Annotated in this window: 64 protein-coding genes (2 of these 64 cut by a window edge); 29 read left to right on the plus strand and 35 right to left on the minus strand. The window is 40.2% G+C overall.

Going from position 1 to position 56,086, the window contains the following annotated elements:
* Both NMG88_RS16775 and NMG88_RS16780 read right to left on the minus strand, forming a co-directional pair.
* Positions 1-836, minus strand: the 5' portion of a protein-coding gene (locus NMG88_RS16775) for a CmpA/NrtA family ABC transporter substrate-binding protein (protein WP_227350528.1). The gene continues 538 nt to the left of window position 1, outside the view; only the first 836 of its 1,374 coding nucleotides appear in the window; its start codon is at positions 834-836; its stop codon lies off the left edge, out of view.
* Positions 837-1,284: 448 nt separating this feature from the next.
* Positions 1,285-1,986 (minus strand): DUF1997 domain-containing protein, encoded by a 702-nt coding sequence (locus tag NMG88_RS16780; RefSeq protein ID WP_026796370.1) that lies wholly within the window; start codon positions 1,984-1,986, stop codon positions 1,285-1,287.
* A 132-nt stretch (positions 1,987-2,118) separates the two neighbouring features.
* On the opposite strand from NMG88_RS16780, the gene NMG88_RS16785 reads away from it, so the two are divergent.
* Positions 2,119-2,781: an NAD(P)H-binding protein gene (locus NMG88_RS16785; RefSeq protein WP_042153950.1), complete on the plus strand. Its 663-nt coding sequence runs from the start codon at positions 2,119-2,121 to the stop codon at positions 2,779-2,781.
* On the plus strand, positions 2,781-3,482 hold the full coding sequence (locus tag NMG88_RS16790; protein WP_042153949.1) for a glycoside hydrolase family 24 protein: 702 nt from the start codon (positions 2,781-2,783) through the stop codon (positions 3,480-3,482). The genes NMG88_RS16785 and NMG88_RS16790 overlap by 1 nt, the downstream gene beginning before the upstream one ends.
* Before the next feature lie 21 nt (positions 3,483-3,503).
* On the opposite strand, the gene NMG88_RS16795 is transcribed toward NMG88_RS16790, so the two are convergent.
* Positions 3,504-4,115, minus strand: a complete 612-nt coding sequence (locus NMG88_RS16795) for a hypothetical protein (RefSeq protein WP_042153948.1) — start codon at positions 4,113-4,115, stop codon at positions 3,504-3,506.
* Between the two features lie 190 nt (positions 4,116-4,305).
* Positions 4,306-4,785: a 5-(carboxyamino)imidazole ribonucleotide mutase gene (purE, locus tag NMG88_RS16800; protein WP_254035821.1), complete on the minus strand. Its 480-nt coding sequence runs from the start codon at positions 4,783-4,785 to the stop codon at positions 4,306-4,308.
* 66 nt (positions 4,786-4,851) lie between these two features.
* On the opposite strand from purE, the gene nagA reads away from it, so the two are divergent.
* The 4 genes from nagA (at position 4,852) to NMG88_RS16820 (ending at position 7,969) form a co-directional block, all read left to right on the plus strand.
* The gene (nagA, locus tag NMG88_RS16805; protein WP_254035640.1) at positions 4,852-6,129 is read left to right on the plus strand and encodes an N-acetylglucosamine-6-phosphate deacetylase; all 1,278 of its coding nucleotides are present in this window, start codon (positions 4,852-4,854) and stop codon (positions 6,127-6,129) included.
* A 28-nt stretch (positions 6,130-6,157) separates the two neighbouring features.
* Positions 6,158-6,370, plus strand: coding sequence for a DUF2839 domain-containing protein (locus NMG88_RS16810; protein ID WP_026785397.1), 213 nt, complete (start codon positions 6,158-6,160; stop codon positions 6,368-6,370).
* Positions 6,371-6,579: 209 nt separating this feature from the next.
* On the plus strand, positions 6,580-6,930 hold the full coding sequence (locus NMG88_RS16815; protein WP_026795939.1) for a DUF1815 family protein: 351 nt from the start codon (positions 6,580-6,582) through the stop codon (positions 6,928-6,930).
* A gap of 163 nt (positions 6,931-7,093) precedes the next feature.
* Entirely contained in the window at positions 7,094-7,969 is an 876-nt protein-coding gene (locus NMG88_RS16820) for an alpha/beta fold hydrolase (protein ID WP_227381611.1), read from the plus strand.
* Positions 7,970-8,012: 43 nt separating this feature from the next.
* Here NMG88_RS16820 and NMG88_RS16825 read toward each other — a convergent pair whose 3' ends face one another.
* Both NMG88_RS16825 and glyA read right to left on the minus strand, forming a co-directional pair.
* Positions 8,013-8,708, minus strand: coding sequence for a Uma2 family endonuclease (locus tag NMG88_RS16825; protein ID WP_026796364.1), 696 nt, complete (start codon positions 8,706-8,708; stop codon positions 8,013-8,015).
* A 115-nt stretch (positions 8,709-8,823) separates the two neighbouring features.
* Positions 8,824-10,107 (minus strand): serine hydroxymethyltransferase, encoded by a 1,284-nt coding sequence (gene glyA, locus NMG88_RS16830; protein WP_026785401.1) that lies wholly within the window; start codon positions 10,105-10,107, stop codon positions 8,824-8,826.
* A 195-nt stretch (positions 10,108-10,302) separates the two neighbouring features.
* On the opposite strand from glyA, the gene NMG88_RS16835 reads away from it, so the two are divergent.
* The 7 genes from NMG88_RS16835 to NMG88_RS16865 all read left to right on the plus strand — a co-directional run bounded on the left by NMG88_RS16835 (position 10,303) and on the right by NMG88_RS16865 (position 16,465).
* Positions 10,303-10,500, plus strand: a complete 198-nt coding sequence (locus NMG88_RS16835; protein WP_026795936.1) for a hypothetical protein — start codon at positions 10,303-10,305, stop codon at positions 10,498-10,500.
* 126 nt (positions 10,501-10,626) lie between these two features.
* Entirely contained in the window at positions 10,627-11,103 is a 477-nt protein-coding gene (locus NMG88_RS16840; RefSeq protein WP_026796361.1) for a Tic20 family protein, read from the plus strand.
* 900 nt (positions 11,104-12,003) lie between these two features.
* Complete coding sequence (locus NMG88_RS16845; RefSeq protein WP_026785404.1) at positions 12,004-12,984, plus strand: SDR family oxidoreductase; 981 nt, start codon at positions 12,004-12,006, stop codon at positions 12,982-12,984.
* 145 nt (positions 12,985-13,129) lie between these two features.
* Positions 13,130-14,047 (plus strand): NAD(+) kinase, encoded by a 918-nt coding sequence (locus NMG88_RS16850; protein ID WP_042157400.1) that lies wholly within the window; start codon positions 13,130-13,132, stop codon positions 14,045-14,047.
* Positions 14,048-14,161: 114 nt separating this feature from the next.
* Entirely contained in the window at positions 14,162-14,857 is a 696-nt protein-coding gene (gene nblR, locus NMG88_RS16855; protein ID WP_026785406.1) for a response regulator transcription factor NblR, read from the plus strand.
* A gap of 172 nt (positions 14,858-15,029) precedes the next feature.
* Positions 15,030-15,593 carry a DUF192 domain-containing protein gene (locus NMG88_RS16860; protein WP_227350526.1) on the plus strand — a complete coding sequence of 188 codons (564 nt, stop codon included), beginning with the start codon at positions 15,030-15,032 and terminating at the stop codon, positions 15,591-15,593.
* 656 nt (positions 15,594-16,249) lie between these two features.
* Positions 16,250-16,465 carry a DUF2949 domain-containing protein gene (locus tag NMG88_RS16865; protein ID WP_036831945.1) on the plus strand — a complete coding sequence of 72 codons (216 nt, stop codon included), beginning with the start codon at positions 16,250-16,252 and terminating at the stop codon, positions 16,463-16,465.
* Between the two features lie 142 nt (positions 16,466-16,607).
* Here NMG88_RS16865 and NMG88_RS16870 read toward each other — a convergent pair whose 3' ends face one another.
* On the minus strand, positions 16,608-16,763 hold the full coding sequence (locus NMG88_RS16870) for a hypothetical protein (RefSeq protein ID WP_167541238.1): 156 nt from the start codon (positions 16,761-16,763) through the stop codon (positions 16,608-16,610).
* Between NMG88_RS16870 and NMG88_RS16875 the strand changes: the two genes are divergently transcribed.
* Together NMG88_RS16875 and NMG88_RS16880 are read left to right on the plus strand one after the other, a co-directional pair.
* Positions 16,762-17,037 carry a hypothetical protein gene (locus NMG88_RS16875; protein WP_235751408.1) on the plus strand — a complete coding sequence of 92 codons (276 nt, stop codon included), beginning with the start codon at positions 16,762-16,764 and terminating at the stop codon, positions 17,035-17,037. The two genes, NMG88_RS16870 and NMG88_RS16875, sit on opposite strands and share 2 nt — an antisense overlap.
* On the plus strand, positions 17,034-17,354 hold the full coding sequence (locus NMG88_RS16880; protein WP_235751407.1) for a type II toxin-antitoxin system VapC family toxin: 321 nt from the start codon (positions 17,034-17,036) through the stop codon (positions 17,352-17,354). Before NMG88_RS16875 ends, NMG88_RS16880 begins: the two co-directional genes overlap by 4 nt.
* A 6-nt stretch (positions 17,355-17,360) precedes the next feature.
* Here NMG88_RS16880 and NMG88_RS16885 read toward each other — a convergent pair whose 3' ends face one another.
* The 3 genes from NMG88_RS16885 to NMG88_RS16895 all read right to left on the minus strand — a co-directional run bounded on the left by NMG88_RS16885 (position 17,361) and on the right by NMG88_RS16895 (position 18,307).
* Positions 17,361-17,585 carry a hypothetical protein gene (locus NMG88_RS16885; RefSeq protein WP_237747547.1) on the minus strand — a complete coding sequence of 75 codons (225 nt, stop codon included), beginning with the start codon at positions 17,583-17,585 and terminating at the stop codon, positions 17,361-17,363.
* Between the two features lie 66 nt (positions 17,586-17,651).
* Positions 17,652-18,056, minus strand: coding sequence for a type II toxin-antitoxin system VapC family toxin (locus NMG88_RS16890; protein ID WP_026785412.1), 405 nt, complete (start codon positions 18,054-18,056; stop codon positions 17,652-17,654).
* Positions 18,057-18,058: 2 nt separating this feature from the next.
* Positions 18,059-18,307 carry an AbrB/MazE/SpoVT family DNA-binding domain-containing protein gene (locus NMG88_RS16895; protein ID WP_036831938.1) on the minus strand — a complete coding sequence of 83 codons (249 nt, stop codon included), beginning with the start codon at positions 18,305-18,307 and terminating at the stop codon, positions 18,059-18,061.
* 181 nt (positions 18,308-18,488) lie between these two features.
* On the opposite strand from NMG88_RS16895, the gene NMG88_RS16900 reads away from it, so the two are divergent.
* Both NMG88_RS16900 and NMG88_RS16905 read left to right on the plus strand, forming a co-directional pair.
* Positions 18,489-18,734 carry a type II toxin-antitoxin system Phd/YefM family antitoxin gene (locus tag NMG88_RS16900; protein WP_026795934.1) on the plus strand — a complete coding sequence of 82 codons (246 nt, stop codon included), beginning with the start codon at positions 18,489-18,491 and terminating at the stop codon, positions 18,732-18,734.
* A 12-nt stretch (positions 18,735-18,746) separates the two neighbouring features.
* A complete protein-coding gene (locus NMG88_RS16905; protein WP_026798539.1) occupies positions 18,747-19,145 on the plus strand; it encodes a type II toxin-antitoxin system VapC family toxin in 399 nt (132 codons plus the stop codon).
* 156 nt (positions 19,146-19,301) lie between these two features.
* On the opposite strand, the gene NMG88_RS16910 is transcribed toward NMG88_RS16905, so the two are convergent.
* From NMG88_RS16910 to NMG88_RS16920, 3 genes are all read right to left on the minus strand, one after another.
* Positions 19,302-19,685 (minus strand): type II toxin-antitoxin system VapC family toxin, encoded by a 384-nt coding sequence (locus NMG88_RS16910; protein ID WP_026785416.1) that lies wholly within the window; start codon positions 19,683-19,685, stop codon positions 19,302-19,304.
* Positions 19,678-19,920, minus strand: coding sequence for a hypothetical protein (locus tag NMG88_RS16915; protein WP_235751405.1), 243 nt, complete (start codon positions 19,918-19,920; stop codon positions 19,678-19,680). The genes NMG88_RS16910 and NMG88_RS16915 overlap by 8 nt, the downstream gene beginning before the upstream one ends.
* A gap of 239 nt (positions 19,921-20,159) precedes the next feature.
* Positions 20,160-20,753 carry a hypothetical protein gene (locus NMG88_RS16920; protein WP_027255350.1) on the minus strand — a complete coding sequence of 198 codons (594 nt, stop codon included), beginning with the start codon at positions 20,751-20,753 and terminating at the stop codon, positions 20,160-20,162.
* 213 nt (positions 20,754-20,966) lie between these two features.
* On the opposite strand from NMG88_RS16920, the gene NMG88_RS16925 reads away from it, so the two are divergent.
* A complete protein-coding gene (locus NMG88_RS16925; protein ID WP_254035641.1) occupies positions 20,967-22,340 on the plus strand; it encodes a helix-turn-helix domain-containing protein in 1,374 nt (457 codons plus the stop codon).
* Positions 22,341-22,370: 30 nt separating this feature from the next.
* On the opposite strand, the gene NMG88_RS16930 is transcribed toward NMG88_RS16925, so the two are convergent.
* The 7 genes from NMG88_RS16930 to cax form a co-directional block, all read right to left on the minus strand.
* Entirely contained in the window at positions 22,371-22,757 is a 387-nt protein-coding gene (locus NMG88_RS16930) for a type II toxin-antitoxin system VapC family toxin (RefSeq protein ID WP_227365720.1), read from the minus strand.
* 1 nt (position 22,758) lies between these two features.
* Positions 22,759-23,001, minus strand: a complete 243-nt coding sequence (locus tag NMG88_RS16935) for a hypothetical protein (RefSeq protein ID WP_227365722.1) — start codon at positions 22,999-23,001, stop codon at positions 22,759-22,761.
* Between the two features lie 230 nt (positions 23,002-23,231).
* A complete protein-coding gene (gene argB / locus NMG88_RS16940; protein ID WP_042153928.1) occupies positions 23,232-24,125 on the minus strand; it encodes an acetylglutamate kinase in 894 nt (297 codons plus the stop codon).
* A 79-nt stretch (positions 24,126-24,204) separates the two neighbouring features.
* Positions 24,205-24,744 (minus strand): rod shape-determining protein MreD, encoded by a 540-nt coding sequence (gene mreD / locus NMG88_RS16945; RefSeq protein WP_042153926.1) that lies wholly within the window; start codon positions 24,742-24,744, stop codon positions 24,205-24,207.
* A gap of 28 nt (positions 24,745-24,772) precedes the next feature.
* On the minus strand, positions 24,773-25,549 hold the full coding sequence (mreC, locus tag NMG88_RS16950) for a rod shape-determining protein MreC (RefSeq protein WP_235751399.1): 777 nt from the start codon (positions 25,547-25,549) through the stop codon (positions 24,773-24,775).
* 77 nt (positions 25,550-25,626) lie between these two features.
* Positions 25,627-26,667 carry a rod shape-determining protein gene (locus NMG88_RS16955; RefSeq protein ID WP_071782712.1) on the minus strand — a complete coding sequence of 347 codons (1,041 nt, stop codon included), beginning with the start codon at positions 26,665-26,667 and terminating at the stop codon, positions 25,627-25,629.
* Between the two features lie 193 nt (positions 26,668-26,860).
* Positions 26,861-27,976 (minus strand): calcium/proton exchanger, encoded by a 1,116-nt coding sequence (gene cax / locus NMG88_RS16960; RefSeq protein ID WP_026795924.1) that lies wholly within the window; start codon positions 27,974-27,976, stop codon positions 26,861-26,863.
* 261 nt (positions 27,977-28,237) lie between these two features.
* Between cax and NMG88_RS16965 the strand changes: the two genes are divergently transcribed.
* Positions 28,238-29,704: a bifunctional orotidine-5'-phosphate decarboxylase/orotate phosphoribosyltransferase gene (locus tag NMG88_RS16965; RefSeq protein ID WP_254035642.1), complete on the plus strand. Its 1,467-nt coding sequence runs from the start codon at positions 28,238-28,240 to the stop codon at positions 29,702-29,704.
* Between the two features lie 69 nt (positions 29,705-29,773).
* Here NMG88_RS16965 and NMG88_RS16970 read toward each other — a convergent pair whose 3' ends face one another.
* Positions 29,774-30,187: a response regulator transcription factor gene (locus NMG88_RS16970; protein WP_026796353.1), complete on the minus strand. Its 414-nt coding sequence runs from the start codon at positions 30,185-30,187 to the stop codon at positions 29,774-29,776.
* A gap of 513 nt (positions 30,188-30,700) precedes the next feature.
* Between NMG88_RS16970 and NMG88_RS16975 the strand changes: the two genes are divergently transcribed.
* The gene (locus tag NMG88_RS16975; RefSeq protein WP_413466845.1) at positions 30,701-34,396 is read left to right on the plus strand and encodes a PAS domain S-box protein; all 3,696 of its coding nucleotides are present in this window, start codon (positions 30,701-30,703) and stop codon (positions 34,394-34,396) included.
* A 39-nt stretch (positions 34,397-34,435) separates the two neighbouring features.
* Here the strand turns inward: NMG88_RS16975 and mutT are convergent, their stop codons facing one another.
* The 3 genes from mutT to NMG88_RS16990 form a co-directional block, all read right to left on the minus strand.
* Positions 34,436-34,849, minus strand: a complete 414-nt coding sequence (gene mutT, locus NMG88_RS16980; RefSeq protein ID WP_026796352.1) for an 8-oxo-dGTP diphosphatase MutT — start codon at positions 34,847-34,849, stop codon at positions 34,436-34,438.
* Positions 34,850-35,015: 166 nt separating this feature from the next.
* A complete protein-coding gene (locus tag NMG88_RS16985) occupies positions 35,016-35,357 on the minus strand; it encodes a DUF760 domain-containing protein (RefSeq protein ID WP_026785432.1) in 342 nt (113 codons plus the stop codon).
* A gap of 146 nt (positions 35,358-35,503) precedes the next feature.
* Positions 35,504-36,463 (minus strand): RNA polymerase sigma factor, RpoD/SigA family, encoded by a 960-nt coding sequence (locus NMG88_RS16990; protein ID WP_026785433.1) that lies wholly within the window; start codon positions 36,461-36,463, stop codon positions 35,504-35,506.
* Between the two features lie 424 nt (positions 36,464-36,887).
* Here NMG88_RS16990 and NMG88_RS16995 point away from each other — a divergent pair, with 424 nt between their 5' ends.
* Positions 36,888-37,655: a proteasome-type protease gene (locus NMG88_RS16995; protein WP_026796351.1), complete on the plus strand. Its 768-nt coding sequence runs from the start codon at positions 36,888-36,890 to the stop codon at positions 37,653-37,655.
* Between the two features lie 48 nt (positions 37,656-37,703).
* Complete coding sequence (locus tag NMG88_RS17000; protein ID WP_042153915.1) at positions 37,704-38,558, plus strand: NAD(P)-dependent oxidoreductase; 855 nt, start codon at positions 37,704-37,706, stop codon at positions 38,556-38,558.
* 57 nt (positions 38,559-38,615) lie between these two features.
* Here the strand turns inward: NMG88_RS17000 and NMG88_RS17005 are convergent, their stop codons facing one another.
* The 3 genes from NMG88_RS17005 to NMG88_RS17015 form a co-directional block, all read right to left on the minus strand.
* Entirely contained in the window at positions 38,616-39,254 is a 639-nt protein-coding gene (locus NMG88_RS17005) for a Uma2 family endonuclease (protein ID WP_042153913.1), read from the minus strand.
* A 150-nt stretch (positions 39,255-39,404) separates the two neighbouring features.
* Positions 39,405-40,862, minus strand: a complete 1,458-nt coding sequence (locus tag NMG88_RS17010; RefSeq protein ID WP_042153912.1) for a mechanosensitive ion channel family protein — start codon at positions 40,860-40,862, stop codon at positions 39,405-39,407.
* Between the two features lie 109 nt (positions 40,863-40,971).
* A complete protein-coding gene (locus NMG88_RS17015; protein WP_254035643.1) occupies positions 40,972-43,074 on the minus strand; it encodes an adenylate/guanylate cyclase domain-containing protein in 2,103 nt (700 codons plus the stop codon).
* Between the two features lie 74 nt (positions 43,075-43,148).
* Between NMG88_RS17015 and NMG88_RS17020 the strand changes: the two genes are divergently transcribed.
* The 3 genes from NMG88_RS17020 to NMG88_RS17030 all read left to right on the plus strand — a co-directional run bounded on the left by NMG88_RS17020 (position 43,149) and on the right by NMG88_RS17030 (position 43,910).
* Positions 43,149-43,301, plus strand: a complete 153-nt coding sequence (locus NMG88_RS17020; protein ID WP_227350516.1) for a hypothetical protein — start codon at positions 43,149-43,151, stop codon at positions 43,299-43,301.
* An 88-nt stretch (positions 43,302-43,389) separates the two neighbouring features.
* Positions 43,390-43,734: a hypothetical protein gene (locus NMG88_RS17025; protein WP_026796347.1), complete on the plus strand. Its 345-nt coding sequence runs from the start codon at positions 43,390-43,392 to the stop codon at positions 43,732-43,734.
* Positions 43,731-43,910: a hypothetical protein gene (locus tag NMG88_RS17030; RefSeq protein WP_026796346.1), complete on the plus strand. Its 180-nt coding sequence runs from the start codon at positions 43,731-43,733 to the stop codon at positions 43,908-43,910. Before NMG88_RS17025 ends, NMG88_RS17030 begins: the two co-directional genes overlap by 4 nt.
* Before the next feature lie 101 nt (positions 43,911-44,011).
* On the opposite strand, the gene NMG88_RS17035 is transcribed toward NMG88_RS17030, so the two are convergent.
* The 4 genes from NMG88_RS17035 to bchI form a co-directional block, all read right to left on the minus strand.
* Positions 44,012-45,271 carry an aspartate aminotransferase family protein gene (locus tag NMG88_RS17035; protein WP_026796345.1) on the minus strand — a complete coding sequence of 420 codons (1,260 nt, stop codon included), beginning with the start codon at positions 45,269-45,271 and terminating at the stop codon, positions 44,012-44,014.
* Positions 45,272-45,357: 86 nt separating this feature from the next.
* Positions 45,358-45,732 carry a hypothetical protein gene (locus tag NMG88_RS17040; RefSeq protein WP_026785442.1) on the minus strand — a complete coding sequence of 125 codons (375 nt, stop codon included), beginning with the start codon at positions 45,730-45,732 and terminating at the stop codon, positions 45,358-45,360.
* A 6-nt stretch (positions 45,733-45,738) separates the two neighbouring features.
* Entirely contained in the window at positions 45,739-46,257 is a 519-nt protein-coding gene (gene ruvC, locus NMG88_RS17045) for a crossover junction endodeoxyribonuclease RuvC (protein ID WP_026796344.1), read from the minus strand.
* A gap of 55 nt (positions 46,258-46,312) precedes the next feature.
* A complete protein-coding gene (gene bchI / locus NMG88_RS17050) occupies positions 46,313-47,404 on the minus strand; it encodes a magnesium chelatase ATPase subunit I (RefSeq protein ID WP_026796343.1) in 1,092 nt (363 codons plus the stop codon).
* Positions 47,405-47,528: 124 nt separating this feature from the next.
* Between bchI and NMG88_RS17055 the strand changes: the two genes are divergently transcribed.
* Together NMG88_RS17055 and NMG88_RS17060 are read left to right on the plus strand one after the other, a co-directional pair.
* Entirely contained in the window at positions 47,529-47,993 is a 465-nt protein-coding gene (locus NMG88_RS17055) for a DUF29 domain-containing protein (RefSeq protein WP_026785445.1), read from the plus strand.
* A gap of 628 nt (positions 47,994-48,621) precedes the next feature.
* Positions 48,622-49,689, plus strand: a complete 1,068-nt coding sequence (locus NMG88_RS17060; protein ID WP_227381619.1) for a helix-turn-helix domain-containing protein — start codon at positions 48,622-48,624, stop codon at positions 49,687-49,689.
* Positions 49,690-49,696: 7 nt separating this feature from the next.
* On the opposite strand, the gene NMG88_RS17065 is transcribed toward NMG88_RS17060, so the two are convergent.
* The gene (locus NMG88_RS17065) at positions 49,697-50,071 is read right to left on the minus strand and encodes a DUF938 domain-containing protein (RefSeq protein WP_042153904.1); all 375 of its coding nucleotides are present in this window, start codon (positions 50,069-50,071) and stop codon (positions 49,697-49,699) included.
* Positions 50,072-50,225: 154 nt separating this feature from the next.
* Here NMG88_RS17065 and dapB point away from each other — a divergent pair, with 154 nt between their 5' ends.
* The gene (dapB, locus tag NMG88_RS17070) at positions 50,226-51,053 is read left to right on the plus strand and encodes a 4-hydroxy-tetrahydrodipicolinate reductase (protein ID WP_227350515.1); all 828 of its coding nucleotides are present in this window, start codon (positions 50,226-50,228) and stop codon (positions 51,051-51,053) included.
* A gap of 255 nt (positions 51,054-51,308) precedes the next feature.
* The gene (locus NMG88_RS17075) at positions 51,309-52,052 is read left to right on the plus strand and encodes a phosphate ABC transporter permease (RefSeq protein ID WP_227397765.1); all 744 of its coding nucleotides are present in this window, start codon (positions 51,309-51,311) and stop codon (positions 52,050-52,052) included.
* A 407-nt stretch (positions 52,053-52,459) separates the two neighbouring features.
* Here NMG88_RS17075 and NMG88_RS17080 read toward each other — a convergent pair whose 3' ends face one another.
* The 3 genes from NMG88_RS17080 to NMG88_RS17090 all read right to left on the minus strand — a co-directional run.
* A complete protein-coding gene (locus tag NMG88_RS17080; protein WP_042153900.1) occupies positions 52,460-53,086 on the minus strand; it encodes a precorrin-8X methylmutase in 627 nt (208 codons plus the stop codon).
* Positions 53,087-53,249: 163 nt separating this feature from the next.
* Positions 53,250-54,053, minus strand: a complete 804-nt coding sequence (locus tag NMG88_RS17085; RefSeq protein ID WP_254035644.1) for a TPM domain-containing protein — start codon at positions 54,051-54,053, stop codon at positions 53,250-53,252.
* Between the two features lie 662 nt (positions 54,054-54,715).
* Positions 54,716-56,086: the 3' portion of a serine/threonine-protein kinase gene (locus NMG88_RS17090; protein WP_254035645.1), read on the minus strand. It continues 474 nt past the right edge of the window; only the last 1,371 of its 1,845 coding nucleotides appear in the window; the start codon falls outside the window, past its right edge; the stop codon is at positions 54,716-54,718.

A 56,086-nucleotide genomic window follows, 5' to 3' on the forward strand; every position in this document is an offset into this window, starting at 1 on the left:
GCTAAATATTCTTCAGGATGAAACGGCCAAACTTCCGTGGTTAAACAGGACATGAAACCGATGTTATCACTAACAATTCGATAGGGCCAAGGGTCTCCTGTACTAAAGGCATCCATCGTTCCATTTCGCATTCCCTGCACCGTTTCTGCGGGAGGAACTGCTATCAAATCAATATCGACATCTGGGTTGATTCCACCCGCAGCTAACCAATAGCGAATCCAAAAATCTTGGTTAACATTTGGGAATGTATAAGCTGCTTTAAATTTGCGTCCTGTGGTATTTGGAAGACTGCGAATATATTCGGCAGCGCCTTTAATATCTAAGCCTATTCCTTTCCCTAAATGGGTATTAGCAATAGCAACACCATTGCCATTTGTATTTAATTGAGCTAAGACATACATAGGGACTTTTTTGCCCCCGGTAATAATGCCTTCTGTCAATAAATGGGGCATGGGCATTTGCCACTGTCCACCATCAATTCCTCCCCCACTTGAGCCAATGGTAACGTTATCCCGTGCTGAGGCCCAGTTTGCCTGTTTGGATACCTCAACATTGCTCATTCCATACTTAGCAAAAAAGCCTTTTTCTTTGGCAATAATTAAGGGGGCAGATTCCACAATGGGAATAAAACCTAGTTTAATTGCTGTCACTTCTGGGGCTTGTTCTGGACTAATATTAACTGCCGGAACTTGTGTTGTCGCCGGAGAACTTCCAGTATTACCAGTGGGTTCGGGTGGGTTGCCCAAACAGCCTTTTAAAAAGACGGTACTAGCTGCCGAAAATCCGGCGGTAATTAAAAATTTTCTCCGAGAATAACCTTTTGAAAATTCAGACATTAAACCTCCTAACAACCTGTCTGTTGAAAAAATAGGTTGCTACTTACAAAAAAAATTTTGTAGTAGTTAAATTATTCAGGACTTACGCACAAGACCAAAGAAACCGGGTTTCTAGCCCTGATTTTGCGGATGAAATCGGTGATTTCTCGTTCAGAAACTCGGTTTCTGCGTAAGTCCTATAGATAAAACATTACCCTGGGGTCAGGGTGACTTGGGTTAGGACTTGATTTTTAGTTAAGTCGTTCCATAGCGTCTATAAATACTAAAGTAGCATTATATCTATAGACTGGCAATAGCTTTTAGTGCCAAATACAGTTTTTTATTAAATAGGAGTGATCAAGTTTTGCTTATCATTCATCGTTTATTCTAAAACCCGCCAGGGGTGTCTTATATAGTTGTATCCGCTTATCCTAAACAGCAGTGCGAGTGTTCGGTGCTCGCTAGGGTATTAACCGCGATATTTTGGGAAAGGAATCCCCAAACTGCTATGAAAATCCTGTTGAGTTTTAGCCGAAAGACGCCGGGAAACCTGTTTAACAATATTTTTTAGTAGGGTATCCCCGGTTTTTTGAATTAACCCTTCTGATTTAGAACGAATAAACTTAGGAATTTGTACCCCGACAGCCAAATCCAGATGCCATTTCGCCCCGGTAATTTGAGTCGGACATTCAGTTAATTTAATACCTCGTTCGGCACAAAATTCGGCTGTAGGTAATTCTATTAATGTCATCGTTGATTTAAAATCCACCTCATAACCAGGAGCCTTATAATCGGGGATGGGAACCGTCCGAATCCGATAAATCCCCTCTGCATCCGGTGGGACTAATTCTAATCCAATCCGCGCTTCCACTCGATAACCCAAGGCTCCAAACCTTCCAACTAATAAATCATAGGCATTATTTCCCATGGGTTCGGTTTTCATTGGTAACGCACACCGACAAAACCAGCCGCTATGTTGACCCAAATATTCAGCCACCGTATCCAAAGGCGCGAACATTTCCATGCAGTCTTCAAAATCGCTGTGAAACCAGATTAACTCCTGAGAATCTTGCTCTTGATTACTTTCTTCGGGGTTTGGGAGAGCAACAGAATCATCAACAAACTCAGATGATGCTCTTGACGGTTGAGGTTCAGAGATATCGGACGGCATAATATGTTCTCCTGCGAGGGTTTTTTCCTATTTCCAGAATGCCTTGTATTGTCGTGAACCGCTATGATAAATATACGTAACTTTTGATGTTACTTGGCAAAACTTGACACTTACTGAAAAACCTTTAACAGCATGAAAGCATTTGTCGCAGGGGCAACGGGGGAAACGGGACGGCGAATTATCACCGAATTAGTCAAGCGGGAAATTCCGGTTAAGGCTTTGGTTCGGAATATTGAAACTGCTCAACAAATTTTACCGACCGACGTGGAACTGGTGGTCGGAGATGTTTTAAATACTTACAGTTTAGCCTCGGCTTTGAGTGATTGTACGGTTGTATTGTGTGCAACAGGCGCCAGACCCAGTTTTGATTTTACTGGGCCCTATCAAGTCGATTGTCAAGGAACAAAAAATTTAGTTGATGTGGCAAAATCCCAGGGAATTGAACATTTTGTTTTAGTTACTTCCCTGTGTGTCTCCCAATTTTTTCACCCATTAAATTTATTTTGGTTAATTCTTTTCTGGAAAAAACAAGCGGAAGAATATCTTCAAAATAGTGGTTTAAATTATACCATTGTTCGCCCGGGTGGGTTAAAAAATGAGGACAATAATTATAATTTAGTTATGCAGTCGGCCGATACCCTATTTGAAGGTAGTATTCCCCGAACAAAAGTGGCTCAAGTTTGTGTAGAAGCATTATTTATTCCAACTTCACGGAATAAAATTATTGAAATTGTAGCTAATCCAGAGGCTCAACAACAGCCCTTAGAACAACTATTTGCCAGTGTAAGTGATTGATGGAACATTATCAAAGAAAAAGACAGAATCTTAATCGCCGTAAACGGCTATTATGGAGTGGGTTACTCCTATTGATGTTAACCTTTATTGGGGTCAGAAGTTGCCAGGGAAAATCGGATTTTGAACCGTCAATTGATCAACAGGTGGAAGCACAATGGCTACCTTTAGTTATGCGGGGCGGAGATCCTTATATTCGGGCATTGATGCGAACTATTTCCGCCAGTGAGTCCAGTTATTCTGACCCCTATCATGTTTTATATGGCGGAAAATATGTCTCTAATTTACAGAGCCATCCTGACCTATGTATGAAGATTATGGTCGGCCCGAATCAAGGCAAATGTAGCACCGCCGCCGGACGTTATCAAATGTTAAAAACTACCTGGGATGAAAAAGCCGAACGCTATCACCCAAAACCCGCTCAATTTTGGTTTTGGCTTCCCTATAGTTTTGAACCAGAATATCAAGATACGGTGGTTTATCGTTGGTTATTAGATGATGAATTTTGGGGGGTTAATATTTCCCAATTATTACGCGAAGAAAAAGTTGATCAGGTGTTAGAATTATTATCAGGAACCTGGACAAGTTTAGGCTATGGAATTGAAGATAATCTGGTGACGGATTCCTTACCCGAAATTTATGAAAAGATTTTGCAAAATGAACTCAATCACGAAAATGGTAAGTTATTTAAAATGCCTCCTTAACCCTCATCCAGATCGATTGATTTAACCAATCGGATGCTGACCAGGCTTAACCGCATGAATATTTTCGCTCCCTGACTGGGGCCATCCCCTGCGATCACCCGATTCTGAGGGTTGTCCCCAACCTAATTGTAATAACATTTCTAAAAAACTCGATTTCTCCCACTTCCAAATACAAGCCCATTCCGTGCGTTGAATAATAGCATCCACTTCTTCTACGCAAATTTGACGATAATCCTTACCACTATTTAAACTTAAATATAAATCCATCCCGGCAGTTACATCATCCCAGAATGCCAATAATTTAATTTTTGCTGCTTTTAACTGTTCTAAATCATAAGGTAAGGCAATTAATTGTTCATTCACAAAGGGAAATTGTAGGGTTTTTTCCCTAACAATAATTTCCCGCCAAACAATTCCAGAAACTTGATGTTCTTGTTGGTATTGGTGAATCGTCGCCTTAAAATTTTGATAGGCTGTAAACTTTTGAATTCCCTCTGGTTTCAAAAAACAGTCAACCACGGGATTTCCCACCGCCGGAGTCGCCCTTAAATTCAAACGCTCCCCTTTCAGGCAGGCTTGGCGCTCCTGATTTAAGATTTGGATCAGTTCCTCTGTAGTGTAGATTTTTGACATCAGAAACGTCCTAAATTGCTATGATTTATAGCTTATGTCGGTAATTGAGGATATGTTAGTGCATCCGTCTTAAGGATGTCAAGGAACTGATCGACAAGTTGAATCTCTTAAAGACTGATTATTCAGTATAATTAAGTTTGGTAGCGCTGTAGTTCTCAATATCACTGCTCACCAATCTCCGACTTTTCGCCTAATATTCACTATAGCCAACTTGATCCAAACGCTCCTGTTTTTCCAGAACAGATTGTTTAAGATTTTCCCGATAGTCTTGAACTTTTTGCAAGAGTTCAGGATCATGACTGGCTAAAATTTGTACCGCTAATAAACCCGCATTTTTAGCATTACCAATTGCCACCGTTGCCACCGGAATTCCTCCAGGCATTTGTACAATAGAATACAGAGAATCAACCCCCTGTAAGGTGCGAGTTGTTACTGGAACCCCAATTACAGGTAAAGGGGTTAAAGATGCCACCATCCCCGGTAAATGGGCGGCTCCTCCGGCTCCGGCAATAATCACTTTTAATCCTCGCAAATGGGCGGTTTTAGCATATTCAAACATCCTTTCCGGGGTACGATGGGCGGAAATAATAGCAACTTCATGGGGGATATTAAATTCTTCACAAACCGCGATCGCCCCCACCATTGTGGGTAAATCTGAATCACTCCCCATGATAATCCCAACAACAGGAGTAGAGTTAGTCGATAATAATGTAGAGTTCAAAGCCAACTATTCCTCATGATCACAACACCACAGCAAGACACCGTTAACTTCGATATTATCAATGTCCGTCTCCCTGGATCACAAAATTTACAACAAGTTTTAATTCGTCAGGGTAAAATCTCTGGTATTGAAGCAATGGCAGGTTTATCTCAACCCAGATCAACCGCAGCAATTCAACAAATAGATTTGCAAGGAGATTTGCTATCTTTGGGAGGAATAGATTTACAAATTAATGGGGGATTAGGATTAGCTTTTCCCGATTTAGAACCGCAAAATTTCCCAAAATTGACGAAAATTTGCCAGTATTTATGGGAACAGGGCATTGATGGGTTTATGCCCACTATTGTCACCACTTCAATTGATAAAATTCACCGATCGCTCTCCACCATAGCAGAATTTATCCAAACCGTTCCCCAGGACAAACCCACCGCTAAAATTCTGGGGGTACATCTGGAAGGGCCATTTCTCAATCCCAGTAAACGGGGGGCCCATCCTCAAGAGCATTTATTACCCCTAACTTTGGAGCAGGTGCAACGGGTTCTAGGGGACTATGCAAACGTCGTAAAAATTATTACCCTAGCCCCGGAATTAGACCCCACAGATACAATAATTCCCTATTTGACAAATTTAGGCATAATTGTTAGTTTGGGTCACTCCCAGGCTACAGCAGAGCAGGCAGAACGAGTTTTTAACCTAGGGGCAAGGATGGTAACTCATGCTTTCAATGCCATGCCCAGTCTGCACCATCGAGAACCGGGTTTATTAGGGGCGGCTTTAGTTAATAACCAGGTGCAATCGGGCTTTATTGCCGATGGACAGCACATTTCTCCCCTAATGGTTAATTTGCTGTTACGGATGTCGGGAATTAACCAACCCAACGAAGCTACAGATTTAATTCCCCTGTTTTTGGTGAGTGATGCCTTAGCACCTTTGGGACTACCGGATGGGGTTTATCCTTGGGATGAACGACAAATTGAGGTGAAAGAAGGTACCGCCCGTTTAGCTGATGGGACTTTATCTGGAACCACCTTACCTTTATTTGTAGGGGTAGAAAATTTAGTTAAGTGGAATTGTTGTGATTTGGGAGAGGCGATCGCATACGCTACTATTGCCCCAAGGCAAGCCCTGGGTCTATTTTCCCCCATCGGTGAATCCGCCAGTCAGCTTTTGCGGTGGAAACTTGATCCAGCCTCTGAAACTGTTACCTTAAATTGGGAGCGACTATTACCATTTGTGATCGATCAAGGAATAATCGTCAACTTGCCAACAGATCAAATAAAATTGAGTAAATGAGTCCTACCGTTAACTTTTATATACAAATATGGGTGAAGCAAAACGCCGAAAAGATTCTATGGGAGAAAGTTATGGCCAAGACGAAAAATTTGTCCCTTGGTTTCCCCTCACTAAAAACCAAAGTCGAAAATTCATAGAAATTACGACTAAAGCCAGTTGGCTAGGGATTGGTTTACTGGTTTTTGTTTGGGTTACGATTCGATTTATCGGCCCTGGATTTGGGTGGTGGCAAATTGATTGAGGTTGAGGGAAAGTTTCTGTACCTGGAACTTCTCAACTGAGGGTTTTGGTTAACCTGCAAAACAGTCTCTATTTTGGCACTGGGGTGGGTAAATAGGGTGATCTTTTCAATTTAGGCTGATCAGACTAAGATTAATATTTCAGCACCATAACTTTAAGATTATGCTACATTTTGTAAATAATCCCAGGTGTGGTGATAGGAGGAGAATTATGTTTCTCAGAATTGCAGAACAACACCGCAAATTCGTTCAGGACTTGGTGATGAACCTCCAAGCTCTAGCTACGGTGCTAGAAAGACAGGGGTATCTTGCCTCCTGCTATACCTGCGGCGGTCAGATGAATAGCGCCTCCTTTATGGTTAGTTTAGGCGAAAGTCATCTGATTCGTTTCCTGGTGTCGGACTATGGAATTACCTGGACAGAAATGCGCGATGACCGGGAACTCATGAAATTAGAAGGTGCCGAAGCAATTCAACAGTTGCAGGAATTGGCTAATTTAGTCATTTACAGAGGAATACCTTCTCCCCATCTGATCAGTCCCAAACTTGCCCAGCGTGTTTAGAAGATGCGGAATTGCCTTTTTACAGACCTAATGAAGTTGATGGATTTAACCCCCGTCGGTGGTAATCTGGAATCACCGAGCAACTGTTTAACATTGCTCCAATCCGTTGAGGAAATTCTCTAAGACGTTAGCCTAAGCGCTTGTGAGCATTATATTGGAGTTTATGGTGACATTGGAATCTGATTGGCAACATCTGTTTGTAGAAACGAATAACATTCGTTTACACACGGTTACCCAAGGTGAGGGTGAACTCGTCATACTTCTACATGGATTTCCTGAATTTTGGTACGCTTGGCGCTATCAAATTCCGGCTTTGGCTCGTCATTTTAAAGTTGTTGTACCTGATTTACGGGGTTATAATGATTCTGACAAGCCGGATAGTGGCTATGATTTGGATACCCTCGTAGTTGATATTCAGGGCTTGATTCAACGATTAGGCTATGTTAAAGCTCATATTGTTGGGCATGATTGGGGGGGATTAATTGCTTGGCATTTTGCCCAGAAGTTTCCTGAATCTCTAAATCGTTTGGCGATTCTAAACGCTCCTCCCCCTTATCGTTTTGTGCAAGAATTAGTTAGTAATTTAGATCAAGTTCGTCGCAGTTGGTTTATTTTTGCCTTTCAAGTTCCGGGGATTCCCGAATGGTTAATCCAACAAAATTTAAAAGAATTTATTACTAATGCGTTGCGAGAACACGCTATCCGTAAGGGTGCTTTTAGTACCGAAGAAACTCAAATTTATGAAGCAGCTTTAGAAAAACCCGGGGTATTAAGAGCAGCGATGAGTTATTATCGTCATTTGTTTTGGCCGCCGACTTGGTTATTAAATTTGACAAAAACCCCGGTAAAAGTTTTATCTCCTACTTTAGTTTTATGGGGAAAGGAAGACTCATTTTTAAGTTATCATCTAACGGAAGGTTTAGATAGATTAATTGCGGCTCCGTTTAAACTAGAATTAATCTCCGATTGTGGTCACTGGATACAACAGGAAGTTCCCCAAACTGTAAATCGAGAATTGTTAAATTTTTTAAGACCTTAGCCCCCCGTGTACGGGGGTTTGGGGGGGTAATTGGGTTTAAATCCTACAATTCATCGGGATTAATTCCCATTTCTCTTAATCGTTCTGCTAATAATTGCGATCGCTGTTGTTCTGATTCTAAAGCAGTTTCAGCTATTTCTGACCGTTTTTTTTCCGCATCTAACCGTTGCATAATTTCAACATAAGAGACAAATTTATCACCATTGGGATGATAGATTTGTAGTTCTTCTGCGGATAAATCAAAGCGAATTCCTAAACTGGGACTCACCCAATTGTCCAGGGTTTCTATCAAATCTAATCCCTCATCATTTCTAAGCCAACCTTTGAAATGATTACCGTCAGGATTATAAATATAATATTCTTCCACACCATAGCGATCGTAAAACACCAATTTTCGATCCATCTCATTCTGAGTATTTCCAGGGGAAAGAATTTCAAAGACGACTTGGGGAGGAATATTATCTTCTTCCCATTGTTTATAGGAACCCCGTTTTCCTTTCGGTCTTCCCAATACCGTTAATACATCCGGTGCATTCACAATATGAGGTTTTCCCTGTACCGGATACCAGAATAAATCCCCGGCAATAAATACATCAGGATCATCAGCAAATAACCCTTCTAAATTCTGTTCAATGACGACAATCCAGCGAAATTGTTCGGTATTATTTGCCATCGGTTTGCCATCAGTTTCTGGATAGATAATTTCTGTGGAAATTGCCGATTTAAGTTCTATAACCATAATCTTAAAGGGATTTTGGTTAATATTATAACCAATTAAATCAGTTATGAGATTTTCAAAAATCCCCGTCTCCTTAGAGCGGGGAATATCAATTAATAGATCTATCTAAATCCCACTAGGCTAAGGCTGGAACTTTCAAACTCAGATGGGGATAGAGGGGAAAGCGATCGCACAAATTCGCCACCCGTTGACGACAGGCTTCGCCGATACCTTCATCTTCGGGGTTTAACAGACGGTCGGCGATAATATTCCCAATTTCGATAAATTCCGTTTCTCCCATCCCCCGGGTGGTCATGGCCGGAGATCCCAACCGTAAACCACTGGTGACAAAAGGAGATTCGGGATCAAAGGGAACCGTATTTTTATTGGCTGTAATATTCACTTCACTAACCAGTTGATCTGCCCGTTTACCCGTCATATTGACAGAACGTAAATCCACTAACATCAAATGATTATCCGTACCACCGGAAACAATTTTTAAGCATCGGTTTTGTAACTGAGTCGCTAAGGCTTTAGCATTGGCAACCACTTGACCAGAATAAGTCGAAAACTCGGGTTTGAGGGCTTCCCCAAAGGCAACGGCTTTGCCTGCAATAACGTGCTCTAGGGGGCCACCTTGAGACCCTGGGAAAACAGCCTTATCTAATTTTTTGCCCAGTTCGGCATCTCGGCTGAGAATCAATCCCCCCCTTGGCCCTCTCAAGGTTTTGTGAGTAGTGGTGGTGACAACATCACAATAGGGGATAGGGTTAGGATGATGACCCGTTGCCACTAACCCAGCAATATGGGCAATATCAGCCATTAAGTAAGCACCGACTTCATCGGCGATGGCGCGGAATTTCTCAAAATCAATAATCCGAGAATAGGCAGAATAACCGCAAATCAGCATTTGAGGTTTATGCTGTTTAGCCAGTTCTAAAATTAAGTCATAGTCAAGTTGTTCGGTTTCCGGGCTAACTCCGTAATGGCAAGCCTTAAACCATTTACCGGAAACATTGACCGGGGAACCATGAGTTAAATGTCCCCCATGGGATAAGTCCATTCCCATGATCGTGTCACCCGGTTTGAGCATAGCCAAGAACACGGCAAAGTTAGCTTGGGCTCCAGAATGGGGCTGAACATTGGCACTCGCAGCCCCGAATAGTTGTTTGGCGCGTTCAATGGCTAATTGTTCGATGCCATCGACAAATTCGCAACCCCCATAATAGCGTTTTTTGGGAAGTCCTTCGGCGTATTTATTGGTGAGAACCGACCCCTGGGCCGCCATGACCTCCGCCGAGGTAAAATTTTCACTGGCAATTAATTCTAGGTGTTCCCGTTGACGACAGAGTTCATGCTGAATCAGATCAGCAATCACCGGATCAGTTTCAGATAAGATTTCTAAGTTAGTCTGACTCACAATAAAATTCCTCTTAATTACACAATTTGATTACCGATTCAAACGGATTAGGATTATCCCTGATTTTCCATCATAACTTTACTGTGCTGATGGTTGATTCCAAAATTGCATTAAGTTGTGACTCATTTAGCCGAATCCCCTATAACTGTGGGATTACAATAAAAGTATAATTGGGCGTCTGTCGGAGGAATCATTATGCTAGTCATTTTGATGGATAACCAGATACTTGCTTCTCAACAAGTTTGTCAGGGATGTTTATTAGCCGATCAAAGCGGTCAACCGCGTTGGAGAGGAGGCCAGTTGTCCTGTGGACATTTGGTTCGTCCCTGCATTGACAATCAACCGAGTCAGTATGAATGTCAGATGGGTTTCCGTATTGCCAATATCCAATAATATATTGGTTCTTGGTGATCAGCGAGGGGGTACTTGCACTCCTTGTGGGTTTTTCTTGCGAACATCTAACCCCAATCTCTAGGACTGCGCTATCCTGAGTTTAAGAGATACTCAGGAGAATTGGTTATGACTTGGCGCGGAACCACGACAGTACGCGATCGCATTTTTGCCGCATTACCCTATCTATTACCTTTAATGAATGGGTTGCCCTTTGGACGCTTTTTATTCCAACAGTTTCCAGTTTTACAAATTATTACATTGCCTGTTATTCCTTTAATGTTCCTTTATCAATACATTCCTTTTGCTGGATTTATTGTGTTTATCGGTTTATATATGTTAGTGGTTCGTAATGAAAATATTCCCCATTTCATTCGATTTAATACCATGCAAGCCATTTTGATTGACATTGTTCTAATTTTATGCACGTTACTATTCCAGGTATTTGGCAGTGTTCTTTTACAAGGATTTGTCGGTGAAACCCTCTACAACATGATATTCTTGGGACTGTTGGCGGTATTTTTCTATTCTGTAATTCAATCTTTGTCGGGAAAATATGCAGAAATTCCCACGATTTCCGATGCAGTCTATATGCAGGTGCGTTGACATCCACCCCGCGGTAAAACGGGCGGGGATTCCATCTATTTCAACAAAGAATAAAATTGGGCTAGATGTGCTAACAGTCTGAACAAGTGTCATCCCCTACATATCAAGATTAGATGCTGATTTAATCGAAAAGTCTCTGTTACCTAAGTTTACAATTGCGAGAGTGTTGATTGATCAAATGATTAACTTTAATGGATTTCACTTGCAATTTATAGGGGGAATGTTTATTCTATATACAGGAGCCAAAAAGAGCTTCTCTGACAGATCAGTAAACGATGTTCAAACGGTAAAATCTCTATTATAGGAGGCCCGAAACACGTTTTCTTGAGCGTCCGAGTTAAGTGAAATTAGGAGGTTAACTAAACTGTTTCATCTAACGTCTGTCGTCTTCCGCAGTAACTCTTTCTTTAGTTGCTGATATTTCCTCTAGTGAACCAAATGGGAGCAATGTAGCTTGGTTTTTAAAAAGTATACAACTCCAAACTTACGGATTATAAACGAGGAAATTCCTTAGCTTAACTAGGAGGTTAGTTACTCTGCTAAAGATCAATACAATCTGTCTTGTAGAATACGAACAACAGTACCTATCATTATATCCTTATACTTCCCCTAATCATGGTAAAGGGAGCAATGCAACTAGGCTTCGACCTTAGTAGCAACTCCACATCATCCAACATAAGAGGGGAAATCACTAAGGAAATGAGCTTTGGGTGCTGTTGTTTTGGGTTGGAACGATTTCGTCGCAACGCCGCAATCAGAAAAAGTTTTTATTGTTTTCAGAGTCTGGGGTGATATCTGGGATCTACAGGGTAGGCCCTCGGATTTTTGTTAAGTTTTGTAAAAAAATGAGAGAATATTTGATAGCATACTTAACAAACTTTAATCTTCAGACTCATATTCATGACCTTATTAATTGTTGGTGGGACTGGCACATTGGGAAGACAGGTGGTGCGACGCGCTATTGACGAGGGTTATACCGTACGTTGTTTAGCACGCAGTTACCGCAGGGCAGCGTTTTTAAAAGAATGGGGGGCGGAATTGGTTCCTGGGGACTTGTGTGAACCAGAAACCTTAAAATCTGCCCTAGAAGGAGTAACGGCCGTGATTGACGCAGCAACAGCGCGTCCTACGGATTCATTAGGAATTAAACAAATAGACTGGAAAGGGAAAGTCTCTCTGATTCAAGCGGCCAAGGAAGCAGGAGTGGAAAAATTTATCTTCTTTTCCTTTTTGGATGCCGAGAAATATCCCCAAGTGCCCCTATTAGAAATCAAGCGCTGTACCGAACTATTTTTAGCCGAGTCCGGTTTAAATTACACAATTTTAAAGCCCTGTGGATTTTTTCAAGGGTTAATTGGTCAATATGCGATTCCAATTTTAGATAAACAAGCGGTTTTGGTACCTGGGTTAAGTTCACCCGTTGCCTATATGGACACCATCGATATCGCTAAATTTGCGGTTAAAGCCCTATCCGTTGCTGAAACTGAGAATAGAAGTTTTCCCATCGTCGGCTCTAAAGCCTGGACAGCCGAGGAGATTATTCGTTTATGTGAAAGGCTTTCGGGTAAAGAAGCTAAAATTACTCGCACCCCTACACAAGTCCTGCGTCTATTCCGGCAAGTAACCCGTTGGTTTCAGTGGAGTTGGAATGTCTCTGACCGTCTAGCCTTTGCTGAGGTTTTAGCCAATGGTCAACCCTTGCAAGCGTCGATGGATGAAACCTATCAAGTTTTTGGCATCGACCCCAAGGAAATCAGCAGCTTAGAGACTTATATGCAGGAATACTTTAGTCGGATTATGAAGAAACTTAAAGAATTAGAATATGAACAGGAAAAGCTGAAAAAACGTAAACAGAGAAGCAATCCCTTCAAGCCCCTCTAACTGGACACAATCGCCCAAAGACAGAGTATGCTTTAACCATCGCTCAATTGTATGTCTGATCAGAATTGGGGTGGCAATCCCAGTTCTGAGATAGACGAATTAGTTGCTGTTAGGCTATTTAAACCCAATTTTAACAAGACTTCTCGTGCCAAAAGTAGGAATTATTTATAATGACTCCAAACCCACCGCTTGTCGTGCTGCGACCGAGATCAAAGATAAGCTGATAGGGCGGGGATTGAAGGTTTGCACTGCACCCGGAACCGGGGGCATCTTGGGCTATGCTACTGGGCCAAATCCTTTACACCGCATTCCTATGGATAAGCTGGCCCCGCCTGATTTTGATCAGGAGATGATGTTTGCCATTGTTCTAGGTGGGGATGGTACGGTTCTCTCCGCCTCTCGTCAACTGGCACCTCACGGTATTCCTCTATTGGCGGTGAATACGGGTCACATGGGATTTTTAACCGAAACCTACCTGAATCAATTGCCTTCGGTCTTGGAACAAGTGATCGACGGAAACTATATTGTTGAAAACCGGACTATGATTGCGGTGGAGGTATGTCAGTCAGAACAAGTGCTGTGGGAAGCTTTGTGTTTGAATGAAATGGTGTTACACCGGGAACCCATGACCTGTATGTGTCATTTTGAAATTAAAATCGGTCGTCATGCTCCGGTGGATATTGCCGCCGATGGGGTGATTATTTCCACTCCTACGGGTTCAACGGCCTATTGTTTATCGGCTGGAGGAGCCGTGGTAACACCCGGGGTGGAAGTGTTACAGTTACTTCCCATCTGTCCCCATTCTTTGGCTTCTCGGGCTCTGATTTATGGGGAAACTGAACCTGTAATCATTTATCCGGCTAGTCCGAATCAGTTGGTGATGGTAGTGGATGGAAATGGAGGCTGTTATGTCCTTCCAGAATATCAGGTGAAAGTTAAGCGATCGCCCTATCGTGCCAAATTTATTCGGCTTCAACCCCCCGAATTTTTTCAAGTTCTCCGAGAAAAATTAGGCTGGGGACTGCCTCATATTGCCAAGCCGACTTCTGTTGAATTGCCGTAGACGGGGGAGACAGAGGAGGCAGGGCGGAAGTGTGTTAGCACGCACTAACACCTTAATAGTTAACGGAAAGTGTTAAAATAGTTTTAATTTTTTTGATCAAAACAAAATAAATAGATGAATAAGTTGGGGTTAGAGCAGCATCCTTCGATCTTAGTTATTGAGCCAGATGAACTGTTAGCTCAACAGATTAGCCTAGATTTAGAAGAAGCGGGTTATTATCCGATTGTAGTCAGTAACGGAGCAGCAGGATTAAATCAAGCAACGGAATTACAACCCGCATTAATAGTCATTGATCGATTATTGGGAGGAGAGTCAGGACTATCGGTTTGTAGTCATTTACGTGATTTAGGTAGCCGGATACCTGTGTTAATTTTAATGGCAAAAGATGCGATCGAAGACCGCATTGCTTGTTTAGAGTCGGGGGCAGATGACTATTGTTTAAAACCCTATCGGACGGAAAGTTTTTTGGAACGGGTCAATCTATATTTGCAACCAGGAACTAATACTAACGAACAGTTACGCTTTGGGGAGTTAGTCTTGGATTTGGCCACCAGAAGGGCACTCCGCAATAGTAGAACAATTGATCTAACAATGAAAGAGTATGAGTTACTCAAATATTTGATGGAACATCCGCGAGAAGTCTTAACCCGGGAACAAATTTTAGAGAATGTCTGGGGTTATGACTTTCTGGGAGAGTCTAACGTTATAGAAGTTTACATTCGTTATTTGCGACTCAAAATTGAAGACGAAGGCGAAAAACGCCTAATTCAAACGGTTAGAGGGGTGGGGTATGTTCTCAGAGATGGGTAATGGGTAATGGGTAATAGGTAATGGGTTTTGGGTTTTGGGTAATCTGCGTAATCCTGTTAAATCAGTGATCAAAATTGTCTAAGATGCTGTACAATCTTTTGTCACTGGGGATACAAATTTTTTGACAACCTTGAACCTTGAACTGTTAGTCGGATTTAGGACTGGTTTGATCTTGGCTTCTATACCCAAAGCCTTAGTTTCCATGGGTTTTGGGGCGCTCGGTATATTATTAGTTAGCTGTTCACCTTTGTTATCATCGGTTTCAATAGCACAATCTGTAGGTTTAGGAACTTCGGTTTCTCAATCTCCTATAATCACCCAAGAGAATCGGGGTCAAATGTTACCGATTACGGCGAAGGCTAAAATTGGCAGCCAGGTTATTCAGCTTGAAGTGGCTCGAACCCCTCAGCAACAAGCATTAGGTTTAATGTATAGAACCAATGTAGCCGATGATCGGGGAATGTTATTTCCCTTTGCTCAACCTCGGGTTGTGGGGTTTTGGATGAAAAACTGTAAAATCCCCCTGGATATGATTTTTCTGCGCGATGACGTGGTGAAAGCCATTCAGGTTAATGCTCTCCCTTGTGAACAGGAACCTTGTCCTACCTATGGCCCTGATGTTCCGGTGAATCAGGTGATTGAATTACGGGGCGGACGATCTCAGGAATTGGGTGTAAAAGTGGGCGATCGCATACCGATCAGCTTTCTGAATTCTCAGCCATCAGCTTTAAGTTGAAATAACTTTACAAAAATTCATGTAATTTGTTAAAACTTTAATGTTAAGGTCTACACCATAGCAAATAAATTTGTTAATCTGTTTATTCGAGCATTGTTCAGCGTAAAGGAAGTTAACCCTATACAGTTGATTTATTCTTCTTAGGTGTGAGGAGAAGCAAGCGGGCAAAGAAAATTGATCCACGACGATCATTGGTTGTCAGGGCTAATTTTGAGTCAAGTTCGCGCGTATTGAACAAGCTAGGGTTAAATAACCGTGAAACTGTGACTCTAAATTTTAGAGTTCCGCTACTTCTCTGTTTTGACAAGGAAACTGTTCTGTCTAGCGACGGATTAATTTTGATAGCTTCATCTGTTAAGGGTTACTCGTTCTTTCAGAAAGTGGGCCTGTGACAGAAAATTGTGTGGTTACTACTCCATTGTGCGGAATTTCAATCGCAGCTAATGTAGATGCGTGAGAAGAAAACTAGGTAAACAGTTTAGTAATACTTAAGTTTTTCTCTGGCCTAATCAATAACTACAGATCAATGTTCTGAAGTTTCAAACCTCAGACTTGATCAGTATATCAATCTATAAAAAAAGGCAATTAGCCAATTTTATCAGAAAAATTTTTTGTTAACCCTTAGATCAATATTAAATTAGGAGGTGAGTGTTAGAATGACACCCAGTAAATACTCTCGGTTTATTCACTTTTTGCAGGAAGAATTATCCCTATCTGCTGATTCAATTGCCATGGCAGAAAGAGCCAATCATCCCACGAACTCTCAACATAAATATCAAGATCCCAGTCCCGTATCTATGACTCTGTTGCAATACGGTTTAGTTACCTTAGAGCAGTTAGATAGAATTTTTGACTGGTTAGAAACGGCTTAAAATCTCGATTTTTAAGAACAAAATTATAAGTAGGGCTTGCTGAATAAGTAACAGAAAATGACACAAATTACTACAAATGAATTACCCCAAACCTTGCAAACTCTATTGATAGAGGTTGAACGTACCAAAACCCCTCTAACTGTTATCCATGAAGGGCAACCATTAGTAATTTAAGCAATATTCTATATTCATGTAGGCGATCGCTTTTTTTAAGACTGCGATCGCTCTCCCTACAATGATCACATTGATATAATGGAAACTGGTGATATAATAAATTAAGTAATTCTGGAATCGCCATGGCTAAACTTCAGATTGAAAACTTGCCTGATGAACTATATAGTCAGATTGAGTTTCTTGCCTCAGAGAAAAATTTTACTCTTAATGAAGCAGTTATTCATCTGTTGACGCAATCCTTATCATTTGATCCTGACAAAGTAATGATAAATCGGACGCAAGAGAACCAACCCATGTCAGCAATTCTACAAATAATTCGTAATCGTCCGAGAGTTAACCCCAGGGATTTTGGATTAACAGATAGCACTATTTTAATTCAAGAGGATCGCAATAGATGACCGTTAGTTTACGCTGCATAATTGATACAAATATTTGTATTAAGTTATTTGTTGCTGATCTATTGACCTCTAAAGTTAATCAACTATTTACTCATCTTGATGATCCTTCTGTTGAGTTTTTTGTACCTGATCTTTTTTATATTGAATGTGCTAATGTTCTCTGGAAGTATGTACGCGCTAACCTCTACACGGCTGAACAGGTTAAAGCCGATTTAAGTGACTTAAAAGCACTACGATTTCAAGTCATTTCAACAAAATATCTAATCAGTAATGCTGTTCAAATTGGTTTGGACTATGGAATTACAGCTTACTTATGATGGCTGTTATGTAGCACTTTCAGAACAAGTTAAAGCACCGTTGCTAACTCTGGATGAACGGTTAGTAAATTCTTTGACAGGTAGCAGGTTTGATGTGAGACTTTTTACAACTTTTTCTCTAAAATGATCACATTGATATGATGAAATGCGATCGCTTTCCCTACAATTATTACAAGAAAGTGCGATCGCTCCTTTTTCAAGAATGCGATCGCACTTTCTTGTGATGATCACGTTGTCATGATAGAAATTGGTGGTATAATAGACTAACTCATTCCCATGAATCCAATCAAAAATTAATTAATCTGGCTCTATATAACGTATATCTAAACGTTTGAAATCTCGATCAAAAGAAGCAACAGACTCATTTTCTTTACGAGCCACTTCTGCAAGATAAGCATCAACAAAATCAACATTTGCTGTCGCCATACTATCAAGGGCTGCTATTACTTGCTCACTAGATTCAAGAATAATACCCTCTGATGTTAACAAACCTATCAAAACATCTGCAACTTGTTGTCGAGAATAACCATAAAAAGAAATTAATACCCAAACCACTTCAGCCACAACAATTGAAGATACCTTGAGTGTAATTTCCCCTTGTTCAGCTTTCTGTAAAAATCTAGCAGATCGTTCAGCGAGATTGAGGGGATCATTGGTAATGAACCTTAATAAAATATTGGCATCTACCCAATAATTACTCATGATTATGACTGATTAGATTTCTGAGCTAAAGATTGAGCTACAGCTTGGCGTATAGTTGTTTTACCCGAATAAGGTTGAGTAGCTGGTAAAACTCCTCGAAATTCACTCAGGCATTTTCTTTGAATCGGTTGTAACTTAATTTCATTTCCGGTAACAATTAATAGGAATTCATCTCCCTGTTTCAGTTCTAAACGCTCACGAATTTCAGGAGGTATAGTAATCTGTCCCTCTTGATTAAGTTGTGTTTTCATGATTGAGCTATTTTCTTAGATGGGTTGTTTTGATTATATCTTAAGCAATCGCTCTCCCTACAATTATTACAAGAAAGTGCGATCGCTCTTTATTTTAAGAAGGCGATCGCTCTCCCTACAATGATCACATTGATATGATGGAAACTGGTGATATAATAAATTAAGTAATTCTGGGATCGTCATGGCTAAACTTCAGATTGAAAACTTACCCAACGACTTCAAAAAAAATCTCTCTGAGTTATTGTCTCGTGTAGAACTTGGAGAAGAAATTATTATTTCCAATCAAGGGGTGGCGATCGCGAAGTTAATTCCGTTTCGTCCTTCATCCAATCGACGGGCGAGTTTAGGGCAAGATCAAGGTAAATTTATCATACCAGACGACTTTAATGAACCGTTACCCCAAGAAATTTTGGCAGCATTTGAATGAAGGAAATGAACAGTGAAATTATTGTTGGATACCCAATGCTGGTTGTGGTGGTTTGCCCAACCTGAGCGATTAAATCAAGAAGTGATCGCACAGATTGCCGATGAAAGTAATGAATTATGGTTTTCTGTTGCTAGTGTTTGGGAAATTGGGATCAAAGTTGCGATCAGAAAATTACCATTGCCAGAGCCAATAGATACCTACATTTCTAGTCGTATGGTGCAGTTAGATATGCGATATTTAGAAATCAAAGCACCTCATGCACTGCGATCATCTGCATTGCCATTACATCATCGAGATCCCTTTGATCGTATGTTGATTGCTCAGGCTCAAATTGAGAATATGACGCTGGTGAGTGCTGATTCAATATTCAAGCAATACAGCGATATTTCTGTTCTTTGGGCTGCTAATTAATGTTAGATAACTGCTCTTTTTGTAAGAGTGCGATCGCTTTCCCTACAATTATTACAATAAAGTGCGATCGCTCCTTTTTTAAGAATGCGATCGCTTTCCCTACCTACAATTAAAACTACACCGATTAGGCGAATATTCTAATTAATTAGCTTCAATCTAACGCACCACTCGGACTTCAACTGCAAGGCTAAGATTGCTCCACAATCTATCAGTTGTCAGAACAGGTTGATTAAGAGAAATCCCTAACGCTAGACAAGCGCGATCACCAAATGAAAGCCCAATTGATTTAGTTTTTGGTCGCAGCATTCCCGACTTTAATGCTTGTTCTTGATCAAAAGCTACAACCTCAAGATTTAGATTAGATAGAATCTGCTGAATGACGTTTTCATTTATTCCTGCTTCCGCTAACTTTGCTATCACTTCAGACAAGTTAACGGTACTAATGGCAGCATTTCCAATAAACCGCGAAATTTCTTCGCTACCCGTTTCTTGATTCAGTAAAGCTAAGACAGCAGAGGCATCTAAAACAACTTCACTCACCTGTCGCCTCCAATTTCCGCTCCTGAATCAACTCCTCCGAGAGTTTTCTACTAGCAGGAATATATTGCCGGAAAAGAGCTTGAGCCTTTTGGACGGAAGTTTGATCCTGATCCGAAATGGGTTGATCTTCTATAACGAGAACGGCATTATACTGACCCACTGGTATATCTACAGGAGAATCGACTAACAACTTGCCATTGCTTGTTATCGTTACCTTTAATCCAATAGTTCGCATCGTCAACTCTACTGATTAATTTAACTATTAATTATAATGATAAAGCTCCCAAAAATGACTAACAATCCCAATGACAAGCAAGGGCAATCTCATCAATCTTTATTGTCAGACTGCGATCGCTCTCCCTACAATTATTACAAGAAAGTGCGATCGCTCTTTTTTTAAGACTGCGATCGCTCTCTATATCATTATCAGATTGATATCATGGCAGTGGCTTAAATGGACAGGTAGAAATTGAGCTACTTTTTACCTCCAAAAAGTTTATATACTCCGTATCCAATAGCCGCAGCAGCCGCAACAGGTGCAGCCGCAACGATGGCAGTACCAGCAATTGCACCTCCCCCAACAACACCACCGATCCCTGCAAGGGTACCCATAATTGCAGCACCAGAAGCACCGCCAGCTACCGTTGCTATACCAGCACCAGCTATACCAGCAGCAGCCCCAATATTTGTAGCTGTTCTTGCCTTTGCACGAGCATCATTCTCCTCCTCAGACAAGTCAGGTTGGTCTTTGAACAAAGTTTCATTCATTATTTTTGCCCCCAGATAAGCTGGGCCTGCTGCTAATACCGCAGGCCCAACAGCCATCCCACCACCAACCACACCACCTGCGGCGGCTAAACCCGAAGTAATTCCTGCTCCTGAAGTTGCTGCAACAGTCAACCCCGTAGCTGCACTGGCAGCCGCACCTACCGCAGCACCAGTTTCTGCAACTGCTTTGACTGTTTTGACTGTATTTCCATCAATACCCGTAGTTTTTTCTACAACAGTCTCCGTACCCTGTTCAAAAGTTTTTTCAACAGCTTGACGGGCGATATCTTCAAAACTCATATTTGTAATTCCTAGTTTGATATTTGAATACTGTCTTTATTATTTCTTAAAAATCGAAGTTTTGTCTAGCTCAAAAATATCCTATTTTGTCAACAATTTTTACCAACCTTTGTCTTCTTGAAATCTAGTTTTATACAAAAATATACAAAATTGTCTAAAAAAGTCCGCTAATGTGCGCTATAATACACAAAACTCTCCTATCTCCTAGCCGTAATGAACCTTAAAGAAATGTTAAAAGTGGCTGATGATATAGTGTTTGCTAAAACTGGTAGGCATCTTGATGATTTAGAGGAAGCGGTATTGCGGGGAACTCTACAACATGAGACATACAAACAAATTGCTAAGGATTTTGATTGTTCTGGAAGTAACGTTAGGAATGCGGGATCAAAATTATGGAAAATTCTTGCAAAAGAGTTAGGGGAAGATGTTAATAAATCTAATTTTAAATCTGCAATGGAGAGGTTACAAAACGCTAATATTTTCAACTTTGGACAAACTGTTAATCATAGTTTTAATATTTGTGGAGAAAGTAGACATCCGCCAGATATACCAAACCCACATCAGCAAAATGAGGATATTTCTCAGTCAGAATCAACTGAAACTCTGCATAATGATTTAAGTGAAATGCCTGATTTGGGTGCTTTTTATAATCGCACTCCTGAACTAGAAACCCTGACTACCTGGATTTTACAAGAACAATGTCGCCTAATTGCTATTGCGGGTATTAGTGGTATTGGGAAAACGGCGTTAACGGTGCAATTGGTTCAACAAATTAAGGATGAATTTGAGTATGTAATTTGGTGTGATTTTGACTCATTGCCGACTTTAGCGGAATTTCAAAGTAATTTGATTCGGATAATTTCTCAGTCTGAACAGTTAGATTTATCTGCAAATAATCAGAAATCTTTACCTCTAATTAAATATTTGCAAAAGTATCGCTGTTTAGTTATTTTAGATAATATTCAAAACCTTTTTATTAGTGGGGAATTGGTCGGAAAGTATAAATCTGGATATGAAGAATATCGAACTTTATTTAAACAAATCAAAGAATTATCTCATCAAAGTTGTGTTGTGTTAATTGGTTGGGAACAACCTAGAATTATAACTGAGGTTAAAAGCGAAAATTCTCTAATTCGGACTTTACGACTGACGGGTTTGGATATTGTAGCTGCGCGGGAAATATTCAGAGATAATGGGTTAACGGAAATTGATCACCGGGATACAATTATTCAACGCTATCAAGGCAATCCTTTCTGGTTAAAGAGTATAGCAAATTTGATGCAGGATTTGGGAGAATGTGAAATTGAGGTATTAATTAATAATACTCTATTGTTACCTGAAGATATTAAAGATAGTTTACAGCAACAGTGCGATCGCTTATCGGAAATAGAAAAACAAGTGCTATCTTTATTGGCGAAGGAAAACGATCCGGTTAATTTAGTTAAATTGTTAGAAAATAGTAAAATTAATTCATCGGATTTAATTAATGCTCTACAGTCTTTATTAAAACGTTGTTTAATTGAACAACAAGGGAATTTTTATACTGTTTTACCTTTAATTAAGCAATATATAACGAGTACAAATTAGTTTTAAATAATTTAGTGGTTGATGGGTATCTCACGGATATTTCCATAAATTGAGTTCTGATATAAACCGATAATCTCGTTGGTTTTTACTCAGTAGGGGAATTTTGTACTCAATAGCTGTGGCAGAAATTAGAGCGTCTGGTATTAAGAGTCCATGACTAAGATAGTAATAATTAATCAGTTGTTCTGCTCTAACAGATATCTGTTGGTTTAGTTGGAGGATAATAAACTGTTTAAGGAATTTTTCTAAAGATTCTAATTCTCTTTTATTACGACATCCAACCATTAATTCTAATTTAGTAATTATACTAATTGTTAGCAATGATTTTTGCGATTCTTGCACAAGAAGTTCTTGAGCAATTATGTCGTTATTTGCGAAATCAATTAAAATATCTGTATCAATTAGAATAGATTCCATGTTACTGATGCCAATGTTGTTGTCGGATATTTCTCACCCATTGGGTACTATTTTGAGTCTCTGGGCGATCGCTCCACATTCCAATAAAAGGTTGATCTTCTAATTGCAGAGAATTAATCGGTGGCTTTTTTTCTATTTCATACCGTCTTTTTAAAACAGCTACCAGATCAGCAATAATTTCTTGAGCTTCTTCTGGTAGTTCTTGAATATCTATCAGTAGTTGTTCAGAAGAAAAGAGAGTCATATTAATTTTCGGGAAAATACAATGATTTGATGTTTAGATGATATTATAACAAATATAACCGATCACCATCGTTGTCAAATCAGATCCGGCGATCGCTCGATATTTCAGTTACTCTCTATCATGTATAGCAGAATCCCTTGGGCGATCGCTTGAGCCATGCGACAGCGTTGAGCCGGATCACGTAACATAGAGACTCAACAGCTTATCGGGTGAAAACTATCGGTGAATCTTTACCGCATAAATTCAGAAGCGACAATCATAGTGCCTATACCTGAATCAGTGAAGACTTCTTGTAATAAAGCATGGGGAACACGACCATCTAAAATATGAGCAGCCCGCACACCTTGGGCTAAACTTCTGACACAACAATTAACTTTAGGAATCATACCCCCGGAAACAATTCCTTGATCAATTAATTGTCGGGCTTCCTGAATATTAACTTGTGCAATTAAGGTATCAGGATTATGATAATCCTCCAAAATTCCGGCTGTATCTGTTAACAGAATTAACTTTTCAGCACCCAAGGCGGCCGCAATTTCCCCGGCGACCGTATCGGCATTCATATTATAAGCCTGTCCATCTTCATCCGTTGCCACACTAGAAACTACGGGAATATAACCACTACTTACCAAAGACTCTAAAAGTTTAGTATTGACACTACTGACTTCTCCCACAAAACCAATATCGGCTTGACCTTCGGGACGAGCTTTAATTAAGTTAGCATCCTTGCCACATAAGCCAACAGCTTCCCCTCCCGCCTGGTTAATCAGAGAAACAATTTCCTTATTCACCCGACCCACTAACACCATTTCCACTACATCCATCGTTGCAGCATCGGTGACTCGCAACCCATTTTTAAATTGAGGCTCAATTCCCAATTTAATCAACCAACTATTAATTTCTGGGCCACCGCCATGAACCACCACCACCCGAATTCCGACAAAAGATAGTAACACAATATCCTGCATCACCTTATCTTTGAGGCTACTATCTTTCATCGCAGCCCCCCCATATTTCACCACAATCGTGCGATTAGAAAACTTTTGAATATAGGGGAGAGCTTCACTGAGAATTTTAGCACGAACTGCTGTATCTGCTTGGTCAAAATCGCTATGTTTAAGCATATAAGTTTCGGTGAGAGCGTGTAGAAGCGAGTTCCCTGAGATCTTTGTGAATTAACCCAACTCTCAAGCAAACCCGCCCCTAAGATTTTAGTTGATTTGAGGTTTCCAGAAATGCCCACCAGCGATTAAGCGGCAGATAGATGACAGGAGCCCACAAACTACTCAAAATTGCTGTGGACAGTGCTACCCGTTGTTGATGTCGGAATAATTCATCTAAAGCCGAATATCCAAAACTGTTCAATTGAAAACCTCGGATAGCTTCTACCAAAATCGCCATTCCAAAAACAATCACAGCGACGGAAATAAAATCCTCTTGAATTTTTTTAATAATTCGTTTATACATCACTACAGTTAAAAGACTAACAATCACCAAGGAAATAATATGGGAAGGAGAAGAAACTGTTAATCCATCTAAAATCAACCCACAGCATAAACCCCCGACCATAGCCTGTAAAAAAGATCGTTTAATACTCCAAGTCACCAGCCAAATTAACACCCAATTCGGGGTAATTCCAAAGAGTTCTAACCCAGGAATCCGAACCAAGGATAACCAAATACAAACCATTAAAGAAATAATGGTAATCATCAAATTTAAAACTTGATAAAGCTGAAAAAACATATTTATTGTACGGATTACTGATCACTGATTACTGACTACTGTTGACTGGTTTTTGATTCGGATAAATAATCACCCATTCCACAGAAGAAACAGAAGCAAAAAACTCAACAATTGCTTCGGGGGATGGGGCTTTATTCATATCTACAGAAAGGACTTTACCAATGGGCAAACCTTCAGGGACAAGCTGGCTATAACTAGAAGTAACAACCACATCTCCCACCTTGACTTTAGGATCACTTTCAAAAAATTCCATGATTCCTTGTTCGGTCGAATTTCCCTTGAGAAATCCCATATTGCGACTGCGACTAATTGTCACCCCAATCCGACTCATCGGATCACTCAAAAGCATCACCTTACTGGTACTAGGTGTCACGCTCATCACCCGTCCAATTAATCCCCCAGGAGCCACCACTAAATCCTGATTCCGAACCCCCTGCTGACTCCCACGACCAATAATAATTTGTTTCCACCAAGAATCAGCACTGCGACCAATCACAGGAGCCACAATTCCCTTACCCTGTTTTTTAGAAGCGACATAATTTAAAATATCCTGAAACTTTTGATTTTGGTTTTTCAGTTCTTGAATTTGAGCTTCTAACTGATTAATTCGAGGATCAATTTGTCGAACAATTTTTTCCTGTTCCATTACTGTTGATGTCGATAAATGAAACGGACGAGTTACCCAATAATACATTTCATATAAAGCAGCCCCTTGAGTTTGTCGCACTAACCAAGCGGCTAAAATTGCCAAACCCAGTAAAAAAAATTGATTCCGACTGCGACTCCACCAACTGCGTGTTTGCATACCGATTAAAATTAACTGTGAAAATAATTAATAATTGATAATTGTTTTTTTCAGGGTCAATTACCAATTATCAATTGTTACAGATTTCGGGAACCCCCAGTAAAAACCCGTTCTAACTGTTTGAAATTTTCTAATACCCGACCTGTGCCCAATACCACACAACACAGAGGGTCAGCCGCAATATGGGTAATAATTCCGGTTTCGTGGCTAATCAAGGCGTCGATACCCTTGAGTAAGGCTCCTCCACCCGCCAACATAATTCCCCTGTCAATGATATCCGCAGCCAGTTCTGGAGGAGTGCGTTCTAAAGTGCGTTTGACCGAATCAATAATAACCGATAAAGGTTCAACCATACTTTCGCGCACCTCCGTGGATTTAATGGTAACGGTGCGAGGTAAACCAGATAATAAATGAATCCCCCGTACTTCCATAATCATTTCTTCATCGGCGGCCGGATTCGGGTAAGCTGAACCCATCTTAATTTTGATATCCTCAGCCGTTTGTTCTCCAATCACTAAGTTATGAACTTTTTTCATATACAAAATGATCGCATCGTTGAGTTCATCTCCAGCCACCCGCACGGACTCGCTCAATACCGTTCCCTGTAAACTCAGCACCGCGACTTCTGTAGTACCGCCCCCAATATCCACAATCATATTTCCCGTCGCTTCCGAAACGGGTAAACCTGCACCAATCGCCGCGGCCACAGGTTCATCAATTAGTCGCACGTCCCGCGCCCCGGCTTGAGAAGCCGCTTCAATCACCGCCCGGCGTTCTACTCCAGTGACTCCACTGGGAATTCCAATCACAATTCGAGGAGCAATCAGGGTTTTTCCCTGATTCACCCGCCGAATAAAATGTTTGAGCATTTGTTCGGCTGCATCAAAGTCCGCAATCACCCCATCCCGCAGGGGTCGTAGCACAACTACATTTTCGGGAGTGCGGCCTAACATTTTTTTGGCTTCCTCTCCTACCGCCAACGGGACTTTTTCTAGTCTGTCAATAGCGACAACCGAGGGTTCTTGTAGTACAATGCCCTTACCCGATACATAAATCAATGTGTTAGCAGTCCCTAGGTCAATGCCCATGTCCTGCGAAAAACGACTAAAAAGACCCACTATTCTTTCCCTATAAAAAATTAACAGCAATCCTTTCGGAGTGTCCGTAAGGGCGACTAACCGATGTAGATTGTATTATGTTTTGGGTTGTGCGTCTAGTCATCACGGCTGAGAACTTCAACCCAAAATTTCTAGCCATCGGTTTTCAGGATCATAGTTCACTTCGTGGGATAGAATACCGGATCAGTGATAATCAACCAATCCCCTCAATAATCGGATGGAAGTAAAACGCAATACCCAAAACGGTATAAGCAGCCAAGAGTAAAACCCCCTCCAACCAATCGGAACGGCCATCGGAACTGACGGAATTAGCAATTAACACAGACACGGCAACGGCGATTAATTCAAAGGGGTTAAAATTCAAATCCATCGGTTGGCCTAATATCCATCCGGCTAAAACTAACACAGGGGCCACAAATAAGGCAATTTGTAAACTCGAACCCAAGGCCACGGATACGGATAAATCCATTTTATTTTTCATAGCCACGGTAACGGCGGTGGCGTGTTCAGCCGCGTTACCAATAATGGGAACTAAAATTACCCCGGTAAATAATGCTGTTAGTCCCAAACTAGAGGTAGCTTCCTCTAAAGTCCCCACCAATAATTCCGACTCGAAGGCTACAGTTAGGGTAGCCAATAACAAAACCCCAATCCACAGCTTTAAATTCACATTTTCTGCCTCATGTCCGGCTTCTTCTGGGGTGATTTCGCCATCTTCATCGTTTTCGGCCACTCCCACATCATATAAATAGGAGTGGGTTTTCATCGAAAACAGCAGGGTAAGAACATAAACCGTAATTAAAACCACCGCCACCGCCGCCGAGAGGGTTTGCATGGTGGATTCCTCAATGCCAATGGAGGTAACATCTACTGCCGTTGGTACTAAAATAGCAATTATCGCTAAATTCATGGCCGAGGCATTCAAACGGGCAATCACGGGCTGGAATTTTTGCTCTTTGAAGCGTAAACCTCCTAAGAACATGGATAAACCCATAACTAATAGTAGGTTTCCTATAATTGAGCCGACTAAACTGGATTTGACCACATCAATTAATCCAGCATTCAGGGCGACAACTCCAATAATTAATTCCGTTGCATTCCCAAAGGTGGCATTTAACAACCCGCCTAAATTCGGGCCCAGGACGACGGCTATTTCTTCGGTTGCAGTTCCCATCCAACCCGCTAAGGGGATAATCGCTAAGGCTGAGGTGACAAATACAATAGTTGATCCCCACTCCAAAAAGTGACCCGCAATCGAAATCGGCACAAAAATTAACAGGGCGGAGAGTATAGTTTTTGTATTCAACATTTCAGTAATCAGTTATCAGTAATCAGTTATCAGTTGTAGGGGGCGGGTTCATCGGCGATTTAGGTAATTAACAAAGATCTAAAATAACCCGCCAGTACCAGTAATCAGTAATCAGTTATTAGCGGTAGAATTTATCATAGAACCTGTTGGCACGACAAGACCAGATCAACAAATATTAATTTTTTGATCTGGTCTTGCCAGAGGTTATAATTGGAATCAACATCTGTAATCCATGTAAACCGTTAATATTTAACCTTAAAAATGAACTTTTTTAACCAATTATTGGCAGCAATTGAACGGCAAAATAGTTTACTTTATATTGCCCTAGAACCTGATCCCGATAGCCATATTTTTGAAATTGGAAATTGTGGGGGAATTGATGGCGATCGCTCTGATATTATTGAACAATGGCAGGAATGGCTAGGTTTTATTATTCGAGAAACTTCGGAATTTGTCTGTGCCTATAAACTCTCTTTCGGGTTTTATTTGGGTTTGGGGATACCTGGTTTAAAACTATTGGAAAAAACCATAAAATTAATTCCGCCTAATATTCCGATTATTTTAGATGCCAAACATAGCGATTTGAATTCTAGTACCGTTTTTGCTCGTTTTGTCTTTGAAGATTTAAAGGTTGGCGCTTGTACCTTAACTCCTTATGCCGGATTAGATCAAGTTGCACCCTTTTTAGTTTATCCTGATCAATGGGTTTTTATTTCCTGTGCCACGGCTAATCCTTCGGCTTCTATTATTCAAGAATATCCTCAATCTCAACAACCTTTATATTATTTAGAATTAGTCCGGGTATCTCAAACTTGGGGAACTCCTGAACAATTGGGATTATTAGCGGGAATGGTACCGGATATGTTGGCAAAAATTCGTCAAGCTGCACCGGAACAATTTATCTTATTAGAGGGGGATGTAGCTGAAGAAAATGATTTAATGGATGTAGAAGATTTAACCCCAATTTTAGCCGCAGGGTTGAGTTTAAATGGCGATCGCTTATTAATACCTATTCCTCCTAAATTATTAGAAAAAGAAACCGTCAGAACCGAAATTAAACAGTTAAGAGATCAAATTAATGAAGAACGACAACAGGTAATCAGAGGAAATCCTACCTGTGATTTATGGTTGCCCGATGTTTGTTTTTTAAGACATCAACCCCATCGAGATTTAATTTTACAATTGTATGATATTGGCTGTATTATTTTTGGAGATCATGTTCAAGCATCGGGAGAAACTTTCCCCTATTATATTGACTTGAGACGGATTATTTCAACTCCCCAAATTTTTCATCAAATTGTTGGTGCCTATGGGGATATTTTAGAAACCCTAAGTTTTGATCGAATTGCGGGTATTCCCTATGGTTCTTTACCAACAGCAACCGGGTTATCATTAAGATTACAACGTCCGATGATCTTTCCCCGAAAAGAAGTTAAAGCCTATGGTGCAGGACGATTAATTGAAGGACATTTTCAGCCAGGGGAAACTATTGTAGTGGTGGATGATATTTTAATTACGGGAAATAGTGTAATAAAAGGAGCCCAAAAGCTACAATCTGCGGGATTAAAAGTTAATGATATTGTGGTTTTAATTGATCACGAAGGAGGAGTTAAAGAAAAATTAAAAGATAATAATTATCAAGCCCATGCGGTATTAACCCTTTCTGAAATCGCAGAAACCTTGTATGAAGCGAACCGAATTACCGAAGAACAGTTTAACTTTTTTTAAAGGGAATAGGGAATGGGTTTTGGGGAATGGGAAAAATAATATTACTAGAGATTCCTGTTTTTTTAGTGTTTAGTGGGGATAACCTTGAGGATTAATTTGCTGTAATTGCAAAACTTGACTAACAACTTCCGATAACTTTTGAGCATCAAAGGGTTTAGTGAGATATTCACTCGCGCCCGCTAGACGGCCTTGAACCTTATCAAAAGCACCGTCCCTTGATGTTAACATAATAATAGGCAAATTCTGAAACTGAGGAATACTACGAACGGTGCGACAGAGTTCTAGGCCATCAATTCCCGGCATAGCCACATCCAGAAGTAAAACCGAAACAGCTTCATGGTAAATTGTGGATAAAGCGTCTACAGCATTATCAGCAACAAGGACACGATATTCTTTCCCTAATGCCTGTTGGACGAGTCCTTGCATGACTTTACTATCGTCAACGGCTAAAATGGTGAGTATAGAACTTTGAGATACTGACATAGTGATTCATGTTCCGTGAGTCGAGATGCCCTGCTCATCTGTAATCAAACCTATAAAAAATAGCCTTGATTGTTGGATCTGAGTCCGACTATCTATTATTTTCATTATAGTTGAAAAGGATTCGTTCGTTTTAATATCAATAATTCTATACTTTTAAGCCGAATAATGATTAAGAAATTTGATCAAATCTGTTTTCGGTGTTTGTGATTGATCTAATCGCGAAAAATTGGATCTTTCTTTGTTAAGATTAAAGTAGATTAAAAAAGTTGTGTGAGATCAGGACGTTTGGACAAACAATGTCATACAGCTAAGGCGAGTCAAACAAAAGTCAGATGTCGGGTAACAGTTGGGGTGTTGAGGTGTTAAGGTGTTGAGGTGTTAGCGACTAACCCTTGACCCCTCAGTTAATATGAACATCTCATCCCAAAAAGCTAAATACCCAGTTGCTGATATCTAGCCACTCCCTTTGTATGGTGATTACCGGTCATGAATGCAAGATTTTTAGGTCAAACCATGTTCAGCCCAGAGGGCAATAATCTTTCTCAGGTCATCCACAGGTTTGCTGAAATTCCCTTTGATGATTTGACTCACTTAGCGTCCCATCTAGCCCAGACGCCGATTGCTTTAATTACCTTTATGGATGTCAGCCATCAGTGGTTGAAATCCCAGGTGGGTTTAACGGAAAAAATACATCCCTACTTGAATTTCTGCGAGTTTATTATCTACTTGCAGTGTCAATTTCAGTCGTTAAGGGAGGATCAAGAAGATCCCGATCATTCTTTAACCCCAAACTCCTCTAACTCTACCTTAAAACTATCCCCAGAACCAATTATCATCCCCGATACCTGGGATGATCAACGGTTTTCTAGCCAACCTTTAGTTAAACAGGATCATGGCATTCGGTTTTATCTGGGTATTCCTTTAATCACGACTGATAATTTAATGGTGGGGATGCTGTCGATTATGGATTATCAGCCCCGGAAGTTATCACCGGAAACCATTAAGGCGTTACAAGCTCTCAATAATCAAATTATTAGCCAAATTAATTTACACCGTCAACTGATTCACTCCAAAACCAAACTTAGTCAACTCGAAGATATTATTAATGAACGCAAGCAAGTCTGGGAAGTAGTTCGTCAAGAAAGAGACTTTGTTTGCGCTGTTCTCGACACAGTTAGTGCCTTAGTGATTGTCCTTGATCCCGATGGTCGAATTATTCGGTTTAATCGAACCTGTGAACAACTGACGGGATATTCCGCCGAGGAAGTCGAAGGAAAAACCTTTGATGAGTTGGGGGTCAACCTATTACCCTTGGATTCTGGTAGTCAACCGCATTCTGGAGGGATGATGATTGAGTTTGACGAACCTCCCAAATCAGTGAAAACTCAAAATTCGGTTCCTCTAATCCCCAATCATACCCGTTTAAATGCTTGGGAAACCGAATGGGTTAAACCTAATGGCCAACGCCATTGGATTACTTGGTCAAATACGGCTTTATTTCAGGCGAATGGCCTGATCAAATATGTGATTGCTACGGGAATTGATATTACCGAACGCCGACAGTCCGAAGTGCGGATGGAATTGCTGGAAAGGGCGATTACTGCAAGTCCTAGCGGAATTGTGATTAGCGATTTTGCCGCCACCGATTGTCCGATTATCTACTGTAATCCTGCCTTTGAAAAATTAACCGGCTATTCTCAGGAGGAGGTTTTAGGACGCAATTGTCGGATGCTTCAGGGTGAGGATACTGATCCAAAGGAATTAGCTCGTCTTCGGGATGCGATCGCCCAAAATACTGATTGTAGCGTTACCCTAAAAAATTATCGTAAAGATGGCAATTACTTCTGGAATGAACTGTCGATTTCTCCGGTGCGCGATCGAGAGGGAAGTTTAACCCATTTTATCGGAATTCAAACCGATATTACCCAACGCAAACAGTCTGAGGATGCTTTGCGCGAAAGTGAGGCCCGTTATCGACTTTTGGCTGATCATGCGACGGATTTAATTTCTCGACATAGCAACGATGGCACTTATTTATATGCTTCTCCGGCCAGTCAGCAATTATTGGGATACCAACCGGAAGAATTGATCGGGAAATCGGTCTATGACTTGATTCATCCCGAGGATTTGGCAGGGACTCAAGAGAAATATTTGCTATTAAGAAATAGTCAAGATATTTATACCGTGAGTTACCGAATTCGATGTCACAATGGAGAATATATCTGGTTTGAAAGTACCTGTCATGGCTTGAGAAATCAGAACTCACAAGACATTGATGAAATTATTGCGGTTTCGCGGAATATTACGGAACGAAAACAAGCTGAAACCCTATTATTAGAGCGATCAAGGCTTTCTCAATTGGAAGCAGAAGTGGGAACAGCCCTGGGACATGGGGGGTCGATTGCCAGGATTCTAGGCCGTTGTATACAAGCGATCGCCCAGTATCCCGATGTGGCTGGGGTGGGAATTTGGACATTAAATCTTAATAGCAATCAATTAGAACTCCAAGCCAATGCCGGATTAACTGTTCATGAACATAATATTACCGAAACCGATGTTTTAACCTGTTCGATTCCCTACCCCCTACCCCTAATGAAAAGTCGGACGTTTGATTTTCCCTTGGTGGTGGAAGGGCGTCTAGTGGGGTTAATGGCTATTTGTAGCCACTCCACCCTCAATGATGAAGCTCGGGGGGTTTTGGGATGGGTGGCTAATGCTCTAGCGGTTGGGATTGATCGGGTGAAGGCGCGGGAAGAACTGCAAAGTCGTCGGGAAGGGTTATTATTTCGGTTGGCGAGTCAGATTCGGGATTCCTTAGATATTGATACGATTTTGGGGACGGCCGTGAGTGAAATTCGGGCTTTATTGCAGGTGGATCAATGTCATTTCCTCTGGTATATGCACATTCAACCCAATCAACAACCCAGTTTCGCCGTCACCCACGAATCCCTAAATCCCGATTTATCCAATGGTTTGCAGGATTATCCCCCAGAACAAATCCCTCTGTTAGCCGAAAAAATTCGGATGGCCCAGACGATTAAAATTGATAATCTCCACACCACAACAGCCTTAGATGAATCGACCTGTCGGTTTTTACAGGCGGCGGGGATTTTTTCCCTGTTGTTATTACCCTTGGAAACCCGATCGGGTCAACGGGGGGCGGTAGTTTGTAATCATTATGGGGGATCTCGACCCTGGCGGGACAGTGAGGTGGAGCTTTTACGCGCGGTGGTGGATCAGTTAGCGATCGCCATTGACCAGGCGGAATTATATGCCCAAACCCGGGCGGCGGCCTTAGCAGCCCAAACCCAAGCCTTTCATCTGAGTGAAGCCCTACAGGATTTAAAACAGAAGGAATCTCAATTAATTCAAAGTGAAAAAATGTCGAGTTTAGGACAAATGGTGGCGGGAGTTGCCCATGAAATTAATAATCCGGTTAATTTTATTTATGGGAATCTCACCTATGCCAAGGAATATACTCAAGATATTTTAGAATTGTTGGAATTGTATCAAGAAATTTATCCGATTGCAACTCCCGCCCTTCAAGCTAAAGCTGAAGAAATTGAATTAGAGTTTTTATCAGAAGATTTACCAAAAATTCTATCTTCAATGGAAATGGGAGCCGATCGGATTCGTCAAATTGTAGTGTCTTTGAGAAGTTTCTCGCGATTAGATGAAGCTGAAATGAAGCCTGTCAATATTCATGATGGTATTGATAGTACATTATTAATCTTACAAAATCGCTTAAAACCCAAAGGATCATCCGGTGGGATTGAGTTAATCAAGGAATATGGCAAGTTACCCAAGGTTGAATGTTATGCCGGACAGTTAAATCAAGTGTTTATGAATCTGATTGGGAATGCAATTGATGCCTTAGATAATCAGTCCGAACCTCGAATCATTAAAATTACTACAGAGATCATTCATCCGAATTTGAAAGAACATAAGGGGAAATTACCCCCATTAGAACAGGTTAGAATTACGATTCGAGATAACGGCCCTGGCATTGAAGATAAGGTAAAAAATAGGCTTTTTGACCCATTTTTTACCACAAAACCGGTGGGCAAAGGAACAGGTTTAGGGTTATCAATTAGTTATAAAATTGTGGTAGAACAACATCTAGGAGAAATTCTCTGTTACCGAGATCAAGATAATTTTACCGCATTTCAAGTTTCTATTCCCATATTCCAAAAAGAGCAGAATCAGTAATCTCCATAATGTCGGGTTGATTTATTGATTAACTTTGATTTAGGGATTATTTCTCAAGGCGGCAATAATTTTTTCATTGGCTTTAGGAAAGGGAAATTGATTAATTTCATCTAAAGTGACCCAGCGAATTTCATCACATTCTAAAGGCTGGGGTTCTCCCCCCAAATAACGACAGTGATAGACATTTAAAGTTACTTTAAAATCGGTATAGGTGTGTTCAATAGTAATTAAATGATCTTCGACTTCTATTTCAATCGCTAATTCTTCTTGAATTTCCCGTTTAATACAATCTTCTAGGGTTTCTCCCGCCTCCAGTTTTCCCCCTGGAAATTCCCACAGTCCTCCCAATAAATCCTTGGCAGGTCGTTTATCAATTAAAATTTGTTTTTGATGATTCCAAATTACACCAACACCAATAATTTTATGGGCTAAGGGAGAAGATATTTGAAGCATAGGAAGATAATAATTTACTTGACACTCTCAGGTCTGAAGACACTGAGTTTCCACACTCCCATCATGATCTTATGAACAACACAAAACTTTCGCAAACTCAAGATTCAGCTTGCCAAAATTTGAAACATTTTGTATTCATGGAATGGCACGGGATCAAGGAAAATAACTATTCTTGAGGGGCTTTTTCAATACCTGGGACAGATCGTTCAAATGCCATTCTCTGTTCGGCGTTGCGAAGGAAATAGCCACTAATCATCGCAGACGCTAAGAGTCGTCCTAAATGTTCACGACTGGTTGTTACCGTAATTCCAAAATGTTCCGAGGGTAAATTGCCCAATAGTCCGATAATATTTCGTTCCATGACTTGGAAGACTTCCGAAGAATTCGGTTTCGACAGTTGGGAAACGGTATCAGGACTCATTGACTGTACATATTGCCACAAGAGGTTCCCCATTTCCCCCGTTTCTTCCTGAAAAAATTTTGAATTTCGGTTAGATCTGTCGTTCATCTTTCTTCCCCCTTATACAAGAGTTTCAGTTGATCTCAATCTGAATCAAATGTTGATCCCTACATTCTAATTTAGCAGGATGTAGAGACGTTTTCAGAAAACATCCCTACTCTTTGAGGATGTGTTATCCCCCCCAGAACAATGATTTAACTGGCCATATAGTCGTTAATATCTTGTTTCCGTTTTCGCAATTTTGTTAAGGCTTCCCTTTCAATTTGTCGAACCCGCTCTCGACTAATATTCAGCCGATCGCCAATTTTAGCCAAGGTTAAACTTTGCCCATCTTCTAAACCAAATCGCAGGGATAATACCTGACGCTGTTGTTCGGTTAGGTCAGCCATCATTAATTCTAAATCGCTGCGTAGAGAAGATTGTAAGGCAAAATCCTCTGGAGAAGTTCCCGTATCTTCTAAAAGATCTCCTAACTCCGTATCTTGATTATCACCCACCCGCAGATCCAGGGACAGGGGTAGACGGGCACGTTCTAAATATTCCCGAATTTGTCGCGGGGTGAGTTCTAATTCCACGGCTAATTCTGCCATGGTCGCAGCCCGTCCCAACTCTTGAGCTAACTGACGTTGGGCTTTTTTGATTTTGTTGAGTTTTTCGGTAATATGAATCGGGAGACGAATTGTGCGGCCTTTTTCGGCGATCGCTCGGGTAATCGCCTGACGAATCCACCAGTAGGCATAGGTGGAAAAACGATATCCTTTAGTGGGATCAAATTTTTCAACGCCACGCTGCATCCCAATGGTGCCTTCTTGAATTAAGTCCAGTAAGTCCACATTTCGCTTGATATATTTTTTAGCAACGGACACCACTAAACGCAAGTTCGCCTCCACCATTTTGCGTTTCGCACTTTGGCCTCGTTCGAGTACCCGTTCTAATTCCGCTTCCGATAGTCCGGCCGCCTCCGCCCATTCTGCGGGACTAGGCGCTCGACCTAAACAGGTCGCTAGATCTTCCCACTGATTTTGAACGAGATTCAAGTGTTGAACTTGTTTACCATAGACAATTTCTTGCTCATGGGTTAGCAAGGGAACGCGACCAATTTCTCGTAGATAAGCGCGTACAGAGTCTGTGTCTGAGGTTTTAGCAAATTTCATGGCTCATCTCCGGCTGGATACCTTAACCTATAAAGGTTTGATACGTCAAGCCCCTACTTGAAGCACGAAAAACTAGATCTTTCGTCATCAAGTATGGACGGTTAGCCTAGGTGTTACGACCTGGGGGTTTTTCCAATGTTTAAGCTCTATAACGCTAATTTGCCGTTACAGTCTTAACATAACTACATTATATGTTAAGAAGTTTAACATTTCTTAAAATAACTGACTATCCCCCCCAGGGAGTGAATCTCCAAGGGCCAAACACTATATTCCTAGGAGGGTAGCCTGTAACGGTTTTTTTGATTGCATCATACAAAACAAAATCTTCATGTTCCCTTAACAGTTGATGTCGGTTGACAGTTTCTATCCCAGAAGTTTATGATCTAGTGTTTGGCAATCTGCTAATTTTGTTTCAACTGCATTTATGACTTATTGTTTAGGAATTATTACGGATACGGGCTTCGTGATGGCTTCGGACTCTCGCACAAATGCCGGGGTTGATCATATTTCTACCTATCGTAAATTATTTGATTTTTCCAAACCTGGCGATCGGGTTATTTTATTATGTACCGCCGGAAATCTTTCCGTTACCCAAGGCATTGTGAGCGAATTAGATCGGGATATTAAAAGTCAGGAAGATGTTAATTTACATAGTCTTCCCTCCATGTATGAAGTGGCTCGATATATTGGTACAAAACTCAGAAAAGTTCAAGAAATTGATGAGCATTGGCTGAAAAAAGACGGGATTGAACCCAAATGCTCTATGTTATTAAGTGGTCAAATTAAAGAACAAGAACCTTGCTTATTTTTGATTTACAGCCAAGGTAATTTTATTCATGCCACCAAAGAAACCCCTTTTTTACAAATCGGAGAAACCAAATATGGCAAACCGATTTTAGATCGTACCCTCAGTTTCCGTACCCATTTAGAAGCGGCGGCTAAATGTGCCTTACTTTCGATTGATTCTACAATGAAATCTAATATTTCTGTGGGGCCACCGATTAATTTAGTTTTGTATGAAAAAGATAGTTTAGAAATCAAAAATTTTCTGAAACTGCGCTTAGGTGATCCCTATTTAGCCAAAATTCGTAAAGTTTGGGAAGAATGTCTTAAACAAGGATTTAATGAGATTCCTGATATTGATTGGCAACACCGAGGGAGTGATTTTTCGGAAGATGTTTTAATTGATTAGATTATCGTATTCTTTGAATTATAGCCCTATTATTCTATCGGAGTTAACATGAAAATTGGAGTTATTGGAACTGGGTTAATGGGATTACCCATCGCCCTCAAAATTCTGGAAATGGGATTTAAAGTTATTGTTTATAACCGCACAACATCCAAAGTAGAACCGTTAAGAGAAGCCGGAGCAACAGTAGCGGGAACTCCCCAAGGTTTAATCACTGCTAGTGATTGTATTCTGTTAATGTTAACTAATCAAGAGGCGATTGAGTCGGTTTTATTCCGTTCAGAATTTCAATCTATTTTATCAGGAAAAACAATTATTTCTATGGGAACAATTTCCCCAACGGAGAGTAAAAATATCCAAAAAGAAATTATTAAAGCTGGGGGAAATTATTTAGAAGCACCGGTTTTAGGGAGTATTCCTGAAGCAAAATCGGGGAAATTACAAATTATGGTCGGTTCCACGGAAGCCCAATTTAAACAGTGGTTTCATGTCTTACAACCCCTAGGGGAACCCAAATATATTGGGGAAGTTGGTAGTGCATCGGCGTTAAAATTAGCCTTAAATCAGTTAATTGCTTCCCTGACAACCGCCTTCGCCCTGAGTTTAAATTTTGTTCAAGGTCAAGGAGTTGATATCGAACTCTTTATGGAGATTTTACGCAAGAGTGCGTTATATGCTCCTACCTTTGATAAAAAATTACAACGGATGTTAGAAGAAAATTATCAAAATCCCAATTTTCCTACTAAACATTTATTAAAAGACACGAATTTGTTTTTACAAGAAGCGAAATCAATGGGGTTAAATGTGAGTTCTTTAGAAGGGGTTCGAGCAATATTAGAAGCTACACAAAAACTCGGAAAACTAGATGACGATTATTCCGCCTTATTTACCACCCTTAAACCCTGATAAACCCGTGGGATGGGCTATGTAACTATAAGTAAGTTTAGATGATTTTTGAACTACTTAGATCAACTTTCTAACCCAAGTTCTAAAAGATTTTAAGGTTGCGGTTTCCCCATCCCTTAAACTTTGACGAATATATTGGGGAATAACTTCTAAAGGGAGCCAAGGGAAATGTAAACTTTGAATTGATTTTTGATAGGATTGAGTTGTTTTGTCTAAAACAAAAACCTCTAATTCCTGACCATTATAACGCCATAATTCGGGAATTTCAAAAGCAGCATAAATCGTTTGTTTATCTAAAGAACTGCTAGTAATATCAATTTCTAAAACTAAATCAGGGGGAGGGTCTGATTCTAAATTAATATTCTGTTTATGTCTGACTAAGGGTTCATTTTCTAAATAATAACAAGAATCGGGTTCTGCACCTTTTAATAATTCTTCTCGTTTTAAGGTTAAAGATCCCATTTTTTTTAGGTTTAGGTTTAATTCATCTGCTATTGCTCTCACTAAATCGTCAATAAACCGATTATTATTTTCATGTTCTCCTAATGGAGTCATAATTTCTAATACTCCTTGATCATAATATAAACGAATGACGCGGTTATCCCCTAAATCGTCCAATAAATTAATAAATGTTTGCCAACTGACTTGATTTAAAACCGTGCGTTGTTCAGGTAAAAGTAAAGTTTTTGTAATCATTGCGGGTTTACCTCCATCTATTTAGGATAACCTCAAATCAATTATGAGGCAAGGGCAGAAATTGTAAGGGGATTGAGCATCTAATGTCATCAACACCATTTTGAGCGCGGGTCTGCTAAGGATGACGGATAGAATTTAGCCTCCATTCAATTAAACACTGGACTGTTTTACTGCCTGAATTGCCTTTCTGCGAACTTCTAAGATTTGACCAATCTCACGAGCAAAACTCGGTTGACGTTCAATCATTTGATTAACAACAATCGAAGAAAAGATCATCACTTCGAGATCTTCAATAGCAGTTACAGAAACCGTACTAGGTTCACCAGAAAAAAGAGCCATTTCCCCAAAAAATTCTCCTGCTTTCAGTGACAATACTTCGCATTCAGTTCCCCACGCATCCGGGATTGTTAAAAGGGCTTTTCCTGAAATAATAATATAGAGATCGTTACCTGGATAGCCTTGCTGAATTACTTTTTCCCCTGTACCAAAGTGATGAAGCATAACCCCTTGAGAGAGGTTATCTAGGTTAGTTTGTTCTTTTTTGAGAGGCACAAATACCGGAATTGATTGTAGGCTTTCAGCAAATTTCTTAGAAGGATCTTCTCCTGGAGAATTCGATCCACGAACATGATATAACGTCCGAATTGGAAAGGGAATTTTTAAATTATTGCGTTGGGCTGCATACCAAATTCGAGTCATAAACCGATCCCGAATTTTTTCCAATTCGCTATAGTTTTCAATAAAAAATTTTACCTCATAAGTTACACTAGAATCATCATAAGAAAGGGTAAAAATCTGCGGTTCGGGTTCGCTTAAAATTCCCTGAGTTGAAAGGGCTGTGCTTTTTAAAACTTGTTTGGCTAAATTCGGTGGATCATTATAGGAAAACCCAATTTGAATCCGTTCTGCATGAAGGCGTAAGGGTTGGCTAAAATTATGAATTGTTTCTCCACTAATCACTTTATGGGGAATTACAATCATTTCCCGATCAAAGGTTTGTAGGCGCACTGCACGCCAATTAATATCAATAACTTGTCCGACCGTATCTCCTACTTTTAACCAATCTCCAACGGTAAATGGACGCTCAAATAGCAGTGCAATTCCTGACATAATACTGCCCAATGTATCTTGAAGGGCTAAAGCAATGACGATGGAACTAACCCCCAATGCCGTTGCTAAACCTGCGAGATCTGCATTCCAAACACTTGACAATGCGATCGCAGTTCCCACCAAAATCAAAAATAGTCGAGAAAGATCAATCAGAAGTTTAGGAAATCTAGCTCGCCAAGTATCAGCTTCTGCTTGTTCAAACAAGATAACATTCAGTAGAGAAAGTGCAGCATGAATCACGAAAATCCACAACAACGTTTGCACTGTTCTGATTAAATTGCTATTATGATCAAGTTTGAGAACATACTGCATAAACAGCAAGAAAACAAGCACAGGTAAAACCAAATTTCGCACTACCTGTAAAGTGGTTGCTAGAGGTTTACCCCGTTTTTTTAATCGATGGATAATTTCCCCCAGAACGATAATCAAAAAAGGAAACCCAACCGCAAGGGTAATTGACCAAATAAATAAATTACTTTGAATAATTGTAGAGTTCATTGTATAGCAGGGAACAGGGGACAGGGAACAGGGAAAACCGGAGGAAAAGACAGGTGTACGGTCTAGCTTTCAGCTTTCAAGATTCGGTTTAAAATGTCTATAAACTTATTCATAAAATTCCCAAGCTCTCAACTTCAATTGGTGAGTGTTTACTTTTCAATAACCACCCATTCAATTTAGGTTTACCATTAACTTCTTTCTCCGATATTGGCTCAAACTGATAAAGATCCTGAAGCCGACGATAAACGGTCTGAGATACTAAAATTCTTCCGGGTGGACAGGCATTTTTCAGGGCTGTAGCCAGGTTGATCGTATCACCCCAAACATCAAAAATACAGCGATTTCGACCCACAATTCCCGCAATAATATCCCCAGCGTTAATACCAATTGAAATATTCAAGGATAATCCCCGTTCATGACTAAATCGACGCACAATAATCAAAATTTCTAAGGCAACATCAAGGGCGCGTTTATCGTGATCAAGATAAGGAATTGAAAGTCCACAAACGGCTAGATAACTATCTCCGATTGTTTTAATTTTTTCCATCCCATACCGTTCAGCAACTTCATCAAATGCGGTGAATAAATCATTTAAAATAGCAACAGATTCATTGGCACTTAAGGAGCTAGATAGTTTAGAAAATCCGGTTAAATCGGAGAACAAAACAGCAACATTTGATAGTTCTTCAGCCATATCTTTGTTTCCCCGTTGAAACCGTTTTGCTACTGAAGTAGGAAAAAGACTTAACAATAATTCTTCATTTTCCTGATTTTTTTGTTCTACCAGTAAGGTTTCAGCCTGTAGACTCCGTACAATTTTATTGAAGGATTTTGCTAATTCTCCAAATTCATCTTCTGTTTCTAAAGGTACGATTGCATCAAGTTGTCCTGCGGAAATTTTGCGGGTTCCCTTAATCAGTTGATTGATCGGGTTTACAAATAAATTAGCTAAAACCATGGCTATTAATGTTATTACTAACATTAGTAATGTCGCTGAAATTAGAATTTGGTTCCGAAAGGAATAAATCGGAGCATAAGCTTCTGATATATCTATTTCTGATAAAATCACCCAGTCTAATCCATCAATGCGAAGGGGTGCAAAGGAACTCAAAACCGGAATGTTTCGATAGTCTCTAATAGTTCGAGTTCCTTGCTTACCATTTAACGCATCAGCAACGGCTTCTGTCCTCACATATTGTTGTAAAATAGACGTACCATATTGATTGATTCGGTTGATTTCTGCCTCACTCATTCCTAATAATCTCAACGCTTTAGCATAGCCTTTTGGATCTTGTACTAAAAACCTGGAAATGGAACGCATTAAGGTATCTCGTCCGGCTAAATAAGTTTCTCCGGTTTGACCTAAACCATCGCTTTCCCAATGCTGATTACCCGTCATCACATGATTAATTTCATTAACTGGAAGTTGAAAAGCTAACACCCCAATTAGCTCAGATTTGTTCAAAATAGGAGCCGCGATAAATGCGGCTGGAGCGCCATAGGAAGGAGCATAAGCTTGAAAATCAATTATTGTGGCATAGTCCTTTGATTGTGCTTCTTTTACCTTCTGAAATAGATCAGCGAGATTAGTATTTTGATAGGGGCCGTTTTCCAAATTAGTTGTAAAATCAGTTTCTTTGAAAACGGTATAAACGATATTTCCTTGGGGATCAATCAGGAACATATCGTAATAACTAAACTTCTGAATAATATTGCGAAAAATAGGGTGATAGCGAGCATGAATTTTGCTATATTCGCTCCCATCTTTGGCATAATCTAAGGCCTCTTTTTTACCCACGGGATGGGGATTATCAGCAATATAATAATATTGTAAATGGCGCGAAGCGATTGTTTTGGGTAGATAGGATTCTAAAATCGGTGAACCTTCTTCAGTTTGGGTGAGGCGGGGAAGAAATTTGTCACGGTAGTAAGCGATTAACTTGGGGTCAAAACTCTGTGTAATATTAATAGTTTGGAGTTGAGGATAAGCCGTTGCAAATTCTTGCATCGCCGCGATTATTGCTGGATCTTCGCTCAAGGTTTGGGTATGATTGCGAATATTTTTAAAGTAGGATTCAATTTGGTAAGCTTTGGAAGCGCGAACACTCGTTAACTGATTAAAGACTCGGTGTGTTAGATTTAATTTTCCACTCCGATACCCTAAATAAGCAGTTACTAAAATTGAACAACTGCTGACGGCTAGCAGCATCATGATCAATTTGGATTTGATACTGACAGAGGTGAGCGATCGCATAATTAAAAAAGATATAGAGCTAATATTAGAGTATGTCAAGAGAGAAAAAAATTCAATTCAATGTCAATGAGCGCGAATACCAACAACTTAAAGAATATGCAGAATCCCTTAATATTTCAATGGCTGAAGTCTTGAGGGATTATATTAAGTCTTTAAAACCCCGTCGTAGAACGACGGGGTTTTAAACCCATTTTTTCGATAACTTAAAAGTTCAGAACACAATATGTCATAATTAAAGCTGACATATCTTGATTGTTACTTTCCTAATTATTAATGGTTGCACTTCCCCTAGAACTTACAACAACGGTTTTAGAATTACAAAGGCAGTTATTAGTGGTTATTAACCATGCCACAGAAACCAGTTTTGTAATCATGGAAACCTATTCTGACACGGAAACCACTCTTATCGCCTTAGAAGATCTCGATAATATTCGGCAAAGGGCAAATACCTACTATTCCCGATTTTATACCCTGATGGTCAGAATGGCTGAATCACAGCCGATTCCTAATTCTGCTATGCTGGAGCCGCTGACTCGTTCTATTGAGGACGCAATAGTCACAATAGCCAGAGCACAAGCTACAATTAGAGAAGAAAGGAGTAACTTTAATTTGCCATGACTAAAAAACATCAACCCGATTTACAAAAAGTTAAACAAACATCTGTTAAAATTCAGGAAGTTTGCCAACGAGCAGATGCAGGGATTTCTATTTTGGATAATCTTATTTCCCAGTTAGAAATCCAAATGAATGCTTCTGCTCTGTATCGTTATCGTTCAAAAAAAACTAAGAATTGATTAAATATTTAGCCATAACTATTTCAGAAAACTGTCAAATATGATTTGATTTTCCCTATCTTCTCTCGGTCAAAGAAAGAAGAATAGGGAATTGAGTGAAATTAAGCCGTTAACTGTTTTAAGGCATTTTCAACTGCTTGTAACGCCAAATTAACTTCTTCCTCAGTCACAATTAAAGGTGGCACAAAACGTAACACTTTCGGGCCAGCCGGAACTAATAATAAACCCGCTTCCATTACTACTTTTACGACCTGGGGAGAAGTTAATTCCACATCCTCTTTTAATTCCAAACCATTAATTAAACCCCAGCCTCGGACATCAGCAATTAAATCAGGATATTTTTCAGCAATTTCTGTTAATTTACTGCGAAGTTGTTCACCCCGTTTCTGTACATTTTCCAGAATATTTTCTCTTTCTAAAGTTTGACAAACAGCCAACGCCACAGCACAAACAAAAGGATTTCCGCCAAAGGTAGAGGCATGACTTCCAGGTTCAAAAACATCACAGAAAGCTTTACACATCATCGCCCCGATGGGAATACCACCGCCCAAACCCTTCGCGGAGGTAAAAATATCCGGTTCAATTCCTAAGTTTTCATAACCCCATAATTTACCACTGCGACCCATGCCAACCTGAACTTCATCTAAGATTAAAAGAATGCCTTTTTGATCGCAAATTTGCCGAATTCGTTGGAAATATGCCATATCTCCAGGACGGACACCGCCTTCTCCTTGCAAGGCTTCTAACATAATAGCTGCAACCCGTCGCCCATCTTTATCGACTTCAGCAATTGTTAATTCTAAAGCATCAATATCATTATAAGGAACATAAACAAAACCTGGCACTAAAGGACTAAAACCTTTTTGATATTTAGGTTGTCCAGTAGCAGTAATTGTAGCTAAAGTTCGACCATGAAAACTGGCGTGGGCGGTAATAATAACCGGATCTTCAATATTTAATTTATCATGGGCATATTTCCGGGCTAATTTAATCGCTCCTTCGTTAGCTTCCGCTCCAGAATTACAGAAAAAAGCCTTATCTGCACAGGAATGATCTGTTAACCATTTCGCTAATTCTCCTTGCACGGGAACATAATATAAATTAGAAACATGGTGCAAGGTTTTAATTTGTTTGGTGACCGCTTCAATTAACACTGGATGGGCGTGTCCCAGGGTACAAGTGGCAATTCCCGCCACAAAATCTAAGTATTCTTTGCCATTGGTATCCCAAACCCGACACCCTTCTCCCCGCTCTAAGGCAATGGGAAAACGGGCGTAGGTATTCATGACATGGGAATTAAAGTCATCAATACTAAAATCGCTGGTAACAGGCGCTTCTTTGACTAAGGTTTCTGGGCTCATAAATTACTCCTAAATTCGGTTTGTGTTTGATTTCTAAATTTTAGGGTAAAATCTTCGTTTCCGGGGTTGGTTTTGTTACCAAATCCCTATAATTTATATTCTAAAGGTTGACAAAATTGCTCAATTCCCGATTTCACCGCATAAATGACAACCGGAGTAATTAATAGGGCTGGACATTGATTTTCAGCAATTAGAGATTCTACCATGGCTTTAATATTGCCTTGAATTAATTCTTCCCGCAGGTCTTTATTGCACAAACTCACTCGATATCGTTTGGCTAAACCATCTAACCAATTTTCCGAAGTATCGGGCGACTGACCCACATAAATTGCCATTTCAATGGCGGCATCTTCGAGATCTCCTTCACAATTTTCAATTCTATCTAAGGCTTCTAAAGCAACGGAATATTCAGCTAATTGCGAGCGAAATTGAGCGATTTCTTGAGAAGTTAGGATTATCATAAATTATCAAATTAATTCATACTGAAAAATTATATCAGGATCAAACCAAGCTGTTAATGCGGTGGCTAAAGCATCCGCAGCATCATCAGGTCTAGGAATTTCTGTTAAATTCAGTTCCCTAGCAACAGCTTCTTGAACTTGATATTTGTCCGCATTGCCATGTCCCGTTAAAGCCTTTTTAACTTGACCTGGAGTAAACTCAATTAACGGAATCTGGTGTTGAGCCAAAACCAATAATAACACTCCTTTTGCTTGAGCAACAGCAATGGTATTTGCCATGCGATAAAAAAACAGTTTTTCCACAATAGCCAAATCGGGTTTTATATGGGTTAATAACTGGTTTAAATCCTCATAAATAATACATAAACGCTTGCCTAATTCGGTTTTAGGTGGGGTTTTAATTACTCCAAAATCAATCATAGAAACAGATTTTTGTTTTTGAGTTTGATCATCAATTTCACACTCTATTGCTCCAAATCCTAATATTGCCAAACCCGGATCAAAACCTAAAATTATTTTTTTCATAAAATTTAAGGTGCGTCAGCCAGCAGCCCACGCACCATTTTTTGTCAATCACTAACTAGGCATCAGGTAAACCAAAAACTTGACGGAAAACCTTCTGAACTTTGAAACCAGAATCAATTGTTTCCAAAGGATCTTTGCGTAAACGATGACGCAAACATAAAGTAATCACCCGTTGAATATCATCGACGGTTACTTCCGTTCGTTGTTCAAAAGCAGCTAAGGCTTTTGCCGCTCGGTTACTAACAATATCTCCGCGTAAACCATCCACATCTAATTCCGAACAAACTTGAGAAATTTTAACTCGTAAATCATAATCAATTTCTACAGAAGCAAGAAGGGTTTGAGCTTCTACAAGTTTATGTTGTAATTGGTGTTGGTCGTTAATATGCTTTTCTAAAAAAACTTCAGGATTTTGATCAAAAGCGGTTCTTTCTTCAACAATTTTAACTCGTAAATTCGGTTCTTTTACGGTTCTAATTTCGGCGTGCATTCCAAACCGATCTAATAATTGCGGACGTAACTCTCCTTCTTCGGGATTTCCCGAACCTACTAACACAAACCGCGCCGGGTGACGAATAGAAATTCCCTCCCTTTCCACGGTATTCCAACCACTGGCCGCCGAGTCTAACAAGACATCAACTAAGTGATCATCGAGGAGGTTGACTTCATCCACATACAAAATCCCCCGATTTGCTTTGGCTAAAAGTCCAGGTTCAAAGGCTTTCACCCCTTCAGATAGGGCTTTTTCAATATCAATTGTACCACAAACCCGGTCTTCCGTGGCCCCCAAAGGCAAATCTACCATCGGGACTTTTTTCCGAGATACGGGAATATCCTGATGTTGACTCAGACGTTCGCGGACGTTATCACTCATCAAGTCTGCATCGGTGGGATGGCTATTGAAGGGGTCATCGGCGATGACTTCAATTTCGGGTAGTAAGTCCGCTAGGGCGCGGATAGTGGTGGATTTTCCCGTCCCCCGATCGCCCATAATCATCACACCACCGATTTTAGGATCGATAGTATTTAAAATTAAAGCCAGTTTCATTTCTTCCTGGCCGACAATTGCGGTGAAGGGAAAAACAGGACGACGAGACAGGTTGACCGTTGTTTGTGTATCTTTTGGCGTGACGACAGTTGAAATCACAATTTACTCTCAATTTCCAATATTACCGTAATTTATTTTTACACATTTGGGGGACAATGGGTTCAATCATCCGTCAACCGCCTGCTGTCATTGGTTCTTGAATTAACTTTAAAGGGTTGGAAAAATGCTTAAACATCTCTATGAAAAAGATTTTCAACTTTGGCTTCAGCAAACAATTGAACAGTTAGAACAAGGCAATTTTGCTGCTGTGGATATGGAACATTTAGTTGAGGAGTTAACCGAGTTGGGAAAATCGGAAAAAAATCGCCTAGAAAGTAATTTGATGGTTTTGCTGGCGCATTTACTCAAGCTAAGGGTTCAAAAAGATGCACCGGAAATGATCAAGGGAAGTTGGTATAATTCCGTTGATGAACATCGTCAGCGTGTTCAAAAGCAATTGCAACAAACTCCTTCTTTAAAATCTTATTTAAAAACTGCCCTGGAAACGGCTTATATTGATGGTCGTCGGTTAGCGATTAAAGAAGGAAAACGTGCTCAATTTGGGGTTCGTATTCCTAATCAAGAAGAATATCCTCAGATTTGTCCATTTTCACTTGAACAAATTTTAGATGAAGATTTTTATGGTTAAAATCCCTAACTAATAAACCGAGTTTCTAGGCTTCTTCGTAGGTTTCCCCATGAGTATGAGCAGTAGTATGCCTATGCAACTACAGATTCAACAGGAAAAAACCGTTGAGCTTCTGGAGTGCGAATAACAGGTGTAAGTAGTATTTACAGCATCTTATTTAATTATATAGCAGTTATTATCGTGGTGAGGTGCACTGACTTGCTTGATCATCAAGCTTTTTAACTTCAAGGTGTACCTCACTTGACAGGGAACCGCGGTAACTCAACGAATTTATCTTAGTAAAATGCGAAGAAATCTGCAACCTTGATCTTGAAGTTGTTTCAGAAAACGCCGAAAACCATGACTGGCAAAGATTTAAACCTCGTAGAGTCCCTGCTCGTTACTGACGCACCTTATGGAAGTGATTGGTAAGAGGCGATAGACCAGATTTTTAGATATTTGTCAAGATTTCTTCAATAAAAGTTGCAAACTTGGGAGAGTTGTGTTAACTTTTGTTTTTACATATTCAGTTAAAAAATACTCAAACATCTTGATAAAAAAGATTTTTTCACAACCTCCGCATCCGGAATCACAACCAAACCATAGAAGAAATGACTTAGATAGCTGGTATGGAGGCGGGGTATAAATTATGGAACTAAATCCGTTCAATGGTTTTGGGATGACAGCACCGACAACAGTAGAGGTGTCTCCCGAAAGTTTACGTTCTCTTGTTCGTCAAATTGAAGCAGAATTATATTGTAGTGAAGTCTATAATATTGCTTTAAAAAGTTTACAAAAAATGTTAGGACAGGCGGCAAGTAAAGCTGAAATTGTGATTAAAGCTGTGGGACGAGAAGCGATTCAATTGTCTTTAAAGCAAATGGCTAAACAAGAAACAACTATTATTTCTACCATGTCTGCTTCTGCTAATCATTCTATTTCTGTAACTGCTATTCCCTCGAATGATCAAGATATTTCTACTCCTACAGAAGTTCAAACTGTTGTAGTTTCTCCCCTGGGGTTAGTTGCGGGATATCAAGCACCAGATTTAACGGTAGAATCTTCGGAACAAACTTCGACTATTTCTGGATCAGATAATATTCCTAAAACTAAAACTCAACGTCCGAATCAATCAGAAATCAATCAGCAAATTCATGAAAAACAAAAGATTTATTTACAAGAAATTGGGGTAGAATTGCGTCAAGCTAGAGAATTCTATAGTCTTACATTACAGCAAATGCACTATTTTACTTTGGTTCCTTTGCATCATTTAGAGGCTTTAGAAGAGGGAAAACTTGAGGCTTTACCGGAAGATGTTTATATTCGCGGGTTTATTTATCGGGCGGCGAATGCTTTGGGATTAGAAGGGGGGAAAATGGCATCATCTTTTCCTTGTTTGGAATTTAATCAACAACTAGGAAAGTCGGCTTCTAAGATTGATATAGATTCAGAATTTTATCTTAATTCAGTTCATTTATATTTAGGCTATGCGACTATTCTAGCAGGTTCCATGGGAGGGGTCGCTTGGTTATCTCAACAAAATATTCCCAATGTAACTCCCCCCCCCGATATCCAAAATTTATTGGAACAAAAAACTCCCCAATCTCGCCATCAAGAACAAACAAATCCCATACCCGGAAGAAAGTCAAAAACCAGTGAAGTTGAGATTGGCTTAGATTTTTCTCCTCCTGAAATGATGAACAATGCGATCACTTAATTATATCCTATATTTTCTGAAAAATCAAGGATAAATTATTAGCTGGCATCGGTATTACTTCCACTAACCGGAAATTTTCTAATTCCACAATTGCAACAACTTCTTCTAAGGCAGTAATCGGAAATTCCTGTAAGCAAAAGGGCAATTTTAAATCAGGATTTTCGACTGACCAAACCGATTTCTGTACATCTAATTCTAAAGGAGGAAATAAATTATCTGAAGGGAAATTATTTTCCCAAGCTAAAATACTGGCTTGCAAAAGCGGATTAACTTCCGATGGCAACCATTTTATCGGTTTCAACTCAGGGGCAAAAAATACCCCGTGTTGTCCCGTACCACTAGCTATTTCTAATACCCTCACGCCCCCTAAAGGGGGTCGCACTACATCCCACGACTGAAGTACGTGGGCTTTGTGCGAGGATTATTGTAAAATATAAACAGCGAAAATTTTTTAAGTAGATTACCCTTGTTAGATATAATTTACGCAAAATCTTTTCTGTGACTGGAAATTTTAGCTAAGATCTATTTAATGTATTATGACTAATTCCCATCCTATTCCTGTAATTGTTAATGGTGCTGGCGGAAAAATGGGCCGCGAAGTGATTAAAGCGGTCGCCGCATCTCCCGATATGACCTTGTTAGGGGCAATTGATCATAACCTGGCTTATCAAGAACAGGATGCGGGAACTTTGGTCGGAATTGAACCCTTGGAAGTTCCGATTACCAATGACCGAGAGGGAATGTTAGCCATGGCTGCCCAGGAAAAACAGCCTGGAGTTATGGTAGATTTCACCCATCCTGATTCAGTTTACGACAATATTCGGGCGGCGATCGCTTATGGCGTGCGTCCAGTTGTGGGAACTACGGGGTTAAGTCCGGCCCAAATTCAAGACTTAGCCGAATTTGCCGATAAAGCCAGTATGGGGTGTTTGCTGATTCCTAATTTTTCCATTGGCATGGTATTATTACAACAAGCAGCAATCGCCGCTTCTCGATATTTTGATCATGTTGAAATTATCGAATTACATCATAATCAAAAAGCCGATGCTCCCAGTGGAACTGCCATTCAAACGGCACAATTATTAGCAGAATTAGGGAAAACCTATAATTCTCCCCTAGTTACAGAAACCGAAAAAATCACCGGGGCTAGAGGCGCCGAAGCTGGAGAAGGAATTAGAATTCATAGTATTCGTTTACCTGGATTAATTGCCCATCAAGAGGTAATTTTTGGGGCTGCGGGTCAAATTTATACCCTGCGTCACGATACTAGCGATCGCTCTTGTTATATGCCCGGAGTTCTACTGGCTATTCGCAAAGTCTTAGCCTTGAAAAACTTGGTTTATGGATTAGAAAAAATTTTATAATGGGGAACAGGGAACAGGGAACAGGGAACAGGTAATGGGTAATAAGTTGTGGGTTTTGGGTTTTGGGTTTTGGGTAATGATGATTGATTTTTTGAATGTTATAATAACTGATTTAGGGGAATAGGGAATAATGATTCATTTTTCCAGTGTTCTAATAAAATCAATATCATGCTAATTTACCATGGGAGTTTCGTTTATTAAATATTCCCTATCTCTCCCCATTACCTATTACCCATTACCTAAACATAAACAAAAATGCTTGTTCCCATAACTCGTCAAACATTTGAAGACTTAATTCCCGGCGTGGCGACGGGAGAACAATATAAGTATTGTTGGGGAAAACCCAGGGATTTTTTAAAGCGTCTATTGGTTTCTGCGGTTTGTTTAGCAATTTGGATTTTTCTGGAATATACCGTAGAAGGAGATACCCTAAGAATCCTAATATTAATCGCCGGAATTAGCTCCTCTTTATATTGGTTATGGATGCCCGTTTGGGAAGCCAGTTGGCGGAATATTAAATATCGAAAATATCCCTATGCCGGATTTTTACAGGGAAAAATTCTGGATTTTTATATTAGTGAAGCGGTTACAGAACAACAGGAATCTGTGAACAAGCGCGGAGAACTAATTATTATTGAAAACCTGGAAAGAAGAATTAATGTAGAAGTCGGAGATGCCACCGGGTTTAGTACCTTAATTCAAGCGCCCCTGAATCGCAACCATAAACGCTTACGTCGGGGTCAAGTTGCCCAAATGATTGTCATGTCTTATTTAGATGATTTAAGCGAAATTAACGAAGTTTCCGATATCTATATTCCCAGTCAAAATCTTTGGATTAGTGACTATCCCTACGTCCGTCGAGATATCTTTAAAGAAATTAGTCATCGTTTCCAGTCCCGTCGTCCCAGAAAAGCACCCCCATCTCCCCAAACTTCCGCAATTGAACGCTATCAACCCGCAAACAGTTATGATCAAGTTTATGATGATGATCAACCTTAACCTCAAAATCCATCCCCAATACATTAAATAATCTAATACCTACAACCGAATAATTTTAAAATTCAAAATTATCCCCATTTCACAATTCTTCACAAAAGCCCGATTATTGAGAAAAACTTCTATTAAGCCCACCACTTGACAATACTTTCAGCCAATGTTAGAGTTTTCATAAATAGACTATGATTGCTCTTTCTATGCCCCTAGCCCAAATCAAGAGCCATAAAGCCCATAAAAACCCTAAATATCAATAAAACCCCCAAAAATCACCCCTAATAAAACCCCCATCAGAAACTTTATAAATTCCACCCTTTCCCAACCCCCTTGACAAAAACACTAAAATATGATATGGGCTAACCAATAAATTAGTATTTGTCACCCCTTCGTGTCTTTGTGATTAAATGAGTTGATTAACTCCCATTTCCTTCTCTACCATAGGCTTGCCAAGCCAGATCAACCAAAGCATCCACCAAAGCCACGGCCACTACCGCACTCCCCTTGCGTCCATCAATCCGAATATGGGGAACCATGGAATCATTCAAACGAGACTTAGCGACATCAGCCCCAACAAAACCCGAAGGCGTAGCAATCACCAAAGCGGGCTTAATTTCCTCCGCCTCAATTAAATCCACTATCCCAGAAAGGGCTGTTTGTTCCTGACCAATCACAAAAATAGCCTCGGGATAGCGCCTTGCTAACGTCTCAATTCCCCAAGCCGAGCGAGTTTTTTCCCGTTGGGGTCGAGTTACCGCCTCCATAGAACAATAAACCGGATTAGCAAAAGTCGAAAGAATGCGGGGAGTAATCCCCACTTGTACCATGGGCACATCCACCACAATCGTTGTCCGGGCAGCTAAGGCCGCCGCCCCACCTTGTAAAGCTTGGTCAGAAAACCGCACTAAACTTTTATATTCAAAATCCGCCGTCGCATAAATAACCCGACGCACAATTTCATATTCGGCTGGCGAAAAGACATGATCGCCAATTTCACCATCAATAATTCCTAAACTCTGGGCATCCGTAATATGCCATTCCATTGTGACTCGCCGATTATTACTGAAGTTCTGGGGATAAGTAAAGTTTACCTAGCACAACCAGATTACAACTTACCCAGTGTATCAGGTTGTTGCGGTGATTGCCAAAAAAGTGAGGGAAAATCGGTCAGACTCCATTAAATGCCACCGACTTTCCTAATTCTGCTTAACCTTCCTGGGAGAAGGACTGATTTAATAATGGAGTCAGATAGGCTACCAAGAAACCAATTAAAAAGCCCGAAATATTACGGACAAGGGGAAGCCATTCTTGGGTACGAGAAATTACCGGGCCAATTCCGAAGGCAATAAATAAAATTCCCCATAGCGGCGAGAAAATTAACGCCCACTGCCAGGAAATTAATTGTCCCGACTTGCGGGGAATACTCGCCACGCCGCAAATAATCCCACCGATAGCAGAAGTAATTAGGGTTAAAATCCATTGTTCTGGAGGAAGCCCCGGAACAACCCGACAACCGCCTTGGATTAAACAGCCTTGAATGGTATCAATAGATTGAATAATTGATTGGTCTTCCCCATTGTCTCTAACAAAATATTGATTTCCGAAGCGAGTTTGTAACTCTACCCAGAATGTCCGAGACAGAAACGGGTAAATCTGACGACCAACGCTAAAGTTAAGGATATTTCCCCCCCGTTCATCGGCTACGACCAAAACGCTTTTATCATCCAGTCCCCAATACTCCTTAACGGCGCGACCGGGGGTTTGGTCAAATTGAGTTAATACCCTAACTTTCCAACCCGTTTCGGTTTCAAAGTTTTCTATATCCTTGGCCAATAGATTTTCCTGAACATCGGTAAAAATTCCCGCCAGGTCAATCACTGGGGTTTGAATCTGAGGAAGTAACTCAGGATTATTAAACGCATGGGCTACGGGGGTAATTGCCCAGGTGGAGAGGGTAATAGCTAATATAGCAATAGAGAGAAGCAATCTATTGGGCCAATTCTGTTGCATGGGAGATCCTATAAATGTTTATAAGGGTGAGCAATATTGGTTTTTTGTTAATCGGGAGATAATCAGACTCTAATATTTCTTTACAATTTTTAACTTTATCACAGAATTGTCACTCATCGGGTGCGCTCATTGGTGTCAACTTCAGATGAAAAACCCTGATTATAGCTGAGATTAGATCCCCCTAAATCCCCCTCCCCCCCTGCCCCCCGCGCGCGGGGGGTAAAGGGGGACTTTGAACTCTATCCCCTTAAAAATTGGGACTTTAAACTCTAATTCCCCCCTGTAGAGACGTTGCATGCAACGTCTCTACAGGGGGGTTAGGGGGGATCTAGGACTAGAAAAAAAATCAACGAACTTTCTTTTACATAGTGCCCAGAAAGAAACCGGGTTTCTGTTATCATCTTTGCTATGAACAGAAATCTTAGTTAAGAAACCGGGTTTCTGACCCAATTATTAAAATAAAACCCGTAGGGGCAGGTTCGACAAAATTTTTCAAATCTGACAAATAATCTTGATAAACCCGCCCCACCCCACCAAAATTTAACGTTAATAAAACCGGGTTTATATTGATTCCTATTATGGGGTTGGGCGGGTTTATTTAGGTTAATTATTATTAACAAAAATCCCGGCGAACCCGCCCCTACGCTGTCGGGTTAGAAGCTTTATATGTTACAGTCTACAAGTCTCGACGCGAGAGAGGAGAACTGAAAAGTAGAGAATGGGAGGTGGCCAACTGGTGCTGTCTGATTGAATTTTAGATCTGTGTATTCTGACCAGCTACCTATTACACGCCAACCCACCTGATCACCAAACGCATCCCAAATTTTACTATCATAATTCCGGGTTCCTCCCAGACTTTGATAGATGCGCTTCTGTACCGAAAAGCCGAAGCGTCCATTGCTATATTTTACCCAGAGTTGGTCAATCGTGCGTAAATCCTCACAGGGAAATTTATCAATATCTTCAGTCCTTAAATATCCCTCCTCTGTTCTTCCTGCTACTTCTAACATTTTTTTAGCCGTTTCTTCGTCAGCTTCTTTCCACTTTCCGGCTTTCAAAAGTTGTTCTAATTGACGATAATTAACACCTTTAGCTGACTTTAATTCGATATCCGGTTGGGGTGTTGGTTTGGCTGTTGGTAGCGGTGTAAACTTACAATTATTGACGCGAGATAAGAACAAACTAGCCCAGCGCTGATAAGGAGTGAACATCGACATACGACCCACACGCGGAAAGTGACCAACTGTAGCTTGTAAGGAAAAGGTCAGATCATCGTAGTCCATCCAACTACCATTCTTTCTCCATCCGACGCGCTCGCCCAGCTTACATTCTGTCTCTCTGTCTACCTTACCCCCAACTTCTAGCCAAATTTTCTTCTGGACACTGAAGCCAAAACGACCATTACTGTATTTTACCCATAACTGATCAATGGTGCGTAAATCCTCACATGGGAAATTATCAATTGAGTCTTTATCTAACTCTCCTTCCTGTGTTCTTCCAGCTACTTCTAACATTTTTTTAGCTGTTTCTTGGTCAGCTTCTTTCCAACTTCCAGCTTTCAAAAGTTGTTCTAATTGATCATAATTAACTCCTCTAGCTGACTTTAATTCTATATCCGGTTGGGGTGTTGGTTTTGCGGTTAATTGTAATGCTTCTAATACTTCTTGAGCAGTTTGAAAACGTTTTTTTGTTCCCTGTTGTAAAAGTTTATCTAAGACTTGACCCAAAGTATTATTGACTTTAACCGTTAAATAATCTCGCCAAACCCAATCACTTTCACTGACATCAAATAAATCAAACGGTTCAATATTAGTTAATAAATGAATACAAGTTACCCCTAAACTATATAAATCACTCGCAAAAGTTGGTTTTCCCATTGCTTGTTCAGGTGCAGTATATTGGGCTGAACCAATAACTGTTCCTGTCACCGCTAACGCCGTTATAGTCGCTGCTTTGGCTGCTCCAAAATCCACTAAAAATAATTTATTATCGCTCTTGCTTCTAATAATATTTTCCGGTTTAATATCTCGATG

This window comes from Planktothrix agardhii, assembly GCF_904830935.1.
In the GTDB taxonomy this organism is placed as follows: Bacteria; Cyanobacteriota; Cyanobacteriia; order Cyanobacteriales; family Microcoleaceae; genus Planktothrix; species Planktothrix agardhii.

What these genes read in the sequence shown, in the direction of transcription:
- NMG88_RS16925 (WP_254035641.1), top strand. Translation starts at nt 20,967, where the DNA reads ATGAACCTTAAAGAAATGTTAAAAGTGGCTGATGATATAGTGTTTGCT.
- ruvC (WP_026796344.1), bottom strand. Translation starts at nt 46,257, where the DNA reads ATGAAAAAAATAATTTTAGGTTTTGATCCGGGTTTGGCAATATTAGGA.
- NMG88_RS16995 (WP_026796351.1), top strand. Translation starts at nt 36,888, where the DNA reads ATGACTTATTGTTTAGGAATTATTACGGATACGGGCTTCGTGATGGCT.
- NMG88_RS16890 (WP_026785412.1), bottom strand. Translation starts at nt 18,056, where the DNA reads ATGAGTAATTATTGGGTAGATGCCAATATTTTATTAAGGTTCATTACC.
- NMG88_RS16790 (WP_042153949.1), top strand. Translation starts at nt 2,781, where the DNA reads ATGGAACATTATCAAAGAAAAAGACAGAATCTTAATCGCCGTAAACGG.
- purE (WP_254035821.1), bottom strand. Translation starts at nt 4,785, where the DNA reads ATGGGGAGTGATTCAGATTTACCCACAATGGTGGGGGCGATCGCGGTT.
- NMG88_RS16915 (WP_235751405.1), bottom strand. Translation starts at nt 19,920, where the DNA reads ATGCGAACTATTGGATTAAAGGTAACGATAACAAGCAATGGCAAGTTG.
- NMG88_RS17075 (WP_227397765.1), top strand. Translation starts at nt 51,309, where the DNA reads ATGCTTGTTCCCATAACTCGTCAAACATTTGAAGACTTAATTCCCGGC.
- mutT (WP_026796352.1), bottom strand. Translation starts at nt 34,849, where the DNA reads ATGCTTCAAATATCTTCTCCCTTAGCCCATAAAATTATTGGTGTTGGT.
- NMG88_RS17035 (WP_026796345.1), bottom strand. Translation starts at nt 45,271, where the DNA reads ATGAGCCCAGAAACCTTAGTCAAAGAAGCGCCTGTTACCAGCGATTTT.
- nagA (WP_254035640.1), top strand. Translation starts at nt 4,852, where the DNA reads ATGATCACAACACCACAGCAAGACACCGTTAACTTCGATATTATCAAT.
- NMG88_RS16840 (WP_026796361.1), top strand. Translation starts at nt 10,627, where the DNA reads ATGACTTGGCGCGGAACCACGACAGTACGCGATCGCATTTTTGCCGCA.
- NMG88_RS16990 (WP_026785433.1), bottom strand. Translation starts at nt 36,463, where the DNA reads ATGAAATTTGCTAAAACCTCAGACACAGACTCTGTACGCGCTTATCTA.
- NMG88_RS17080 (WP_042153900.1), bottom strand. Translation starts at nt 53,086, where the DNA reads ATGGAATGGCATATTACGGATGCCCAGAGTTTAGGAATTATTGATGGT.
- argB (WP_042153928.1), bottom strand. Translation starts at nt 24,125, where the DNA reads ATGCTTAAACATAGCGATTTTGACCAAGCAGATACAGCAGTTCGTGCT.
- NMG88_RS16965 (WP_254035642.1), top strand. Translation starts at nt 28,238, where the DNA reads ATGAACTTTTTTAACCAATTATTGGCAGCAATTGAACGGCAAAATAGT.
- NMG88_RS16900 (WP_026795934.1), top strand. Translation starts at nt 18,489, where the DNA reads ATGGCTAAACTTCAGATTGAAAACTTACCCAACGACTTCAAAAAAAAT.
- NMG88_RS16920 (WP_027255350.1), bottom strand. Translation starts at nt 20,753, where the DNA reads ATGAGTTTTGAAGATATCGCCCGTCAAGCTGTTGAAAAAACTTTTGAA.
- NMG88_RS16975 (WP_413466845.1), top strand. Translation starts at nt 30,701, where the DNA reads ATGTTCAGCCCAGAGGGCAATAATCTTTCTCAGGTCATCCACAGGTTT.
- NMG88_RS16865 (WP_036831945.1), top strand. Translation starts at nt 16,250, where the DNA reads ATGACACCCAGTAAATACTCTCGGTTTATTCACTTTTTGCAGGAAGAA.
- NMG88_RS16795 (WP_042153948.1), bottom strand. Translation starts at nt 4,115, where the DNA reads ATGTCAAAAATCTACACTACAGAGGAACTGATCCAAATCTTAAATCAG.
- NMG88_RS16935 (WP_227365722.1), bottom strand. Translation starts at nt 23,001, where the DNA reads ATGACTCTCTTTTCTTCTGAACAACTACTGATAGATATTCAAGAACTA.
- NMG88_RS17025 (WP_026796347.1), top strand. Translation starts at nt 43,390, where the DNA reads ATGGTTGCACTTCCCCTAGAACTTACAACAACGGTTTTAGAATTACAA.
- NMG88_RS16780 (WP_026796370.1), bottom strand. Translation starts at nt 1,986, where the DNA reads ATGCCGTCCGATATCTCTGAACCTCAACCGTCAAGAGCATCATCTGAG.
- NMG88_RS16845 (WP_026785404.1), top strand. Translation starts at nt 12,004, where the DNA reads ATGACCTTATTAATTGTTGGTGGGACTGGCACATTGGGAAGACAGGTG.
- NMG88_RS16870 (WP_167541238.1), bottom strand. Translation starts at nt 16,763, where the DNA reads ATGGCGATTCCAGAATTACTTAATTTATTATATCACCAGTTTCCATTA.
- NMG88_RS17015 (WP_254035643.1), bottom strand. Translation starts at nt 43,074, where the DNA reads ATGATGCTGCTAGCCGTCAGCAGTTGTTCAATTTTAGTAACTGCTTAT.
- nblR (WP_026785406.1), top strand. Translation starts at nt 14,162, where the DNA reads ATGAATAAGTTGGGGTTAGAGCAGCATCCTTCGATCTTAGTTATTGAG.
- NMG88_RS16810 (WP_026785397.1), top strand. Translation starts at nt 6,158, where the DNA reads ATGGGTGAAGCAAAACGCCGAAAAGATTCTATGGGAGAAAGTTATGGC.
- NMG88_RS16880 (WP_235751407.1), top strand. Translation starts at nt 17,034, where the DNA reads ATGACCGTTAGTTTACGCTGCATAATTGATACAAATATTTGTATTAAG.
- NMG88_RS17055 (WP_026785445.1), top strand. Translation starts at nt 47,529, where the DNA reads ATGCTTAAACATCTCTATGAAAAAGATTTTCAACTTTGGCTTCAGCAA.
- NMG88_RS17085 (WP_254035644.1), bottom strand. Translation starts at nt 54,053, where the DNA reads ATGCAACAGAATTGGCCCAATAGATTGCTTCTCTCTATTGCTATATTA.
- NMG88_RS16930 (WP_227365720.1), bottom strand. Translation starts at nt 22,757, where the DNA reads ATGGAATCTATTCTAATTGATACAGATATTTTAATTGATTTCGCAAAT.
- NMG88_RS16785 (WP_042153950.1), top strand. Translation starts at nt 2,119, where the DNA reads ATGAAAGCATTTGTCGCAGGGGCAACGGGGGAAACGGGACGGCGAATT.
- NMG88_RS16815 (WP_026795939.1), top strand. Translation starts at nt 6,580, where the DNA reads ATGTTTCTCAGAATTGCAGAACAACACCGCAAATTCGTTCAGGACTTG.
- cax (WP_026795924.1), bottom strand. Translation starts at nt 27,976, where the DNA reads ATGTTGAATACAAAAACTATACTCTCCGCCCTGTTAATTTTTGTGCCG.
- NMG88_RS17005 (WP_042153913.1), bottom strand. Translation starts at nt 39,254, where the DNA reads ATGATTACAAAAACTTTACTTTTACCTGAACAACGCACGGTTTTAAAT.
- NMG88_RS16875 (WP_235751408.1), top strand. Translation starts at nt 16,762, where the DNA reads ATGGCTAAACTTCAGATTGAAAACTTGCCTGATGAACTATATAGTCAG.
- NMG88_RS16985 (WP_026785432.1), bottom strand. Translation starts at nt 35,357, where the DNA reads ATGAACGACAGATCTAACCGAAATTCAAAATTTTTTCAGGAAGAAACG.
- NMG88_RS16835 (WP_026795936.1), top strand. Translation starts at nt 10,303, where the DNA reads ATGCTAGTCATTTTGATGGATAACCAGATACTTGCTTCTCAACAAGTT.
- mreC (WP_235751399.1), bottom strand. Translation starts at nt 25,549, where the DNA reads ATGCAAACACGCAGTTGGTGGAGTCGCAGTCGGAATCAATTTTTTTTA.
- NMG88_RS16820 (WP_227381611.1), top strand. Translation starts at nt 7,094, where the DNA reads ATGGTGACATTGGAATCTGATTGGCAACATCTGTTTGTAGAAACGAAT.
- NMG88_RS17060 (WP_227381619.1), top strand. Translation starts at nt 48,622, where the DNA reads ATGGAACTAAATCCGTTCAATGGTTTTGGGATGACAGCACCGACAACA.
- NMG88_RS17040 (WP_026785442.1), bottom strand. Translation starts at nt 45,732, where the DNA reads ATGATAATCCTAACTTCTCAAGAAATCGCTCAATTTCGCTCGCAATTA.
- dapB (WP_227350515.1), top strand. Translation starts at nt 50,226, where the DNA reads ATGACTAATTCCCATCCTATTCCTGTAATTGTTAATGGTGCTGGCGGA.
- NMG88_RS16895 (WP_036831938.1), bottom strand. Translation starts at nt 18,307, where the DNA reads ATGAAAACACAACTTAATCAAGAGGGACAGATTACTATACCTCCTGAA.
- NMG88_RS17030 (WP_026796346.1), top strand. Translation starts at nt 43,731, where the DNA reads ATGACTAAAAAACATCAACCCGATTTACAAAAAGTTAAACAAACATCT.
- mreD (WP_042153926.1), bottom strand. Translation starts at nt 24,744, where the DNA reads ATGTTTTTTCAGCTTTATCAAGTTTTAAATTTGATGATTACCATTATT.
- NMG88_RS16970 (WP_026796353.1), bottom strand. Translation starts at nt 30,187, where the DNA reads ATGTCAGTATCTCAAAGTTCTATACTCACCATTTTAGCCGTTGACGAT.
- NMG88_RS17020 (WP_227350516.1), top strand. Translation starts at nt 43,149, where the DNA reads ATGTCAAGAGAGAAAAAAATTCAATTCAATGTCAATGAGCGCGAATAC.
- NMG88_RS17010 (WP_042153912.1), bottom strand. Translation starts at nt 40,862, where the DNA reads ATGAACTCTACAATTATTCAAAGTAATTTATTTATTTGGTCAATTACC.
- NMG88_RS17000 (WP_042153915.1), top strand. Translation starts at nt 37,704, where the DNA reads ATGAAAATTGGAGTTATTGGAACTGGGTTAATGGGATTACCCATCGCC.
- NMG88_RS16825 (WP_026796364.1), bottom strand. Translation starts at nt 8,708, where the DNA reads ATGGTTATAGAACTTAAATCGGCAATTTCCACAGAAATTATCTATCCA.